General features: G+C 68.4%; 58 protein-coding genes. 35 read left to right on the forward strand and 23 right to left on the reverse strand.

Annotated features, from left to right (window positions below):
• Positions 1-88 precede the first annotated feature (88 nt).
• From rpsQ to AC3ENO_RS11620, 23 genes are all read left to right on the forward strand, one after another.
• Positions 89-355, forward strand: coding sequence for a 30S ribosomal protein S17 (rpsQ, locus tag AC3ENO_RS11510; RefSeq protein ID WP_434970811.1), 267 nt, complete (start codon positions 89-91; stop codon positions 353-355).
• Positions 356-358: 3 nt separating this feature from the next.
• Positions 359-727 carry a 50S ribosomal protein L14 gene (gene rplN / locus AC3ENO_RS11515; RefSeq protein WP_434970756.1) on the forward strand — a complete coding sequence of 123 codons (369 nt, stop codon included), beginning with the start codon at positions 359-361 and terminating at the stop codon, positions 725-727.
• Between the two features lie 3 nt (positions 728-730).
• Positions 731-1,090 (forward strand): 50S ribosomal protein L24, encoded by a 360-nt coding sequence (gene rplX / locus AC3ENO_RS11520; RefSeq protein ID WP_434970757.1) that lies wholly within the window; start codon positions 731-733, stop codon positions 1,088-1,090.
• A gap of 2 nt (positions 1,091-1,092) precedes the next feature.
• Positions 1,093-1,683, forward strand: a complete 591-nt coding sequence (rplE, locus tag AC3ENO_RS11525) for a 50S ribosomal protein L5 (protein WP_434970758.1) — start codon at positions 1,093-1,095, stop codon at positions 1,681-1,683.
• A 96-nt stretch (positions 1,684-1,779) separates the two neighbouring features.
• Entirely contained in the window at positions 1,780-2,178 is a 399-nt protein-coding gene (gene rpsH / locus AC3ENO_RS11530; RefSeq protein ID WP_179430951.1) for a 30S ribosomal protein S8, read from the forward strand.
• Between the two features lie 6 nt (positions 2,179-2,184).
• Positions 2,185-2,721, forward strand: a complete 537-nt coding sequence (gene rplF / locus AC3ENO_RS11535; protein ID WP_434970759.1) for a 50S ribosomal protein L6 — start codon at positions 2,185-2,187, stop codon at positions 2,719-2,721.
• 2 nt (positions 2,722-2,723) lie between these two features.
• On the forward strand, positions 2,724-3,083 hold the full coding sequence (rplR, locus tag AC3ENO_RS11540) for a 50S ribosomal protein L18 (RefSeq protein ID WP_434970760.1): 360 nt from the start codon (positions 2,724-2,726) through the stop codon (positions 3,081-3,083).
• Positions 3,080-3,778, forward strand: a complete 699-nt coding sequence (gene rpsE, locus AC3ENO_RS11545) for a 30S ribosomal protein S5 (protein WP_434970761.1) — start codon at positions 3,080-3,082, stop codon at positions 3,776-3,778. The genes rplR and rpsE overlap by 4 nt, the downstream gene beginning before the upstream one ends.
• Positions 3,778-3,963 carry a 50S ribosomal protein L30 gene (gene rpmD / locus AC3ENO_RS11550; protein ID WP_023954062.1) on the forward strand — a complete coding sequence of 62 codons (186 nt, stop codon included), beginning with the start codon at positions 3,778-3,780 and terminating at the stop codon, positions 3,961-3,963. The genes rpsE and rpmD overlap by 1 nt, the downstream gene beginning before the upstream one ends.
• Positions 3,963-4,679, forward strand: coding sequence for a 50S ribosomal protein L15 (gene rplO / locus AC3ENO_RS11555; protein ID WP_434970762.1), 717 nt, complete (start codon positions 3,963-3,965; stop codon positions 4,677-4,679). Before rpmD ends, rplO begins: the two co-directional genes overlap by 1 nt.
• A 99-nt stretch (positions 4,680-4,778) precedes the next feature.
• A complete protein-coding gene (secY, locus tag AC3ENO_RS11560; protein ID WP_434970763.1) occupies positions 4,779-6,101 on the forward strand; it encodes a preprotein translocase subunit SecY in 1,323 nt (440 codons plus the stop codon).
• Positions 6,098-6,703 (forward strand): adenylate kinase, encoded by a 606-nt coding sequence (locus tag AC3ENO_RS11565; protein ID WP_434970764.1) that lies wholly within the window; start codon positions 6,098-6,100, stop codon positions 6,701-6,703. The genes secY and AC3ENO_RS11565 overlap by 4 nt, the downstream gene beginning before the upstream one ends.
• 9 nt (positions 6,704-6,712) lie before the next feature.
• Positions 6,713-7,555, forward strand: coding sequence for a type I methionyl aminopeptidase (map, locus tag AC3ENO_RS11570; RefSeq protein WP_434970765.1), 843 nt, complete (start codon positions 6,713-6,715; stop codon positions 7,553-7,555).
• Between the two features lie 53 nt (positions 7,556-7,608).
• Positions 7,609-8,283, forward strand: a complete 675-nt coding sequence (locus AC3ENO_RS11575; protein ID WP_434970766.1) for a DsbA family protein — start codon at positions 7,609-7,611, stop codon at positions 8,281-8,283.
• A 281-nt stretch (positions 8,284-8,564) separates the two neighbouring features.
• Positions 8,565-12,407: a lamin tail domain-containing protein gene (locus AC3ENO_RS11580; RefSeq protein ID WP_434970767.1), complete on the forward strand. Its 3,843-nt coding sequence runs from the start codon at positions 8,565-8,567 to the stop codon at positions 12,405-12,407.
• A 222-nt stretch (positions 12,408-12,629) separates the two neighbouring features.
• Positions 12,630-13,628, forward strand: coding sequence for a type IV toxin-antitoxin system AbiEi family antitoxin (locus AC3ENO_RS11585; protein ID WP_434970768.1), 999 nt, complete (start codon positions 12,630-12,632; stop codon positions 13,626-13,628).
• Between the two features lie 335 nt (positions 13,629-13,963).
• Positions 13,964-14,185, forward strand: a complete 222-nt coding sequence (gene infA / locus AC3ENO_RS11590; RefSeq protein WP_013583992.1) for a translation initiation factor IF-1 — start codon at positions 13,964-13,966, stop codon at positions 14,183-14,185.
• A 68-nt stretch (positions 14,186-14,253) separates the two neighbouring features.
• Positions 14,254-14,370, forward strand: a complete 117-nt coding sequence (gene rpmJ, locus AC3ENO_RS11595) for a 50S ribosomal protein L36 (RefSeq protein ID WP_022893853.1) — start codon at positions 14,254-14,256, stop codon at positions 14,368-14,370.
• A gap of 179 nt (positions 14,371-14,549) precedes the next feature.
• Positions 14,550-14,930: a 30S ribosomal protein S13 gene (gene rpsM, locus AC3ENO_RS11600; protein ID WP_434970769.1), complete on the forward strand. Its 381-nt coding sequence runs from the start codon at positions 14,550-14,552 to the stop codon at positions 14,928-14,930.
• Positions 14,931-14,958: 28 nt separating this feature from the next.
• Positions 14,959-15,357, forward strand: a complete 399-nt coding sequence (gene rpsK / locus AC3ENO_RS11605) for a 30S ribosomal protein S11 (RefSeq protein ID WP_228177304.1) — start codon at positions 14,959-14,961, stop codon at positions 15,355-15,357.
• Between the two features lie 160 nt (positions 15,358-15,517).
• Positions 15,518-16,507, forward strand: a complete 990-nt coding sequence (locus AC3ENO_RS11610; protein WP_434970770.1) for a DNA-directed RNA polymerase subunit alpha — start codon at positions 15,518-15,520, stop codon at positions 16,505-16,507.
• A gap of 57 nt (positions 16,508-16,564) precedes the next feature.
• Positions 16,565-17,161 (forward strand): 50S ribosomal protein L17, encoded by a 597-nt coding sequence (gene rplQ, locus AC3ENO_RS11615; RefSeq protein ID WP_434970771.1) that lies wholly within the window; start codon positions 16,565-16,567, stop codon positions 17,159-17,161.
• 172 nt (positions 17,162-17,333) lie between these two features.
• Positions 17,334-18,449, forward strand: coding sequence for a GNAT family N-acetyltransferase (locus AC3ENO_RS11620; protein ID WP_434970772.1), 1,116 nt, complete (start codon positions 17,334-17,336; stop codon positions 18,447-18,449).
• A 154-nt stretch (positions 18,450-18,603) separates the two neighbouring features.
• Here the strand turns inward: AC3ENO_RS11620 and AC3ENO_RS11625 are convergent, their stop codons facing one another.
• Positions 18,604-20,583, reverse strand: coding sequence for an acyltransferase family protein (locus AC3ENO_RS11625; protein WP_434970773.1), 1,980 nt, complete (start codon positions 20,581-20,583; stop codon positions 18,604-18,606).
• 145 nt (positions 20,584-20,728) lie between these two features.
• On the opposite strand from AC3ENO_RS11625, the gene truA reads away from it, so the two are divergent.
• Together truA and AC3ENO_RS11635 are read left to right on the forward strand one after the other, a co-directional pair.
• Positions 20,729-21,592, forward strand: coding sequence for a tRNA pseudouridine(38-40) synthase TruA (truA, locus tag AC3ENO_RS11630; RefSeq protein WP_434970774.1), 864 nt, complete (start codon positions 20,729-20,731; stop codon positions 21,590-21,592).
• A gap of 117 nt (positions 21,593-21,709) precedes the next feature.
• Entirely contained in the window at positions 21,710-22,369 is a 660-nt protein-coding gene (locus AC3ENO_RS11635; protein WP_434970775.1) for a hypothetical protein, read from the forward strand.
• Positions 22,370-22,486: 117 nt separating this feature from the next.
• Here the strand turns inward: AC3ENO_RS11635 and AC3ENO_RS11640 are convergent, their stop codons facing one another.
• A complete protein-coding gene (locus AC3ENO_RS11640) occupies positions 22,487-23,662 on the reverse strand; it encodes a hypothetical protein (protein ID WP_488185778.1) in 1,176 nt (391 codons plus the stop codon).
• Positions 23,663-23,664: 2 nt separating this feature from the next.
• Complete coding sequence (locus AC3ENO_RS11645) at positions 23,665-25,296, reverse strand: sensor histidine kinase (RefSeq protein WP_434970777.1); 1,632 nt, start codon at positions 25,294-25,296, stop codon at positions 23,665-23,667.
• Between the two features lie 152 nt (positions 25,297-25,448).
• Between AC3ENO_RS11645 and AC3ENO_RS11650 the strand changes: the two genes are divergently transcribed.
• A complete protein-coding gene (locus AC3ENO_RS11650) occupies positions 25,449-26,222 on the forward strand; it encodes a fructose 1,6-bisphosphatase (protein WP_434970778.1) in 774 nt (257 codons plus the stop codon).
• Between the two features lie 33 nt (positions 26,223-26,255).
• On the opposite strand, the gene AC3ENO_RS11655 is transcribed toward AC3ENO_RS11650, so the two are convergent.
• Positions 26,256-27,359: a hypothetical protein gene (locus tag AC3ENO_RS11655; protein WP_434970779.1), complete on the reverse strand. Its 1,104-nt coding sequence runs from the start codon at positions 27,357-27,359 to the stop codon at positions 26,256-26,258.
• 161 nt (positions 27,360-27,520) lie between these two features.
• Here AC3ENO_RS11655 and AC3ENO_RS11660 point away from each other — a divergent pair, with 161 nt between their 5' ends.
• Positions 27,521-29,134: a glycosyltransferase gene (locus tag AC3ENO_RS11660; RefSeq protein ID WP_434970780.1), complete on the forward strand. Its 1,614-nt coding sequence runs from the start codon at positions 27,521-27,523 to the stop codon at positions 29,132-29,134.
• A 59-nt stretch (positions 29,135-29,193) separates the two neighbouring features.
• Here the strand turns inward: AC3ENO_RS11660 and AC3ENO_RS11665 are convergent, their stop codons facing one another.
• On the reverse strand, positions 29,194-30,429 hold the full coding sequence (locus tag AC3ENO_RS11665) for a response regulator transcription factor (protein WP_434970781.1): 1,236 nt from the start codon (positions 30,427-30,429) through the stop codon (positions 29,194-29,196).
• A gap of 290 nt (positions 30,430-30,719) precedes the next feature.
• Entirely contained in the window at positions 30,720-31,730 is a 1,011-nt protein-coding gene (locus tag AC3ENO_RS11670; RefSeq protein WP_434970782.1) for a glycoside hydrolase family 6 protein, read from the reverse strand.
• A 121-nt stretch (positions 31,731-31,851) separates the two neighbouring features.
• Between AC3ENO_RS11670 and AC3ENO_RS11675 the strand changes: the two genes are divergently transcribed.
• Positions 31,852-32,565, forward strand: coding sequence for an endonuclease/exonuclease/phosphatase family protein (locus AC3ENO_RS11675; RefSeq protein ID WP_434970783.1), 714 nt, complete (start codon positions 31,852-31,854; stop codon positions 32,563-32,565).
• Positions 32,566-32,599: 34 nt separating this feature from the next.
• Here AC3ENO_RS11675 and AC3ENO_RS11680 read toward each other — a convergent pair whose 3' ends face one another.
• A complete protein-coding gene (locus AC3ENO_RS11680) occupies positions 32,600-32,737 on the reverse strand; it encodes a hypothetical protein (protein ID WP_434970784.1) in 138 nt (45 codons plus the stop codon).
• A gap of 58 nt (positions 32,738-32,795) precedes the next feature.
• Complete coding sequence (locus tag AC3ENO_RS11685; protein ID WP_434970785.1) at positions 32,796-34,796, reverse strand: DUF4012 domain-containing protein; 2,001 nt, start codon at positions 34,794-34,796, stop codon at positions 32,796-32,798.
• Between the two features lie 158 nt (positions 34,797-34,954).
• Here AC3ENO_RS11685 and AC3ENO_RS11690 point away from each other — a divergent pair, with 158 nt between their 5' ends.
• Entirely contained in the window at positions 34,955-36,259 is a 1,305-nt protein-coding gene (locus tag AC3ENO_RS11690) for a type II toxin-antitoxin system HipA family toxin (RefSeq protein ID WP_434970786.1), read from the forward strand.
• A 77-nt stretch (positions 36,260-36,336) separates the two neighbouring features.
• Here the strand turns inward: AC3ENO_RS11690 and AC3ENO_RS11695 are convergent, their stop codons facing one another.
• A complete protein-coding gene (locus AC3ENO_RS11695) occupies positions 36,337-36,930 on the reverse strand; it encodes a hypothetical protein (RefSeq protein ID WP_434970787.1) in 594 nt (197 codons plus the stop codon).
• 85 nt (positions 36,931-37,015) lie between these two features.
• On the opposite strand from AC3ENO_RS11695, the gene AC3ENO_RS11700 reads away from it, so the two are divergent.
• The gene (locus AC3ENO_RS11700) at positions 37,016-37,894 is read left to right on the forward strand and encodes a universal stress protein (protein WP_434970788.1); all 879 of its coding nucleotides are present in this window, start codon (positions 37,016-37,018) and stop codon (positions 37,892-37,894) included.
• A 257-nt stretch (positions 37,895-38,151) separates the two neighbouring features.
• On the opposite strand, the gene AC3ENO_RS11705 is transcribed toward AC3ENO_RS11700, so the two are convergent.
• The 3 genes from AC3ENO_RS11705 to AC3ENO_RS11715 form a co-directional block, all read right to left on the reverse strand.
• A complete protein-coding gene (locus tag AC3ENO_RS11705) occupies positions 38,152-39,210 on the reverse strand; it encodes a hypothetical protein (RefSeq protein WP_434970789.1) in 1,059 nt (352 codons plus the stop codon).
• Between the two features lie 187 nt (positions 39,211-39,397).
• Complete coding sequence (locus AC3ENO_RS11710) at positions 39,398-40,333, reverse strand: CPBP family intramembrane glutamic endopeptidase (protein WP_434970790.1); 936 nt, start codon at positions 40,331-40,333, stop codon at positions 39,398-39,400.
• Positions 40,334-40,452: 119 nt separating this feature from the next.
• Positions 40,453-41,427 (reverse strand): hypothetical protein, encoded by a 975-nt coding sequence (locus tag AC3ENO_RS11715; protein ID WP_434970791.1) that lies wholly within the window; start codon positions 41,425-41,427, stop codon positions 40,453-40,455.
• Positions 41,428-41,562: 135 nt separating this feature from the next.
• Between AC3ENO_RS11715 and AC3ENO_RS11720 the strand changes: the two genes are divergently transcribed.
• Positions 41,563-41,685 carry a hypothetical protein gene (locus AC3ENO_RS11720; RefSeq protein WP_434970792.1) on the forward strand — a complete coding sequence of 41 codons (123 nt, stop codon included), beginning with the start codon at positions 41,563-41,565 and terminating at the stop codon, positions 41,683-41,685.
• Entirely contained in the window at positions 41,682-41,876 is a 195-nt protein-coding gene (locus AC3ENO_RS11725) for a glycine zipper domain-containing protein (RefSeq protein ID WP_434970793.1), read from the forward strand. Before AC3ENO_RS11720 ends, AC3ENO_RS11725 begins: the two co-directional genes overlap by 4 nt.
• A gap of 14 nt (positions 41,877-41,890) precedes the next feature.
• Here AC3ENO_RS11725 and AC3ENO_RS11730 read toward each other — a convergent pair whose 3' ends face one another.
• From AC3ENO_RS11730 to AC3ENO_RS11740, 3 genes are all read right to left on the reverse strand, one after another.
• Positions 41,891-43,300: a sugar transferase gene (locus AC3ENO_RS11730; RefSeq protein WP_434970794.1), complete on the reverse strand. Its 1,410-nt coding sequence runs from the start codon at positions 43,298-43,300 to the stop codon at positions 41,891-41,893.
• A gap of 73 nt (positions 43,301-43,373) precedes the next feature.
• Complete coding sequence (locus AC3ENO_RS11735; protein WP_434970795.1) at positions 43,374-44,063, reverse strand: DUF2510 domain-containing protein; 690 nt, start codon at positions 44,061-44,063, stop codon at positions 43,374-43,376.
• Positions 44,064-44,198: 135 nt separating this feature from the next.
• Positions 44,199-44,984: an NRDE family protein gene (locus AC3ENO_RS11740; RefSeq protein WP_434970796.1), complete on the reverse strand. Its 786-nt coding sequence runs from the start codon at positions 44,982-44,984 to the stop codon at positions 44,199-44,201.
• Between the two features lie 53 nt (positions 44,985-45,037).
• On the opposite strand from AC3ENO_RS11740, the gene coaBC reads away from it, so the two are divergent.
• Positions 45,038-46,279: a bifunctional phosphopantothenoylcysteine decarboxylase/phosphopantothenate--cysteine ligase CoaBC gene (coaBC, locus tag AC3ENO_RS11745; RefSeq protein ID WP_434970797.1), complete on the forward strand. Its 1,242-nt coding sequence runs from the start codon at positions 45,038-45,040 to the stop codon at positions 46,277-46,279.
• A gap of 44 nt (positions 46,280-46,323) precedes the next feature.
• Here coaBC and AC3ENO_RS11750 read toward each other — a convergent pair whose 3' ends face one another.
• The gene (locus AC3ENO_RS11750; RefSeq protein ID WP_434970798.1) at positions 46,324-46,617 is read right to left on the reverse strand and encodes a hypothetical protein; all 294 of its coding nucleotides are present in this window, start codon (positions 46,615-46,617) and stop codon (positions 46,324-46,326) included.
• A 101-nt stretch (positions 46,618-46,718) separates the two neighbouring features.
• A complete protein-coding gene (locus tag AC3ENO_RS11755) occupies positions 46,719-48,158 on the reverse strand; it encodes an HNH endonuclease signature motif containing protein (RefSeq protein ID WP_434970799.1) in 1,440 nt (479 codons plus the stop codon).
• A gap of 238 nt (positions 48,159-48,396) precedes the next feature.
• On the opposite strand from AC3ENO_RS11755, the gene AC3ENO_RS11760 reads away from it, so the two are divergent.
• The gene (locus AC3ENO_RS11760) at positions 48,397-48,969 is read left to right on the forward strand and encodes a DUF4287 domain-containing protein (RefSeq protein WP_434970800.1); all 573 of its coding nucleotides are present in this window, start codon (positions 48,397-48,399) and stop codon (positions 48,967-48,969) included.
• On the opposite strand, the gene AC3ENO_RS11765 is transcribed toward AC3ENO_RS11760, so the two are convergent.
• Positions 48,954-49,793, reverse strand: a complete 840-nt coding sequence (locus tag AC3ENO_RS11765) for a helix-turn-helix domain-containing protein (RefSeq protein ID WP_434970801.1) — start codon at positions 49,791-49,793, stop codon at positions 48,954-48,956. The genes AC3ENO_RS11760 and AC3ENO_RS11765 overlap by 16 nt on opposite strands.
• A 31-nt stretch (positions 49,794-49,824) precedes the next feature.
• Between AC3ENO_RS11765 and AC3ENO_RS11770 the strand changes: the two genes are divergently transcribed.
• Entirely contained in the window at positions 49,825-49,977 is a 153-nt protein-coding gene (locus AC3ENO_RS11770) for a hypothetical protein (protein ID WP_434970802.1), read from the forward strand.
• Between the two features lie 42 nt (positions 49,978-50,019).
• Here AC3ENO_RS11770 and AC3ENO_RS11775 read toward each other — a convergent pair whose 3' ends face one another.
• The 5 genes from AC3ENO_RS11775 to AC3ENO_RS11795 form a co-directional block, all read right to left on the reverse strand.
• Positions 50,020-50,406, reverse strand: coding sequence for a type II toxin-antitoxin system VapC family toxin (locus tag AC3ENO_RS11775; protein WP_434970803.1), 387 nt, complete (start codon positions 50,404-50,406; stop codon positions 50,020-50,022).
• Entirely contained in the window at positions 50,403-50,669 is a 267-nt protein-coding gene (locus AC3ENO_RS11780) for a type II toxin-antitoxin system Phd/YefM family antitoxin (protein WP_434970804.1), read from the reverse strand. The genes AC3ENO_RS11775 and AC3ENO_RS11780 overlap by 4 nt, the downstream gene beginning before the upstream one ends.
• Positions 50,670-50,757: 88 nt before the next feature.
• Positions 50,758-51,027 carry a hypothetical protein gene (locus tag AC3ENO_RS11785; RefSeq protein WP_434970805.1) on the reverse strand — a complete coding sequence of 90 codons (270 nt, stop codon included), beginning with the start codon at positions 51,025-51,027 and terminating at the stop codon, positions 50,758-50,760.
• A 120-nt stretch (positions 51,028-51,147) separates the two neighbouring features.
• Positions 51,148-52,530: a UDP-glucose dehydrogenase family protein gene (locus AC3ENO_RS11790; protein ID WP_434970806.1), complete on the reverse strand. Its 1,383-nt coding sequence runs from the start codon at positions 52,528-52,530 to the stop codon at positions 51,148-51,150.
• A 43-nt stretch (positions 52,531-52,573) separates the two neighbouring features.
• Positions 52,574-53,502 (reverse strand): sugar transferase (locus tag AC3ENO_RS11795; RefSeq protein WP_434970807.1); only part of this gene is annotated, 929 nt, incomplete at its 5' end.

Here is a 53,502-nt window from a genome sequence, read left to right on the forward strand (position 1 = left end):
GCCTGCCAAGAAGGCTCCCGCCAAGGCCGCCGCTGAGGAGACGGTCGAGGCTCCGGTCGAGGTCGGACACGAGCACGCTGAGCACGACGTGCGTGACCCCAACGCCCGTGGCTACCGCAAGGCCCGCCGCGGTTACGTCGTGTCGGACAAGATGGACAAGACGATCGTCGTCGAGGTCGAGGACCGCGTGAAGCACCCCCTCTACGGCAAGGTCATCCGCCGCACGTCCAAGGTGAAGGCCCACGACGAGGCGAACACCGCCGGCGTCGGTGACCTCGTCCTCATCAACGAGACCCGTCCGCTGAGCGCCACGAAGCGCTGGCGCCTGGTCGAGATCCTCGAGAAGGCGAAGTAACCGATGATTCAGAACGAATCCCGCCTCAAGGTGGCGGACAACACCGGCGCGAAGGAGCTGTTGACCATTCGCGTGCTCGGCGGCTCGAACCGTCGGTACGCCGGTCTCGGCGACATCATCGTCGCAACCGTCAAGGACGCGATCCCCGGCGGCAACGTCAAGAAGGGCGACGTCGTCAAGGCGGTCGTGGTGCGCACGGTCAAGCAGACCCGTCGTCCCGACGGTTCCTACATCAAGTTCGACGAGAACGCCGCCGTCATCCTGAAGAACGACGGGGAGCCCCGTGGCACCCGTATCTTCGGGCCGGTCGGCCGTGAGCTTCGCGACAAGAAGTTCATGAAGATCGTCTCGCTCGCCCCGGAGGTGCTGTAACCCATGGCGAACATCAAGAAGGGTGACCTGGTCCAGGTCATCTCGGGTCCGACCCCGGAGCGCGGCGGCGACCGCGGCAAGCAGGGCACGGTTCTCGAGGTGCTGACCGAACAGGACCGCGTCATCGTCGAGGGCGTGAACTACGTCACCAAGCACACCCGCGTGGGCCAGTCCCAGCGCGGAACCAAGACCGGCGGCATCGAGACCATCGAGGCGCCGATCCACATCTCCAACGTCCAGCTCGTGGACCCCGAGACCAAGAAGCCCACGCGGGTCGGTCACCGGGTCGAGGAGCAGGTCAAGGACGGCGTCAAGCGCACGGTCCGCGTGCGCTACGCGAAGAAGTCAGGCAAGGACCTCTGAACATGAGCACTGCAACTGCCGTCGAGACTGGCAAAATCCAGCCTCGCCTCAAGCAGAAGTACAACGGCGAGATCAAGAAGGCGCTGCAGGACGAGTTCGGTTACGCGAACGTCATGCAGATCCCCGGCCTGGTCAAGGTCGTCGTGAACACCGGTGTCGGCGAGGCAGCTCGTGACAGCAAGGTGATCGATGGTGCGGTCGACGACCTCACGAAGATCACCGGTCAGAAGCCGGTCGTCACGAAGGCCCGCAAGTCCATCGCGCAGTTCAAGCTGCGCGAGGGGCAGGCCATCGGCGCGCACGTCACCCTCCGTGGCGACCGTGCGTGGGAGTTCATCGACCGTCTCGTGAGCCTCGCGCTGCCCCGCATCCGTGACTTCCGTGGCCTCTCGGACAAGCAGTTCGACGGCAACGGCAACTACACGTTCGGCGTGCAGGAGCAGTCGATCTTCCACGAGATCAACCAGGACAAGATCGATCGCGTCCGAGGCTTCGACATCACGATCGTCACGTCCGCCAAGACGGATGCCGAAGGCCGTGCCCTCCTGCGTCACCTCGGCTTCCCGTTCCGCAGCGCCGAGCAGCAGGCCTGATCCTCCCCTGAAGTCCCGGGACCTCCGGGCCTTCGCCACCACAGGTCGGCGTCCGCGTAACGGGCGTCGAAACCTGGTGAAAGAAAGAAGAACCCCATGACCATGACAGACCCGGTCGCAGACATGCTGACCCGGCTGCGCAACGCGAACTCGGCGCACCACGACTCCGTGTCGCTGCCGAGCTCGAAGCTCAAGACGCACATCGCCGAGATCCTCAAGCAGGAGGGCTACATCTCGGACTGGTCGGTCGAGGACGCCCGCGTGGGCCAGACCCTGACCATGACCCTCAAGTACGGCCCCAACCGGGAGCGTTCGATCGCGGGCATCAAGCGCGTGTCGAAGCCCGGTCTGCGCGTGTACGCGAAGTCCACCGAGATCCCCACCGTTCTCGGCGGCCTCGGCGTTGCGATCCTGTCCACCTCCTCCGGTCTTCTCACCGACCGTCAGGCCGAGCAGAAGGGCGTGGGTGGGGAAGTCCTCGCCTACGTGTGGTGATCTGACATGTCGCGTATTGGACGTCTTCCCATCGACATCCCCGCCGGCGTGACCATCACGGTCGAGGGCCAGGATGTCGCCGTCAAGGGCCCGAAGGGTGAGCTTTCGCTCACCGTCGCGCGCCCCATCGAAGTGAAGGTCGAAGAGGGTCAGGTGCTCGTCACCCGTCCCGACGACGAGCGCGAGTCGCGTTCGCTGCACGGCCTGACCCGCACTCTGATCAACAACAACATCATTGGCGTGACCCAGGGCTACACCAAGGGCCTCGAGGTCGTCGGCACCGGTTACCGCGTGGCGCAGAAGGGCAGTTCGATCGAGTTCGCCCTCGGCTTCTCGCACCCCGTGCTCGTCGAGCCGCCGACCGGCATCAGCTTCACGGTCGAGGGCAACAACAAGGTCACCGTGAGCGGCATCGACAAGCAGGCCGTCGGTGAGGTCGCCGCCAACATCCGAAAGATCCGCAAGCCGGAACCCTACAAGGGCAAGGGCATTCGCTACGCCGGCGAGGTCGTGCGTCGCAAGGCCGGAAAGGCTGGTAAGTAACCATGACCGTGAAGACGAAGTCCGACGCGCGCGCGCGTCGTCACGCCCGCCTTCGCAAGAAGGTCGTCGGCACCGCCGAGCGTCCGCGCCTGGTCGTCACCCGTTCTGCCCGTCACGTGTTCGTGCAGGTCGTCGACGACAGCCAGGGCCACACGCTCGCCTCGGCATCCACTCTCGAGACCGACCTGCGCGGGTTCGACGGTGACAAGACCGCGAAGGCACGCAAGGTCGGCGAGCTCGTCGCCGAGCGCGCGAAGGCGGCTGGGGTCTCGGATGTCGTGTTCGACCGCGGTGGCAACCGCTATGCGGGACGGGTCGCGGCGATCGCCGACGGCGCCCGCGAGGGAGGTCTGAACCTGTGACCGAGAACAACAACAACGTGGAGAACGACGTGACCACTGCCGAAGGCACGACGGAGCAGCCGGCGGCCGAGGCCGCGGCGACGACCGAGCGCGAGCGCGAGCCGCGCCGGGGCAGCCGCGAGCGCAACCCCAACCGTGACCGCGGGTCGCGTGACCGGGGCGACAACCAGTTCCTGGAGCGCGTCGTCACGATCAACCGCGTGTCGAAGGTCGTGAAGGGTGGACGTCGCTTCAGCTTCACCGCCCTCGTGGTCGTCGGTGACGGCAACGGCGTGGTCGGTGTCGGCTACGGGAAGGCCCGCGAGGTGCCCCTGGCGATCTCGAAGGGTGTCGAAGAGGCCAAGCGCAACTTCTTCCGTGTCCCGCGCTCCGGCTCCACCATCCCGCACCCCGTGCAGGGTGAGGCAGCCGCCGGCGTCGTGCTGCTGCGCCCCGCCGCCGCCGGTACCGGTGTTATCGCCGGTGGTCCGGTTCGCGCCGTGCTCGAGTGCGCCGGCATCCACGACGTGCTGTCCAAGTCGCTCGGCTCGTCGAACACGATCAACATCGTCCACGCGACCGTCGAGGCGCTCCAGCAGCTCGAGGAGCCGCGTTCGGTCGCCGCTCGTCGCGGTCTCGACTTCGATCAGGTCGCGCCGGCTCGTCTGGTCCGTGCCGAGGCTGAGGCAACGGCCGCGCAGAAGGTAGGTGCCTGATGGCTGCTCGACTGAAGGTCACGCAGGTCAAGTCCAAGGTGAGTGAGAAGCAGAACCAGCGGGACACGCTGCGTTCGCTCGGTCTCAAGCGGATCGGCGACTCCGTCGTCCGGCCCGACGACGCGCAGACGCGCGGGTACGTCAAGACCGTCGCTCACCTCGTGAAGGTTGAGGAGATCGACTAATGGCAGACAACACTTCGTCCAAGCTCAGTGCGGGCGAGAAGGTCGAGGCCGCAGAAGCTGTGGCTGAGGCTCCGAAGAAGGCCCCGGCGCGCAAGGCTCCGGCCAAGGCCGCGTCGGATGCGCCCGCCGAGAAGAAGGCTCCCGCGCGCAAGGCTCCGGCCAAGGCCGCCGCCGATGCGCCGGCAGAGAAGGCCGCTCCCGCCAAGAAGGCTCCGGCCAAGGCTGCTGCGGCGAAGAAGGATGTCGTTCCCGCGACGCGCCCCGGCGTGCTCAAGGTGCACCACCTTCGTCCGGTTCCCGGCGCCAACACCGCGAAGACCCGTGTGGGTCGCGGTGAAGGATCCAAGGGCAAGACCGCAGGCCGTGGCACCAAGGGCACGAAGGCCCGTTACCAGGTCAAGGTGGGCTTCGAGGGTGGGCAGATGCCGCTGCACATGCGTACCCCGAAGCTGCGCGGATTCAAGAACCCGTTCCGCGTCGAGTACCAGGTCGTGAACCTGTCGACGCTCGCCGAGCTCTACCCCCAGGGTGGAGACGTCACCGTGAGCGACCTCGTCGCCAAGGGTGCGGTGCGCAAGAACGAGAAGGTCAAGGTCCTCGGCGACGGCGACATCTCGGTGAAGCTCACCGTCACGGTCGACAAGGTCTCGGGTTCGGCCCAGCAGAAGATCGTCGCCGCTGGCGGGTCCGTCGCGACCGCTGCGTCGGCGGAGTAGTACCTGAAAGGAGGGGCCGGAGACATCTCCGGCCCCTCCTTCGGTTAGCCTGGACGTTGGCGCGCCCGAGCGTGTCGGCATCCCCTTGGAGGAATCCTCTTGTTCAGCGCCATCGCGCGGGTGTTCCGCACTCCCGACCTTCGTCGCAAGATCGGGTTCACCCTGGCCATCATCGCCCTCTATCGCCTGGGTGCGCATGTGCCCACACCGTTCGTGGACTTCCCGAACGTGCAGCAGTGTCTGCGCGACTCCAGCGGCACCGAGGGACTGCTCGCTCTTGTCAACCTGTTCTCGGGTGGCGCGCTGCTGCAGCTGTCGATCTTCGCCCTCGGTGTCATGCCCTACATCACGGCGACGATCATCGTGCAGCTGCTGCGTGTGGTCATCCCGCACTTCGAGGCTCTCTACAAGGAGGGCCAGGCCGGGCAGGCCAAGCTCACCCAGTACACGCGGTACCTCACGATCGCGCTCGCTCTTCTGCAGTCCACGACGCTTGTGACCGTCGCGCGCAGCGGTCAGCTGTTCGGCACCACGGGTATCCCCGAGTGCGAGCAGCTGCTCACCAACGACGCGTGGTGGGCGCAGCTGCTCATGATCATCACGATGACCGCCGGTACCGGCCTCATCATGTGGTTCGCGGAGCTCGTGACCGAGCGCGGCATCGGTAACGGCATGTCGATCCTCATCTTCACCTCGATCGCCGCCGCCTTCCCCGCCTCGCTGTGGGCGATCTGGCAGTCGCGCGGATTCGAGACCTTCCTGCTCGTCCTGGCTGTCGGCATCGTGGTGGTCGGGCTGGTGGTGTTCGTGGAGCAGTCCCAGCGCCGCATCCCGGTGCAGTACGCCAAGCGGATGGTGGGCCGTCGCACCTACGGCGGAACCAACACCTACATTCCGATCAAGGTCAACATGGCCGGCGTCGTGCCCGTCATCTTCGCCTCGTCGCTGCTGTACATCCCGGCACTGATCGCGCAGTTCAACCAGCCGCAGCCGGGCCAAGAGGCCGCACCGTGGGTCGTGTGGATCAGCAACAACCTCACGAACGGTGACAGCGCGATCTACATGATCGTGTACTTCCTGCTCATCGTCGGCTTCACGTACTTCTACGTCGCGATCACGTTCAACCCGGTCGAGGTCGCCGACAACATGAAGAAGTACGGCGGGTTCATTCCCGGCATCCGTGCGGGCCGCCCCACCGCCGAGTACCTCGACTACGTGCTCACCCGCATCACGCTGCCGGGCTCGCTCTACCTCGGTCTGATCGCGCTGCTTCCGCTGTTCGCGCTGGCACTTGTCGGTGCCAACCAGAACTTCCCGTTCGGCGGCGCATCGATCCTCATCATCGTCGGTGTGGGTCTTGAGACCGTGAAGCAGATCGATGCGCAGCTGCAGCAGCGACACTACGAAGGGCTCCTCCGATGACGCGCTCCGCCGACCTCCCCTCCGCTCGCCTTCTCATCGTCGGTCCGCAGGGCTCGGGGAAGGGGACGCAGGGCGTCCGAATCGGAGAAGCGCTGTCGATCCCGGTGATCTCGACGGGAGACGTCTTCCGCGCGAACGTCAAGGACGGCACTCCGCTCGGACAGCAGGTCAAAGCGATCATCGAGGCCGGAGACCTGGTGCCGGACTCGCTGACCAGCGAGATCGTGCGCGACCGCCTCGCCCAGGACGACGCCGGCAATGGTTTCCTCCTCGACGGGTATCCCCGCAATCTCGGCCAGGTCGGCGACCTCGACGCCTTCCTCGAGGGCCGGGGTGAGTCGCTGGATGCCGTGATCGAGCTTTCGGTCCCGCGCGACGAGTCGATCGCCCGGCTCACGCAGCGCGCCATCGACCAAGGCCGTACGGATGACACCGAAGAGGTCATCGCGAACCGTCTCGCGATCTACGAGCGCGAGACAGCACCGATTCTCGATGTCTACCGCGAGCGGGGCATCGTCGACACCATCGACGGCGTCGGCTCACTCGACGAGATCGCCGATCGCATCGCCGCGGCGCTGTCTGCGCGCGGCATCACCGGCTGACCGGGCGCCGTGCTGCGTCGATCGATCTACAAGACCCCCGCTCAGCTGCGGGCGATGGTCGAACCTGGACTGATCACCGCCGCCGCGCTCGATGCGGTCCGCGCGCTTGCGGTGCCGGGTGTCAGAACGATTGAGCTCGACGCTGCGGCATCCGCGGTCATCACCGCTCGCGACGCCCGTTCGAACTTCCAGCTCGTGCGTGGCTACCGTCACACCGTGTGCGCGTCGGTGAACCAGCAGGTCGTCCACGGCATCCCTGGTGATTACGTGCTGCAACCGGGCGACATCCTGTCCGTGGATGCCGGCGCCGAGTACCGGGGCTGGAACGGCGACTCCGCCATCACGATCGTCCTGCCCGATGCGGAACGCCCCGAGCTGGTAGCTGCTCGTGAGCGGCTCTCGGAGGTGACACGCGGCTCGTTGTGGGCCGGGATCGCGGCGCTCGCGACGGCGTCCCACGTGGGCGAGGTCGGCGCGGCGATCGAGGGCTACGTCAAAACCCACGCCCCGGAGGGCGGGTACGGCATTCTGCGGGACTACATCGGTCACGGCATCGGGCGGAAGATGCACGAGGCACCGCCCGTGTTCAACTACCGCACGAGCGATCCGGGAGCCGAGGTGCGCCCCGGGCTGGTCCTCGCCATCGAGCCGATGGTCGTCGCGGGCGACCAGGCAACCTTCGTCGAGGACGACGACTGGACGGTGTCCACCGTCGACGGCACAGACGGTTCACATTGGGAACATAGCGTCGCCGTGCACGATGGTGGTATCTGGGTGCTGACCGCACCCGATGGCGGCGCCGCGGAGCTTGCTCCGTTCGGCGTCACTCCGCAGCCGATCGCGGGGGCCTGAGAGGCGAGAGCCGGCGACGAGCCGGCCGGACACAGCATCCGGAGGAACAGGAAATGGCAGCACCGGCGAAAAAGAACAACTACTTCGCGATCTGGATCAGCGTCGCGGTCGTCGCGGCTCTCGTTCTGATCGGCGCCCTCGTGGTGTGGATGAACAATGCGGCCAGCGCTCCGGGTGCTGTCCCCGAGGGGCCGGGCATCAACACGTCGACCGGAGCGATCGTGGTCGGCGAAGGCTCGAACGAGGTCGACGTCTGGTTCGACTTCTACTGCCCGCACTGCCAGGACTTCGAAGACGTGTATGGGCCGACGCTCGACGAGCTCGTCACGTCGGGAGACATCACCCTCAATCTGCATCCTGTCGCGCTCTCCGGCCTGAATGCCGCATCCGGCACGGACTTTTCGGAGCGCTCGGCCAGCGCGCTGTACTGCATCGCGACGCAGGATGCCGACGCCGCTTACGCGTTCTCGCAGACGCTGCTCACCGCCGACGTCACCGGGGCGGGACCGACCGACCAGGAGCTCATCGACCTCGCCGCCGACGCGGGTGTCACGGGCATCGACGAGTGTGTCACCGATCGCACGTACGTGGACTTCGTCGCAACGCAGACCCGAGAGATCCCGACCAGCCCCGAGGGTGGGCAGGGAACCCCGACTCTCGTGATCAACGGCGAGTACATCGCACTGACCGGTGACGTGAACGCCGACATCGTCAATCGGCTGAACTGAGGCCTCCGCCCACACGCGCTCATCGTGCGCCGGCGCCCCGGGGATACCGTTCCCCGGGGCGCCGCGGTGTCTGCCGGGTGCCTGCCACGGTGGCTGCAGGAGCCCTCGCCGTGTCCGATGCCGCGGTTATCAGGGGTGACACCGAGCGACCACCCCCGGTTCGCAACCCGTTCACCGCTTCTTTGCCTGGAGTCGTGAGGCTGGGCGAGCGCCCGTCCCGGGGTCCCTGACCCGACACATCGGCGCGCCATCCCCCGCACCGACCTGCAGGAGTACTCGCCATGCGCCGACGCCTCGCCGCCGTCCTGTCCGTGATTCTCGGGCTCTCCTTCGCCGTGGCGGTGCCGGGAGCAGCAAGCGCGGATCCGATCGAGATCCCGTCGGTGGTGATCAACGAGATCCAACCCGACGACGCGGTAGCCGAAGACTGGGTCGAGCTCGCAAACACGGGTGACACGGATGTCGACATCAGCGGATGGATCGTGCGGGACGACAAGAACACCTCCACGTTGCGGGCCGGCCTCGTCGTCCCGGCGGGTGGATACCTCGTGCTTTCGAACAAAGATCACTTCGACTTCGGGTTGGGCAAGAGCGGTGACGAGGTACACGTTGCGCTCCCGGACGGCACGATCGTCGACGAGTACGCCTTCACGAGCAAACCTGCGACCACCTGGGGTCGCTGCCCGGACGGAACCGGTGAGTTCGGTCTGACGGAGACCGCCACGCCCGGTGCTGCCAACGACTGCCCGGCTACTGCGGGGCCCGACAACATCACGATCAACGAGGTCACGTCGCAGGGTGAGCCGGCCGACTGGGTCGAGCTGCACAATGACGGCACGACGCCCGTCGACATCTCGGGATGGATGGTCCGCGACGCCAAGGTCGACGCGCTGGCACCGCTGCCCGAGGGCACGATCGTTCCGGCGGGCGGCTACCTCGTGCTTCAGAACGGCACGCACTTCGCGTTCGGCCTCGGTGACGGTGATCAGTTCCACCTGTACCTCGAGGACGGCACGACTCTCGTCGACGAGACGGCGTGGCCCGCGGACACCCACGCCGCGCCGTCCTGGGGACGCTGCCCCGACGTGACCGGCGCCTTCGAGATGACCGCGACCGCGACCCCCGGTGCCGTAAACGACTGCGTCCGACCGGTCGGTGCTGACGGCATCCTCATCACGGAGGTCTCGTCCGACCCCGATGACTGGGCCGAGATCCACAACACCGGTGATGCGGACGTCGACATCTCGGGGTGGCACGTGGACGACAGCAGCCCGCGCGAGGACGTTCTCCCCTCAGGGACCATCGTCCCGGCCGGCGGCTACGTTGTGCTGACCAACGGGACGCACTTCGGCTTCGGTCTCGGCAAGGGCGACCAGTTCCGCCTCTTCCTTGCAGACGGGGTCACCCTTGTCGACGAGACGCAGTGGACCGCTGACACCCACGCCGACCCCTCGTGGGGTCGGTGCCCCGACGCGACCGGCGAGTTCGTCATGAACGTCACCGCCACCCCTGGCGCCGCCAACGACTGCCCCGAGGTCAACCCGGTCGGCGAGCTCGTCCTCAACGAGGTCGAGTCCTCCGGCGAGGGCGCGGACTGGGTCGAGATCTACAACCCGACGGCTACGGCAATCGACATGACCGGTCTGGTGATCGCTGACGCCGGGGAGCCGAAGACCACCATCGCAGCGACCTCGATCGTGCCGGCCGGCGGATACGTCGTCGTCGAGACCAGCGGGCTCGGCGGAGCCGACAGCGCCCGCCTATTCGCAGCGGACGGCACCACGCTGATCGACGAGACGAGCTGGACGGCCACCGCCGACGAGACCTGGGGCCGGTGCCCGGATGCTGTCGGCGCCTTCGGAGAGACCGAAGCGCCCACCCCGGGCGCGGCCAACGACTGCCCGCCGCCGGCCGGCTGGCAAGACGTCGTCATCAACGAGGTCGAGTCCTCGGGCGGCGAGCCCGGCGACTGGATCGAGCTGCACAACACGGGAGACGTGACGGTCGACCTCACCAGCTGGATCCTGCGCGACAACGTCGATGAGCACGCGTTCGTGATCGCTCCGGGGACCTTGCTCGCTCCGGGCGGCTTCCTCGCCGTGGTGACCGACGTCGATCCTGACGCGTTCGGACTCGGCAACCCCGACACCGCACGCCTGTACCTGCCCGGCGGAGAGACCCTCGTCGACAGCTACGCGTGGGAGGACCACGCCGAGAGAACGACGTACGGCCGCTGCCCCGACGGCACGGGGGAGTTCGTCCTGACGTTCTCGCCGACGAAGGATGCCGCCAACGACTGCTCGCCGGTGCGCATCAACGAGGTCGACTCGAAGGACGCGGACCCTGTCGACTGGGTCGAGTTGGTGAACATCGGCGACGAGTCAGTGGATGTCTCCGGATACGTCCTGCGCGATAACAAGGACACGAGCGAGATCGTGATTGCCGACGGCACGACGATGGCGCCGGGTACCTACCTCGCCGTCGACGTCGATGGCGAAGGCGGCTTCGGGCTGGGCGGCGCGGACGAGGCGCGTCTATTCGCTGCTGACGGCACGACGCTGCTGGGCAGCGTCAGCTGGAGCGAGCATGCTCCCACCTCGTGGGCGAGGTGCCCGGATGGCCTCGGCGCGTTCGAGATCTCGCAGTCGGTCACCAAGGGGGCAATGAACGAGTGCGTCGGAATCGTCGCCGCCACCGCATGGCCAGGTGGGCAGGGCGTGACGACCGTTTCTGTGGAGAACCAGTTCGGCGGCGACCTGAGCGGACTCGCCTACGAGGCCACCGGCGACGGACGTGGGACGCTGTGGGCCGTCCAGAACGGCGACGGCCTGCTCTACAAGCTCGAGTGGAACAGTGCAGCCTGGGTGCCCGTCGCCGGTGAGTGGGCCCAGGGCAAGGAGCTCGTCTACCCGGACGGCGGCGGCACGGTGGATGCCGAAGGCGTCGGCTTCGTCGGATCCTCCGCATCCGGAATCTACGTCGCGAGCGAGCGCAACAACGATGGCGGCGGCAGCCGGCCCTCAGTCCTGCTCTACGACGTCTCGGCATCCGGCACGACGCTGACGGCATCCGCGGAATGGAACCTCGCGAACCTGCTGCCGACGCTGGCAGCCAACCAGGGACTGGAGGGAATCACCTGGATCCCTGACTCGGCGCTGGTCGCCGGGGGACTGGTCGATGAGGCCACGGGGGAGGCGTACGACCCCACCCGTTACGCCGGTCACGGCGACGGACTGTTCTTCGTGGGCGTCGAAGGCACCGCACGCATCTACGCCGTTGCGCTGATAAGCGATGGATCGGCCGCGCTCGTCGCGACGATCGACCCCAAGCTCGCTGTCGTTGCCGACGTCTTCTACGACGCGTCGACCGGCCTGCTGTGGGCGGCGTGCGATGACGCGTGCGACGGGCAGACCGCGGTCCTGACGATCGCCGAGGACGGACCCTTGGCAGGCACGTTCCAGGTGACTTCGTCGTACGAGGCGCCGTCGGGCATGGCCGAGAACATCGCGAACGAGGGCTTCGCCATCGGTTCGGCACTGTGCGCCGACGGACACGCTCCGGTCTTCTACGCCGACGACAGCGAGACGGATGGATACTCGATCCGGGAGGCGACGATCGTCTGCACCACCTCGGGCGGGGGCTCCGGCGGCTCGGGTGGTGGCGATTCCGGGTCGGGCGGCGGCCTCACACCCGTCGGCGACCCGGTGGCGCCGTCCGAGTCGGCGCTCACGCCGCAGACGCAGAACCAGATCCAGGCGCCGAACACTGCCGTCGCCGGCGAGACCATCACGATCGTCGTCGGAACCGCGTACGCGGGCCAGCTCGTGGACGGATGGGTCTTCTCGACCCCCACGTACCTCGGGCAGGCGACTGTGTCGGCATCCGGCTCTGTGACGTTCACAGTGCCCGCGGGTCTCGCCGCTGGGACGCACCGCCTGGTCGTGACGGACTCGACCGGCGCCGTGATCGGCTGGCAGTACCTCGAAGTCACAGGGCTCGCCGCGACGGGCGGAACCGTCGAGTCCACAGGCATCCCCGTGCTGCCATGGGCTGCCGGCGCGCTGCTTCTGGGTGGACTCCTCCTCGTCGCCATCCGGCGCCGCGCGGCTCGGCAGGGAGTCTGACGCGGCGCTGCCGACGCCGTCCCCTTGCCGCCTAGCCCACACTTCTCGGTCCAAGCCCACAGGATTCTGTCGTTGAGTCCTGTGGGCCCGGGCGGCGATCTGTGGGTTCGCGCGGGTGTGGTGCGGCGCGAGGGTTCCTCCCCAGGCCGCGGCCCGGTGAGGTTGTGTCACATCAGCGGGCCAAGGGGGTGAAGCGCCGCGCCCGCGGATGAGACTGCGTGGATGGATGCCGTACCGCAGAGCCTTGACCGAGTGCGGGCTGCGCGTGCCGCCATCGTCACGCGTGAACGACTCGAGCGCGAGGGTAGTCCCGCATTCATCGCCGCGCGGCAGGTTGATGGCGAGCTGATCCGGCTGCACTCCGGGCGGTATGTGCGAGCCGCCGACAACGACGGGTTCATCGAAGACAGGCACCTGCGGGCCGTTGCGGCAGTGAACTCCCGACGGACGACATCCAGTGCGCCCTTCTCGCACGCATCCGCGGCAGCGCTGTGGGGCCTGCCGCTGTTTCGCTACATTCCGGATGCCGTCCACGTCAGCGACGCGCGCCACAACGGCGTCGTACGCCGTGCCCGGGGCGTTGCGCGGCATGAGGTGAGCGTGCCACCGGAAGACATCACCGTGATCGCCGGTGTTCCGTGCACGTCCCTGGCGCGCACGGTATTCGATGTCGCGCGCACTCTACCGCTGGCAAGCGCGCTGGCTATCGCGGATGCCGCACTGCACCTGGTCGCTTGGGATCCAGAGGATCACGTCTACGACGAGGTCGCGGCTTCCGAATGGACGGACGCAATGGCGGAGCGCATCACCCGTGCGCGGGGAGGACGCGGCATCCGTCAAGCGCGGTGGATCAACACCTTCGCGGACGGACGGGCGCAGCTGCCCGGCGAGAGCATGAGCCGGCTCCTGCTGCACGACCTCGGGTTCGCGCCCCCGCGGCTGCAGGTGCGACTCACAGACTCCTCCCGCACCTACTTCGTCGACTTCGGACTCGACGAAGTAGGTGCCTGGGGTGAGTTCGACGGCGAGGGCAAGTACACGGATGCCCGGTGGCGAGGCGAGCACACGCCATGGGAGGTGGTGCGAGCGGAGAAGGAGCGTGAAGACTGGATCCGCGCGACGACGCACCGCCCCCTGGTGCGGTGGGGGATGCAGCATCTCGCTGCACCGGTGACCCTTGGACGGCGGTTGGCCGAGTTCGGCATCCGTCCCTCGCGCTAGCGCGTCTGCTCCGCCCGCGTCGAACCCGAAGCCCGCGCGCGGTCGCGTCCGCCGAACCCACAGTCCACGCGCCGAACCCACACCGTTCGCGCGGCGGATCGTGTGGGCTGGATGCCGAACACGTGGGTTCGCGGCTCGCGGCTCGCGGCCCGCGGCCCGGGGTTCGGAGGGGCGACACGCCCGAGGTTGCCGGGGGGTGTCCTATCACGTACTATTGATCTTTGGTGCTTTGCGCCTACCTTGGCGTGTCCGGGTGGGCTACCCCGCAAGGGCGAGCGCGGCACCGACTCCCATCCACCGCAGACCGACCGGTCTGCACAAGCGTGAGCGAGGCTATGGCCAAAAAAGACGGTGTCATCGAGATCGAAGGCACAGTGTCCGAGGCGCTGCCCAACGCGATGTTCCGCGTTGAGCTGACCAACGGACACAAGGTGCTCGCAACGATCTCGGGCAAGATGCGGCAGAACTACATCCGCATCATCCCCGAGGACCGCGTCGTCGTGGAGCTCTCGCCCTACGACCTCACCCGCGGCCGCATCGTCTACCGCTACCGCTAGGCCGGTCGAGAAGTAACGCCCCGGATGCTGCGGCATCCGCCCGGCGAAGACAGCGAACAGGAAACACCATGAAGGTCAACCCGAGCGTCAAGCCCATCTGCGACCACTGCAAGGTCATCCGCCGCCACGGCAACGTGATGGTGATCTGCAAGTCCAACCCGCGCCACAAGCAGCGCCAGGGCTGAACGGATGCCGCGTCCGCCGCGGCCCCAGAACGTATAACTCCACACATACAGGCAGGGTCAGAACCCGCATCCGGATGCCGGAGGCGGGGGACACCTCGGGACGGAGGCCCGGGCACCGATCCTGCTCCACACCTCCGACAGACTCCACAGCGATACCTGTGGGGAAAGAGAGAACCGACATGGCACGTCTTGCCGGTGTCGACATCCCGCGCGACAAGCGCGTGGTGATCGCGCTCACCTACATCTACGGAATCGGTCGCACCCGCTCGCACGAGATCCTCGCCGCGACTGAGATCGACGAGAACATCCGCGTGAAGGACCTCAGCGACGACCAGCTCGTCGCCCTCCGCGACTACATCGAAGGCACCTACAAGGTGGAGGGTGACCTCCGTCGCGAGGTCGCCGCCGACATCCGCCGCAAGGTCGAGATCGGCTCCTACGAGGGCCTGCGTCACCGCCGCGGCCTTCCCGTGCGCGGTCAGCGCACCAAGACGAACGCGCGTACCCGCAAGGGTCCCAAGCGCACCGTCGCCGGCAAGAAGAAGGCCGGAAAGAAGTAAGGCGCGGAAGGTTTAGGAGAAAACGCACATGGCTACCCCCAAGTCCGCAGCGCGCAAGCCGCGCCGCAAGGAGAAGAAGAACATCGCCGTGGGCCAGGCCCACATCAAGTCGACGTTCAACAACACGATCGTCTCGATCACCGACCCCTCCGGCGCGGTGATCAGCTGGGCCTCCTCGGGTGGCGTCGGCTTCAAGGGCTCGCGCAAGTCGACGCCCTACGCCGCCGGCATGGCCGCCGAGTCTGCTGCCCGCCAGGCGCAGGAGCACGGCGTCAAGAAGGTCGACGTCTTCGTCAAGGGACCGGGTTCGGGTCGTGAGACCGCGATCCGCTCGCTGACGGCCGCCGGCCTCGAGGTCGGTTCGATCCAGGACGTCACGCCTCAGGCGCACAACGGCTGCCGCCCGCCCAAGCGTCGCCGCGTCTGACGACAGCCCCGTTCCGGGCCGGCTCATCGCCTCCCGGGTGAAGCATTCGGATGCCGGGGCGCAGGCGACTGCGCCGCGCCCCGGCGTCCCCCGAGAAAAACTCAACACCTCACCCATTGCACGTGTCATATAGCGGGCACGTGATCGAAAGGAACACATCGTGCTCATCGCACAGCGTCCCACTCTGACCGAGGAGAAGATCGGGGAGTTCCGCAGCCGTTTCGTCATCGAGCCGCTTGAGCCCGGCTTCGGTTACACGATCGGTAACGCGCTGCGTCGCAGCCTCCTGTCGTCGATCCCCGGCGCCGCCGTCACCAGCATCCGCATCGACGGCGTGCTGCACGAGTTCAGCACCATTCCGGGTGTGAAGGAGGATGTCACCGAGATCATCCTCAACATCAAGCAGCTGGTCGTCTCGAGCGAGCGCGACGAGCCCATCACCGCGTACCTGCGCAAGACCGGCGCCGGTGAGGTCACCGCCGCTGACATCTCCGCGCCCGCCGGTGTCGAGGTGCACAACCCCGAGCTCGTGATCGCGACCCTCAACGAGACCGCGAAGTTCGAGCTCGAGCTCACGATCGAGCGCGGCCGCGGTTACGTGTCGGCCACGCAGAACCGCAACGAGTACGCCGAAAGCGGTCAGATCCCGATCGACTCGATCTACTCGCCGGTGCTCAAGGTCAGCTACCGGGTCGACGCGACCCGTGCCGGTGAGCGCACCGACTTCGACAAGCTCGTGCTGGATGTCGAGACCAAGGCTTCGATCGCCCCGCGTGACGCCGTCGCCTCGGCAGGACGCACCCTGACGGAGCTGTTCGGTCTGGCCCGCGAGCTGAACGTCGAGGCCGAGGGTATCGAGATCGGCCCCGCGCCCGTCGAGACCGTCATGTCGAACGAGCTGTCGATGCCCATCGAGGACCTCGACCTGTCGGTCCGCTCGTACAACTGCCTCAAGCGCGAGGGCATCAACACCGTCTCGGAGCTCGTCGCCCTCTCGGAGACGCAGCTCATGAACATCCGCAACTTCGGCCAGAAGTCGGTCGACGAGGTGCGCGACAAGCTCGTTTCGCTCGGACTGTCGCTGAAGGACTCGGTTCCCGGGTTCGACGGCGCACACTTCTACGGCGGCTACGACGACGAGACCGTCTGACCGGTACCTGTGATGGATGCCGCGGCATCCTGACCGACTTTTCCTGGAGTAACTGACATGCCCAAGCCCACCAAGGGTCCCCGCCTCGGAGGCGGCCCCGCCCACGAACGTCTGCTGCTTGCGAACCTCGCCGCCGCGCTGTTCACCCACAAGTCGATTCAGACGACCGAGACCAAGGCCAAGCGCCTGCGTCCGCTCGCCGAGCGCCTGATCACCTTCGCCAAGCGCGGAGACCTGCACGCTCGTCGCCGCGTCCTCTCGGTCATCGGTGACAAGGAAGTCGTGCACATCCTGTTCACCGAGATCGCGCCGCTGGTCGCCGACCGCGCGGGTGGCTACACCCGCATCACCAAGATCGGCAACCGCAAGGGCGACAACGCGCCCATGGCGGTCATCGAGCTCGTGCTCGAGCCGGTGAACCCGAAGCCGAAGTCGGCCAAGAAGGCTGCCCCGGCAGCCGCACCGGCCGAAGCTGCACCTGCCGAGGAGACGCCCGCTGAGGACGCTGCCGAGGCCCCGACCCCCGAGGTCGAGGAGGAGTCGACGGACGCGGCTGCGGATGCCGGCGCGGAGTCGCCCGAGGAGGGCGCTGCTGCTGAGGCCGCCGCCGAGGACGCGATCGTCGACGCTCCCGCCGAGGACGACGCGAAGTAACACCACAGCTTCGAACCCCGCCGAACCCACACGTTCGCGCGCGAACCCACAAGGTTTTCCGCGCTGAACGTGTGGGTTCGGTCTTTTCGTGTGGGTTCGGCATCCGCGGGGGCCGGGCCGGGGCCGGGGCGGGGCCGGGGTGGGGCGGGAGAGGGGCGCATAGGGTGGGACGGTGACCGAGAACACCCACCCCGAACCGGCCGCCATCCCCGAGAACGCCGAGCGCACCGAACCGGCCGCCATTCCCGAGAACGCCGAGCGCACCGAGACGCGGTCGCTGCGTGAGCGTCTCGGCCCTCCCGGAACGGTGGCCGAGCCCCGTCATCCGGATGTCGAGGTCTGGCGCCCGGCAACGGTGGATGACATCGACGCGATGATGGACCTCGCCGGCGCGGCCGACCGGGTCGACCACCCGACCTGGCTCACCCCGCGCGATGAGTTCGAAGAGCTCTTCGAGCTGTCGCACATCGATCCGGCTCGCGACACCCGCCTGGGCTTTCACACGGACGGGAGCCTTGTCGCGATGGCCGGCATTCTGGCGCATCCGTCGCAGGACGAGCACGTGTACGCGTACTGTACGGGTCGCGTGCATCCGCAGTGGCGGCGCCGGGGCATCGGGCGGGAGGTCGTGCGGTGGGAGTACCAGACGGCGCAGACGGCGATCGCCGAGACGGATGCCGCCGCCACCGAACTTCCCGGTGCGATCTATCTGTACGCGCACGAGCCAGACGTCGGTGCACGGGCGCTGGGGGAGCAGCTCGGCATGGTCGAAGAGCGCTGGTTCACCACGATGCTGCGTGACCTGTCGCAGCCGATCCCCGATGTCGAGATCGATCTGCCGATCGTGCCGTTCACGCTCGAGCTGTCCGAGAGCACGCGCCTCGCGCGCAACGATGCGTTTCGGGACCACTGGGGGAGTCTGGAGACGCCGGCCGAGCGGTGGGAGCGGATGGTGACCGGGACGCATTTCCGGGTCGATCTGTCGCGTGTCGTGCTCGACGGTGATCGGGTCGTGGCCTTCGCGCTCGCCTCGGTGAACGAGGATGACTGGGAGGTGCAGGGGTACAGCTCGGCCTATATCGAGTACATCGGCGTGACCCGGGATCACCGCGGCAGACGGCTCGCCCCGGCGGTCATGACCGCATCGCTGCGGGCGATCCGAGATGCGGGCCTCGACAAGGCCAACCTGGATGTCGACACCGAGAGCCCGACCGGCGCGACGAGCCTCTACACGAACCTCGGGTTCGAGGCGACCGACCGCGAGGTGGCGATGGTCGCCCGGTTCTGAGGCGCGGGTCGCCCGGTTCTGAGGCGCGGGTCGCCCGGTTCTGAGGCGCGGGTCGCTCGGTTCCGGGTTGGCCCGGTTCTGAGTTCACCCGGTCTTGAGGGGCGGGCGTGCCGGCGCGGGTCAGTGCGCGGACGCGACGGCGCTCGTACGCCCGTTACTGGGCGATGCGGGCATCCTCACGGTGCGCGTCGCGGTAGGCACGGGTTTCGGCGACGTACGCGTCGATCGCCCGCTGATTCTCGGCCTGCCTGATCGCGGCGAGCACGGTGTCGGCGTAGATCCTGCCTCCGGACGTGCCGGGATGGATGCGGTCGCCGGCGAGCGTGTCGACGTGAGGATCGATCGCGCCCGCCCAGTCGGCGATGACTGTGCCGGGGTGCGACGCCGCGAAGGCGGCGATGTCGCTGTTGACCCCCGGGATCCAGTCGCGTGGCGCATAGGCGTTCACGAGCACGAGGGTGCGATCGGGGCCTGCTGTTGCGGCCATGCGCTCGTACGCATCCCAGCTGATCGGACCGTTCGTGCCGAGTGCGATGACCAGGTACCTGCCGAGTTGGCCGGCGTTCGCCCACGCGCCGACGATGCCCGGGCCCGCCCAGGACGAGCGGGACTCGGCAGCATCCAGACGGATGCCGGGCATGGTGTCGAACAGGGACGGCGCCGCGGCGAGCATCACCGAGTCGCCGACGGCGTTGACGTCGCTCCCCGAAATCGGTGTCGGGGACGGCGCCGGCGGACGCCGCGCGCCGTCGGCGAACGTGCCGGGTGCGGGGGCGGGGTCCGGCTCGGGAGCGACATCCGCGGTCGGCGTGGGACTCGCCGACGCGGCGTCGACGGCAGCCTGACCCTGCGCCACCACGGCCTCGCCGGATGAGACCGTCGCGCCGCTCAGGGCTCCCGCGAGCGTACCGGCGACCAGGGCGGCGGTGGCAAGGCCGCCGACGACGGAGGCCCAGAGCGCCCGCGACTCGATGCGGACAGCCGCCTGCGCCTGCCGCCACGTGTCACGGAACCCGCGACGTCGGATAGGGGTCTCGAGGAGTCGGTAGGAGGCCTCGGCGATGAGGACCGTCAGTCCGAGGGTGACCACTCCCACCCATACCGGCACTCCCGCCTCCGGTGCCGTGCCCTGTACCGCGGCCACGAGCAGTACCAGCAGCGGCCAGTGCCAGAGGTACAGGCCGTACGAACGCTCGCCGATCCACCGCAGCGGCGGGATGTCGAGGGCGTGCCCGAACCTGCCGTGCGGCCACACTGCCGCGATGATCGCCAGCCCCGACAGGATGCTGGCTGCCGCGATCGTGAGCGGGAAGGTCCGGATCGTGTCGGCGGGGGGAATCAGTGAGATGCCGATCACGCCGAGGACCGCCGCGACGCCCATGACCCCGATGCCGCGGCGGACGGCGGCGCGCTGCATCCAGAGCGAGGGTGCGGTGAGCAGCCGATGCAGTCCGAAGGCGATCGCGACGCCGAGCAGGATGCCGAACGCGTGCGAGTCGGTGCCGTAGTAGGCGCGGCTGACCTCGCCCGTGGTGGCGACGATATCCCCCATCCACACGGCGGATGCCACCGCGAGCGCGCTTGCGGCAGTGACGCGTGCCCAGGTGCGGGGAAGGAGCAGGACCAGCGGCAGCACCAGAGGCCACAGCACGTAGAACTGTTCCTCGATACCCAGGGACCAGAGGTTGCGGAACAGCTCGGGGGTCGAGCCGCCGAAGTACCCCTCGCCGATGAGGATCGCGACCCAGTTGTAGCTGAAGGTCAGCGCCCCCAGGATCTGCGCACCCAGGCGCACGAGGACATCCCCTCCGATGACCCATGCGGCAGTGGAGCACACCAGCAACAGCAGGACGAGGGCAGGCAGCAGCCGCCTGGCGCGTCGTTTCCAGAACCCGACGAGGCTGATCCGCCCGTTCGCGTCGCGTTCGCGCAGCAGCAGGGTGGTGATCAGAAACCCGCTGATCACGAAGAACACGTCGACCCCGATGAAGCCGCCCGCGACCCACCACTGCGGGAACAGGTGGTAGACGACCACGAGGATCACCGCGAGCGCGCGCAGGCCGTCGAGCCCCGGCAGATGGGCGCTGCCGGCGGCACCGCGGGCGGCGCGGTCGGTGGGGAGGGGGCTGGACATCGGGCGTGGCTCGGTCGGGACGGCGTGCGGCAGGCTCCCGGTTCGGAGCGTGAGCCGCGGCGATGCGGGTTCGGGCACCCAAAGTCTACGTCCGCGGCGTCCCCTCCTCCCTGGGGATGAGCCGGGTGCTCGTTAGGCTGAAGCGGTGCGGATCCGGCTCGACATCTCCTACGACGGCTCGCACTTCCGCGGGTGGGCGAGGCAGCCCCACCAGCGCACCGTGCAGGGCACGATCGAGGGCGCGATCGCACGCGTGCTCGGCGGCGAGCCGCGGCTGGTCGTGGCAGGTCGCACGGATGCCGGGGTGCACGCCACGGGACAGGTGGCCCATCTGGATGTCGATGACGCGCAGTCCGCGCGGCTGGCGTCGACGCGCCGGCGCAGCGGCCAGGAGCAGGAGCAGGGTGACGGCGTGGCAGCGCTCGCCCGCCGCATCCGGGGAGTACTCGGCGCCTATCCGGATGTCGCGGTGACGCGGACATCCCTCGCTCCGGATGGCTTCGATGCCCGGTTCTCGGCGGTGTGGCGGCGCTACGAGTACCGCGTCGCCGACGATCGGGTGCCCTACGACCCGCTCGAGCGTCACCGCACCACGGTCGTGCGCGGGGAGTTGGACGTCGCAGCGATGGATGCCGCCGCCGCCGCCCTGCGTGGCCTGCACGACTTCGCCGCCTACTGCAAACCGCGCGAGGAGGCGACGACCATCCGGACGCTGCTCGATTTCGGCTGGGTGCGCACTGAGGCAGGAGTGCTGGTCGCGACGATCCGCGCGGACGCGTTCTGTCACAGCATGGTGCGCGCCCTCGTCGGCGGGTGCGTCGCGGTCGGGCAGGGACGGCTGAGTGGCGACGATCTCGTACGGATCCGTGACGACCTGGCCCGTGTCCCCGAGGTCAAGGTGCTCGCCGCGCGCGGGCTCACCCTGACCGAGGTGGGGTACCCGGCCGACGACCTGCTCGGGCAGCGGGCGGTGCAGACGCGGGCGCGGCGAGATCTCGACGTCGACTGAGCGCGGGAGCGAGCGGCGGCTGGGTGCCTCGCGAACAGGGAGGGCCGTGCGTCACGGATGCGTAGACTGAACCCACCCCGTGCGGGGTGCCATGCGTTATCCCGAGGGGGGATGGAGATGAAGGCCGTTGGTCGCAACGACGCGAGCGTCGGCATCCGTGTCGGTCGCCGTGTCCGGACTGCTCTGCGAACGGGCGCCGTCGCGGGGCTCCTCGCGCTGCCGGTCGCGCTCGCCGGGTGCGGACCTGCCCCGTGGAACAACTGGGGGTATGAGACGACGAGTCCGTCGCCGACCTTCACGCGCCAAACCGTCGCGCCGCCGGTGAAGAATGACCTGTCCAGCGGCGCGACCCAGCGGGACCTGCAAGCCGGCGCGGTGAAGGCGACCGTCGACTACTGGTCGACGCTGTCGATGGACAAGTGGACCGCGGATGCTCTCAAGCCGATCAGCCTGTCGCTGATCACCACTGTTGAGCCCAACGACGGTCAGAAGGTCTATCTGCAGCGCGCGACGATGGTCGCGGTGCCGCAGAGCGAGACGGGCGATCTGGCACCGCTGGATCCGCAGGTGGACGCGGCGAGCGTGAACCCGGGCTACCTCGTGCTCTCGCCCTACAGCTACTCGCAGAACTTCACTGTGGGCCCGGTGCCGGCGAACACGATCTCGGTCACGGTGCAGTTCACCTACGACTTCCTGGTGCAGACGACGCCGACCTCGAACGAGTACGCAAAGCAGACGGCCTCCGACACCCTCACGATCGCCATCGCCCAGCAGTAGCCATCCAGCCCCGCGAACCCACACGATCGCGCGCCAACCCCCACAGTTCGGTGCGCGAAAGGTGTGGGTTCGGCGGGGATGGTGTGGGTTCGGCGGGATGGGGCACGGAAGCTGGGGTCACGCCCGGACGCGCTCCCAGCGGTCGCCGCCTTCGGCACGGGCCGCCGCGGACGCCTCGGCGGTCGCCGCCAGGAGCGCATCGAGGTCATAGCCCGACACCGCGACGCTGGCCCAGCCGATGCTGGCGGTGGTGGTCACGGTGATGGGAGCCGCGGGGTCACGGAGAGCGATCCTGCCCAGCGCCTCCCGCACGAGTTCTCGAACGATCCGCTCGGGGCGCGAGATCAGCACGACCACTGCCCCGTCCGGCGTGATCGCAATGTCCGCGTCCGACGGGAACACGGCGCGCGCCCGTGTCCGGATGTCGCGAATCAAGCGCCCGAAGACCGAGGTGCCGCCGGCCGCGTGCAGGTCTTCGGCGTCATCGAGCTCGATGCGCAGCAGCGACCACGTGGTGTCGTGTCTGGCGTGGGCCCGATCCAGCCGCTCCCGTGCGGTCGCGAGGAACCTGCCCCAGTCGTTCTGGACGGCACCCGCGCTGATCGAGTGAGCCCCCGGCGTGACCAGCGGGACGAGCGAGACGAGCACGCAGGTCATGTAGACGAGCATCCCGACGGAGTTGAAGATGCGGGTCGACGTGAATGAATCAGCCGTCGACAGCGGCGCGAACACCGCGCCGAGCAGCACCGCGACGCCGGCGATGGCGTAGACCGCCGAGCAGATGACGACAGGCCACAGCAGACGTTCGGATCGCTCGGGGATCCGGCGCCACTCGAGCAGGAAGAGCACACCGAAGATCGACGAGCCGAAGAAGACGACGCGGTACGCCAGGCCGTACCATCCGGAATCCCCGGCGGCCAGGAGAGCGATGATCGAGACCGCGGCCAGCACGGGACTGATCCACGCGAGGCTCGGCACGCGGCGGTGGGCTCGCAGTCCCGACCACAGCAGCGCGGGGGCTCCCATCAGCAGCCCCAGCGACCCCCGTCGAAGCTCCTCGGACTCGGCGGCCGTGGCCGCCAGGTAGCCGAAGCACGCGACCATGATGCCCATGAAGGTCAGCGACCACAGCAGCGTCGAACGGCGCGGACGGGCGAGGAAGGCGAGACCGACGAACATGATGGTGCCGAGCGTGGCGATCGTCGCGTGGGCAAGGCCGATGCTGGCGCCGCCCAGGTCCGGCCAGGGCAGGTCGATGGGCCAGGGCATGGCGGTGGGGAGGTGCGGGGGCATCATCACTCCGGTGCAGCGGAACGGGGGAGACGGAGCGTGACCGTCGTGCCCTCGCCGAGCTCGCTGGTGACGGTGACGGTCCCCCCGTGGGCGGTCACGATCTCGCGCGCGATGCCGAGTCCGAGACCGGTGCCGGTTGCATGCTCCTGCGCGCGTGTGCTGCGAAACAGCGGGTCGAAGACGTGCTCGAGGTCTTCCGGTGCGATGCCGATCCCGGTGTCCGCGACGACGACCACGACGGTGTCGCCGTCCATCGCCGCGGAGATGCGGACCGAGCCACCCGCGGGGGTGTACTTCACCGCGTTGCTGACGACGTTGTCGAGCACCTGGCGAAGACGGAACATGTCGCCGTCCATAGGCAGGTGAGCGGGAAGATCGTCGTCGAGGGTGACGCCGTGCTCGCCGGCCGTCGCCGAGAACGCTTCGCGGACGGCGACGAGCATCGGAACAAGGTCGAACGAGCGGCGGTCCTGGGTGGGGGTGAATCCGCTTCGTGAGCGTTGCAGCATCGTCGAGGCGATCCCCAGCATCCGTTCGCTCGCCGAAAGGATCGTCTCGAGATGCTCCCGGATCTTCGGGGTGAGTTCGTCCTCCTCTTCGAGCGCGAGGTCGGCATGGCCGATGATGACGGTGAGCGGATGCCGCAATTCATGCGATGCCACTGCGGCGATGCGCTCCCGCTCACGCTCGGCCTCGGTCACCGCCGTGATGTCGTGGGCGACGAGCATCGTGGAGGCGGAGTCGTCGGCAGACGAGGTGAGCGGCATGGTCGTCACCGACAGTGCGCGCCACGTGCCTTCCGCGTCGAAGAGCCAGACGCGAGCATCCTGGAAGATCTCGCCGCGCTGGGCGCGTGCGAACGTCCGCTCGGATGCCGGGATCGCCGATCCCTGCAGCGACGCGTACTCGACGGAGGTGGGAGGGGAGTGCGGATCCTCGGGGTCTGTGCCGTACAGGCGCGCGTAGGTGGTGTTCGCCGCGAGCAGGGAACCGTCGCGAGCGAAGCGCAGAATGCCGACATCCACCCCGTTGATCAGTTCGATCGTGCTGCGTTCCGCGTTCGAGACACGCTCGAGTGTGGTCTCGAGTCTGCGGGTCTGGCCCAGCAGGAGGCGCTTGAACGCTCGCGTCTGTCGCATCGTGATGTTCGCGGTGATGCCCAGGAACGTCACGCCCAGCAGAACCGTGAACAGCTCCACGGCTCCGGGCGGTTCCGTCGAGGTCGCCGCCTCGATCAGAAGGGAGGCCGCGATCGTCCCGATCGCCGCGCCCAACGCCCACCTGGTGAAGTGCAGCCCGATCCACATGACCGGGAAGACCCAGAAGAAGCCGAGTGGCAGGATCGACGATCCTGACAGAAAACCGATCGCGACGATGTCGGCGAAGGGGATGACCAGCGGAGCCCACCGCGGCAGCCGGCCCCATGGGGTGAGGAGGGTGACCGCCGTCGCGACGACCACGATGGCAACGCCCGTCAGCATCAGCCAGGACTGGAACAGTTCCGGCTCATAGCCCAGCGCCACGACCGAAATGACGATGATCGAGACGCCGAGGGAGAGCTGGGTGAGCCAGATGGATCGTACTCGCATCGTCGCGCCGTCGACGTCGCGGAATTGCGCGTCCCTTGCGCTCACCTTGTGCTCCCCCTTGGACGGCGTTGAGTTCGAGCCATTGTTCGTATCGTATACTTCCAGCGCACCAGGCTTGTGGAACCCGCCATAAGCCCTCGAGAACCAGCGGATTTCCCGCCCGCTCGCCCTCTCGCAGGCCCTCTCAAGGAGAAACCATGGCTACCACCACGCAGGCGTCGCGCGTCGTGCGTCGCGTCGTGCTCGGTGCTGCCGCACTGGCTCTGGGCGCGTCGTCGCTGACCGGATGCCAACAGATCGTCGAGGCCTTCAACTCGATTCAGGGCGAGGCGCCGGGCGCTGCCTCGACGGCGACACCGATCCCCCAGCCGGTCGCGACCACCGCGACGATGGACTTCGACTCGCTGTTCTCGTATGACGGCTCGGTCTCTCTCACGACGGATGTCGCATCCGATCTGGAGGTCGTGCTCGACGTGTGGGCTGCCGACCCCAAGCGAACCCGCGAGTGGACGCCCAACAACGAGAAGGTCTTCGGCTTCGCGATCAACGCCTACGACCGTCGCGTCGATGACAAGGCGGTGCTTGCGCAGAAGCGCCGCGTGTACATCTCGTCGATTTCGATCACGTCGCAGACCGCCCAGACCTCGGGGATGGTGCAGCAGCCCTTCCAGTTCGCCGCAGATCCGCGCACGCTCGTGCCGCCGGACACGCTGCGGTCCGATCGAGGGCTGTTGCTCAACAGCTTCCAGGGCGGTCTGCTCGTTCCGGAGACGACGATCTTCATGCTCCCGGCTGACACGTACGGTGTCACGCTGCAGTTCTCGTTCGGCATCTACGTCGAGGGCACCGCGAACGATGACGCATCGTTCGCGCAGCAGACGATCTACCAGTACCTGCCGATCGCGATCTACAACGACCAGGGAACGCTGAACATCGTCTCCAACGAGCCGACGACGGCGCCCCAGGGCTGAGCCGGCGTTCCGTCGGCGCCCGGAGACAAGCCGTCAGGGTGCCGCGACAGCACGCTCCGCCGTGGGTGTCTGCGCGCTGAGGTCGCCGGTGGGGATGACATCCGGCCACACACGGGCGAGCTCTTCGGGGGAGCGCACGGTCGACCGTGTCACCCGCACGTCGATGGCTTCTCGGTAGTCGAGGTGGGGGACGGCGCGGGCGGCCGCCGTCTTCACGACATCTTCGATCGCGTCGACGCGCTGGTCGCCCTCGAGGGCGACGAAGTGACGACCGGTGCGGGCCCGGTGCACAGCATCCGGCAGGACCTCGTGAAGTGCGACCGACGCCGCGCGGTCGACCGCGGCGGCGGCAGGGCCGCCGAACGCGGCGCGGATGAGGGAGAGGTCCGGTATGCAGACCTCGTACACGGTGACGGCGTCGCGTATCGCGATCGCCGAGCGCAGCGCATCGATCTGGAACTCGATCTGCGCGGCGCGGGTCTCGAGCGCGCGTTCGCTCCACCAGACGGCCACGCACAGCACCACCACGAGAGGGATGCTGATGGCGGATGCTGCGAGCGGGGTGAACAGCGCCTGGAACACCGGTGCCTGCTCGCCGACCGCGAAGTACAGGAAGGTGCGCACCGCCGAGTATCCGGCGTAGAGCGCGAACACCGCGCCGATCAGTCGGAACGCCGGGATGGTGCGCGCGGGAGGAGTGAACGCTTCGACGGCGATGCCCCCGCAGCCCAGTGCCACCAGGACCAGCCGCAACACGAATCCATCCGTCGGGCCGCCGATCACCGCTGTGACGGTGGCGCTGGTGACGAAGGTGACGGCGACCGCGCCGGAAGCGAGCCATCCGGGCGCGACGGACTGGTCTCGCAACTGCCGCATGCCCGCCCAGAAGTATGCGGGCCCTCCGACCAGCGCCGCGTTCGCTGTCGCGATCACGATCGGAATGGGGTGATCGGGAACGAGAGCGCTCGTGATCCCCGCGACGACTCCGCTCAGCGCTGCCGCAGCTGAGAAGCGGAGGAACAGGCGCCTGGCTGCGCGACCGCAGTTGGGAGCCGGCTGCGCCTGGAACTGGACGATCGCCGGGGCGCTGATGACAAGAGCGACCGCCAGGAGAGCGAACAACTCCAGTACACTCATTTTGCGCTTCTGTTTCTCGGGGCCTCGGGTGTTCACCGGGGGTTTTCTTGCGGAAAACCTGAGGTGATGCTCTTCGACAACAGACCGGATGCTTGAGCCGAGTGTAGCAGTGTGGTAGCAGCACTTATTGTGGCGCGCGGATCGAGGGAAGGAGCGTGCTGATGTCCCACTGGGAAGCCCCGTACGTTCCTCCGTACCCGCAGCAGGGACAGCCCGCGATCGGGCAGTATCCCGGGTCCGCGTACGCGGGCCCCCAGTACGCCGACCCGCAGTACAGTCAGCAGCCGTACGCACAGCCGCAGTACGCGCAGCCCCCCTACACGCAGCCCCAGTACGACGACCCCCGGTTCCCGAATGCGCAGGTCGAAACCTCGCACGTGGAGTTCAACGACGAGTTCGAGTCGGTGCTCGAACGCATCTCCGTGCACCGCTCCACGATCGGTTGTGTCATCCCGTGCTACAACGAGGAAGAATCCATCGCGGGCGTGCTCGAGGGTCTTCTCCACCAGACCCGCGTCCCCGATGTCATCCACGTCGTCGTGAACAACACCACCGACGCGACCGTGGCGATCGCCTCGCAGTACGCCGGTCCGCACCAGGTCGTCACCGACCTCGGCGAGCAGTTCACCGAGGTCTTCATCCATGACATCGGCAAGAACCCCGACAAGAAGGTCGGCGCCCTGAACTACGGGTACGCGCTCGTGGAGGGGTATGACTACCTGCTCGGGGTGGATGGCGACACGATCGCGGACGAGAGAGCTGTCGAGTACCTGGAGACCGAGGCCGTCGGGGACTCCCGGATCGGGGGCATCTCGGCGATCTACACGATCGACGATCGCCCCATCAAGGGACTCGTCGCCAAGTTCCTCATCGCCGGTCAGCGCACCCAGTTCGCGGCCTTCAACCTGCAGAACCTGCTGCGCGGGCGCAACATGGCGGTGCTCGGCGGTCAGTTCTCGATCTTCTCGACAGCGGCGCTGCGCGATGTCATGCGCGCGAATCACCAGAGCACACCCTGGGTGAAAGACAGCGAGGTCGAGGACTCGCTCCTGTCGCTGCAGATCAAGAGCGCCGGATACCTCACCAAGATCAGCCCGTACGCGCGCGCGAGTGTGGGCGGCATGACGACGCTGAAGGGATACGACGCCCAGCAGGTGAAGTGGACGTACGGCGCGATCGAACTCATGTGGCCCGGTCAGCGCGGTGACACGAAGGGTCAGCCCTTCCACCCGAACCTGCGACTGCGGTGGTTCGAGAACTTCGGCATGCTCACCAACCTGTTCGTGCGTGTCGCGTTCCTCACCCTGTTGGCTGCATCGCTGTCGATCAACGCCTTCGTGTTCTCCCCGTGGTGGCTGATCCCGCCGCTGGTTGCCACCCTGCTGAACCTGCGTGTCGCGTTGACGATGAAGTACGTCAACCAGCGCGACATCCTGTTCTCGGCACTGGTGTTCCCCGCCGAGATCTTCATGTGGATCAGGATCGGGCACTTCCTGAGGTCATGGTCGTCGTTCCTGTCCCGCAAGAAGGTCGACAACTGGGCAGCGCAGGCCAAGGCTGAACGCGGCGGCGGCTTCTCGCTCGGGCACTGGGTGCCCCTCATCCTGCTCGTGATCACCGCCATCGCGATGACCTTCATCTGGTCGCTGCTCGACCCGGTGGTGCAGTCATCGATCCTGTGGGTCGGTTGGCCGATCGTCGGCGTGGTGACCGTGATCCAGACCTTGCTCATGGCGTTCAAGCTGTTCCGTCGCCAGTACGGCTACAAGGTCTGAAGCCCGGCGCCGGCGCGCGGCCTCAGCGCGAGCGTGATGCGTGAGCGGTCCCGGCCGTGTCAGTGGCCCGGCGGCGGAGCGACGTTCTCGGCGGTCATCCGATACCCCACGCCGCGCACGGTCTCGATGTAGCGCGGGTTGTTGGGGTCGTCGCCGAGCTTGCGACGCAGGTTCGTCATATGCGCTTCGATGGCACGCTTGTCGGCGTCGCCGACGAAGTAGGAGGTGACGTAGGACTCGCCGCGCAGGACGAGGGTCAGATCCGCCTTGCTCCGCACGCGACGCTTGGACTCCATGAGGGTTGCGAGCAGCTCGAACTCCGTGCGGGTGAGTTCGACTTCGCGATTGCCGACGATGACGATGCGAGAGTCGGGGTCGAGGACGAGATCGCGGTGGCGCATCGTGCTCGGGCCGAGCTGGTGTCCGCCCGGCCCCGGCATGGGCATGTTCGGTGGCGTGCGCGCGACCAGCTGGGACCCCGGCGGCGGCTGGTTTCCGGGGGCGCCAGGCGGGTCGACGGGGCCCTGCGGCGCCGGGGGGTACTGCTGCTGCGGGTATCCCTGCTGCCCCGGCTGAGGATAGCCGGGAGGTGCGCTCGGGTAGCCGGGCTGCGGGGGCGACTGCTGCCCGGGCGGGAACGGGGCCTGCGTGCCGGGTGCTCCGGCGTGCGGTGGACGCAGCGGGGGGATCTCGCCGCCCTCGGCGCCGGTGTCGGCAGTGACGATGTACGGATTCTGTCCGGGCGTGACACCGCCGTGCGCGTCGACGGTGGCAAACGGCTGGTTCGGTGCGGACGGGATGACTCCCGGTACCGCCGCCGGCTGGGCGGGCTGGCCGCCGATCGCCGATCGAGCTCCCGGAAACGACGGTCCGGATGGGGCCTGGATCGGTGGTTGCGCGGCCGTCGGAGACTGCCGAGGGCGACGCAACAGCGCTTCGATCCGGGCGCGAAGCTCTCGCGGGCGGAACGGCTTGACGATGTACTCGTCGGCTCCCGCTCCCAGGCCGAGGACGACATCCGCCTCGTCCTCGAGGCCCGTGAGCATGATGATGTAGGTATCGCTCTGTGCCCGGATGCGGCGCGCGGCCTCGAAGCCGTCGATGCCGGGCATATTGACGTCCAGCGTCGTGATGAGCGGCTGATACGACAGGACGGCGCGCACGCCGTCGATGCCGTTGCCGACCGAGACCGTCGAGAAGCCTGCGGCTTCGAGCGTCTCGGCGAGGATGTGCCGGATCTGCGGGTCGTCCTCGACGATGACGGCGGTCTTGCTCACCCCCGCGTCAGTGCTCATGCTCGGTCGTCTCTTTCGCGTCGGGCCGGGGGTGCTGTGCCGCCGGGTGCTGTTCCAGGAGCCACGGAGGGCTACGGCCGCTGCGGGTCAGGGCCCCATCGTGTCACGGCCGCACAGTCCCAGGTGTTCGCGGCCTCATCTCTTGATCGTACACAGGCCGGTGCACCGCCGGTGCGGTCATCCGTCGGCGTGGCAGCGTGCCGCGGGCTCCCCTCGGATGGACCGCCGGGCGCAGCGCAGGCCGGTGTGTCAGTGCCAGCGACCGTGCGTCAGGGCCCAGCGACCGCGCGTCAGGGCAGGGTGACGTTGCGGGTGAGCTCGACTGCGGCCTGCGGCCACCACGCGCCGGCGACGGGCCCGCCGTTGCAGGTGCCGTCGCTTTCGCCCGGCGGCTTGATCCACAGGTTGGTGTCGACGACGTCGTCGCCGTACGTCCCGCCGGGCGCGCCGATGAGCCGGCCGGGCGGGTTGCACCATTCGCCGTTGGATCCGGCACCGTTGCGGGAGGTGTCGATGACGGCGTTGAGGCCGCCCGTGAGCCCCGAGAGCTGGTGGGCGTAGTCGAACTCGAGTGCCGTGTCGTTGTAGTTCGACACGTTCGTGGCGAAGCCGCGGATGACGCCGTTCATGCCGAGGCCGTTGATCAGCTCGGCCATGCGCGCCGCGGGCAGCCACGTCGAGTGGCCGCCGTCCACGTAGATCCACGTGTTCGTCGAGGCAAGCCGCGCGATCGCGTCGCGCAGCTGTTCCGTGCGCTGCGCGACGTTGCCGCACTCGGGAGCCAGGGCGAGGCTGTCGGGCTCGAGCACGACGGTCTTCTGGATGTCGGGCGCCGCGCGCAAGGCATCCCCGATGATTCGCGTCCACTCGTCGTAGGCGGCGTCATCGAGTCCACCGGCAGAGAGGCCGGCGCTGCAGTCGCGCTCCGGAAGACCGTAGACGACGATCGCCAAGGGCTTGCCCTGTGTCCGGGCTTCGTTCAGGAGATTCTCCATGCGCGCGCCCACTTCGCCGACCGGATCGATCTCGGGGGTCAGCCAGTAGGCCGTGGGCTGCGCGGCGAGGTACGCGGTTGCGGCGTGCTCGTCGGTTCCCTCGGCAAGCGACGGCAGCGCGAGGGCAGCCTTCGACTCTTCGGGCGCGATGATGGTCGTGCCCACCGCGGGGGCCGTCGCCGTCAGGTCACGGACCCAGTTGTTCAAGAACATCCAGATGGTGGCGGCGATGGATGCCAGCAGAAGCACGCCGACACCGACGATCGTCGCGATCGCCCAGCCGGGCAGAATCTTCGCGGGGGGCACGTCCGAACTCTATCGGAGCAATCTGGGGTCCGGCGCGGAGGACCATCGATACCAAACACTGGGGATATCTCCAGCGCGGAGGGCGCTGTCGGCATCCGCGCCCCTCTATCGTGGGAGGGGCATGAAGGTCATCTCGTACAACCTGCGCAAGCACCGCGCCGCGACCGAGTTGCGAGGACTCGTCGAACGCCACGGTGCCGACCTGCTGTGCCTGCAGGAAGCGGACACGACCGACATCCCGGATGAGATCAGCGGCCTCGTGCTCGCCGACTCGACGCAGCGCAATCGCCTGGGCCTTGCCGTCTACTATCGCGAGAACACCTACCGCGCCGTCGATGTGCGCGCGATCGCGCTGAAGAAGTCGCTGCACGATATGGTCCTCAAGCCCGCGGAGGAACGGCTGCTCGGGGTGCGTCTTCGCGACATCGACGCGGGCAGCGACATTGTGATCGCGTCGTTTCACGCGGCCCCGCTGACGGCGCTGAATTCCCTCCGTAGGCACCAGATCCGCACGGCGCTGGCCGAGCTCGACCTCCTGGGCGAGGGACTTCCCAAGCTCATGGTCGGCGACTACAACTACCCGGTCTTCAAGGAGCGCCTCGGTCAGCACGTTCGCGACCAGGGGTACGAGCTGAACCTCAGCGACTCTCGCACCTACACCCGATATCGGTTCTTCCGCGGACACTACGATTTCGCAACGTCGGTCGGCTTCACGATCGACACCGTGCGTACCCTGCCCCAGGGGCTCAGTGACCATCTCCCGATCCTGGTGACCGCCGAACCCACCCCGGCGTCCGGGTCGGCATCGACGGATGCCGCCAGCGGCGTCGCGTGAAGGCCGCTTGAGGTTCGTCAGCGGATCAGAGTCGTCAGCGGATCGCCGCGGCGTAGTGCATGAACGCCGCGTACACGAGCACGCCCACGCCCGAGGCAAGGAGCGCCACGCCGACGTAGAGCAGCCAGTTGCGGGACTTGCGGGGGTCGCGCGGTTCATAGGGGCTGCTCATGATGCCCGATCCTAGTCAGATCGGGCCGGGCCCGAGTGTCGTGTGTGTTACGGAAGGGTTATCCCTCGTCGGTGGTCGTGATCGGGCACGCGCCTGCCTCGATCATTCCGGTGCCGCCGATCGTCGGGGTCACGAGCGCCTGCAGCGCGTCGGTCATCGGAGTGCGGACCTGGATCGTCGCGCTCGTGGTCTGGCCAGGCTCGAGGAAGCTCTCCCACACGAGGACGGGTCGTCCGTCGTGGGATCCCTGTCCGAAGCCGGGGGTCGATCCGACGCCGGACGAGGTGCTCGAGACGAGTTCTGACCCCTCGGGCAGGTAGAGGTAGGCCACCGTACGTGTGACGCCAGGTTCGACGCCGAAGCTGCCACCGCCGGTGATGTAGGGCGCGAGGCTGGTTGCGGCATCCGGCGGCGCGGTGCTCGTGAGCGAGACGGTGAGGGTCGCGAGCTGTTCACCGGTGTTCGAGGTGCACCAGCCCACCGTGGGAGCCGCCTGCATGTAGTAGTCCATCTTCGAGCCGGTGCCGTCGTTGAGGTACGCGCCGAACTGCGTGGTCGCGGCATCCGTCACCGGGAGGGTGCCCTGCAGGGTCGTGCCGTCGAGCATCGCCTGCTCGTCGGGGTTCGCGCTCCAGAAGAACAGGCGCCGCTCGGTGCCCGAACGCACGAGGGCGTCCACGAGCGCGGCCGGATCGGCGGCGCCGTCGGCGATGGTCTGGAACACGACGGCGGCGGTGGCGGCGAAGAAGGCGTCCTGCTCGCGGGGGTCGGGGTAGCGCGCGTACACCTCGTTCAGCAGCAGCGGCACGGCGTTCTCGCTCGTGAGCTGCTCGCCGGTCGGGAGCGTGATCGGACCGGTGGCTTCCAGGAGATACGACAGGCTGACGGGGTCGAGGCTCAGGACGCCGTCCACGCTCACGCCGGTCTCGCGCAGCCACATCTCCCGGGCCAGCGGCCCGTCGATCGTGTAGTCGGGGATCTGGGTGACGTTCTGGATGTAGACGCCGGGCTTGTCGACGAAGATCCCGAGGATCTCCTCCGAGAGGGGCAGGACGGGATCCGTGTAGCGCGTGAAGTCCGACGAGGATCCCTGGTCGACGAGGTCCATGCGGCCGGCATCCGTGCGGATCATCGCCATGGCACCGACGATCCCTCCCAGCGACCGCCATTCCGCGTTGTTCTGGAACATCACCAGATAGGTGCGCGGTCCGTCGGCGCCCAGTGCCAGGGGCAGCAACTGCGTCGTGCGGCGCAGGGCGTCGGCGGCGGTACGTCCCTCGGTGAGGAGCCCCCGGACCTCATCGACGGGGGCTGCCAGCACCGGGAGCAGCTCGGTCGTGTCGATCGCGTCGACGGATGCCGACGCCGCCGACAGGCTGTCGGACGCCGTGGTCGCGACGTCCCTGAGGCTCGCGATGGCGGCGACGTCGAAGGCGCCGCCCTCGGGGCGGAGGGTGTCGAGCGAGAAGCCGGAGGCGGCCTGGGCGAGCGGCTCGAGGGCGGTCGCGGCGACATCGTCGACGGCGGCGATGACGGTCGCGGTCGCCGCCAGTTGCGGTCCGATCCACGGAAGCCGTTCCGCGGCGTTCCAGATCGGGTCCGAGGTGAGGGCGCGGGCTGCCGAGGTCTCGGCAGCCAGGCCCGGGACGGCCTCGGCTGCGGCGGCGGGGTCGGTCAGGGAGCCGGCGAGGTTCGCGGCGGAGCGCTGCGCATCGGCGATGTGTCCGTAGGCGAGGGCTCCGCGGATGCCGATCCAGGCGGCGCCGGCGACGCCGAGGATCAGGATGACGCCGAGAACGGAGGCGAAGACGATGCCTGCGGTGCGTTCGCGGCGGTGGCGTCGGCGTGCGCGCGCCCTGCGGGACTTCTCGGCGTCCACCTCGCGCCGGGTCGCGGCGAGCTCGTCGTCGTGCCCCGCCGAGGCGTCGGCGGCGCGCGCAGTCCCGGCGGTGCCGGCGCGGTCAGTCCCGGCGGTGCCGGCGCGCTCAGTCCCGGCGGTGCCTTTGTCGTCGCGCCCTGCCGCGGCGGTGCCGCCGTCGAGCCCGGAGTCGTCGTGCATGCGTCGTGAGCCCTCCTGTCCTCAGGCAGCCTATTGGTCCGTTCCCGAGTGCACGATGAGAGGCCGCTCACGACGGTGTGCGAAGAGGCAACCCCCTCAGCCCGGACACGCAGGCCCAATAGGGTGGGGAGTCGGGCGACGAAGGGACCGGGGTTCCCATGGTGACGGCGAACGCGACGACCCAGCGGGTGTGGGTGGACGCGGCGGCGACCCCGGATTCGGCATCCGGGCCCATCGGATGGATGGATGTCGTGACGGTGACCGAGCGGGCCGTCGCGGTGACGTTCGAGTACGACGAGGCGTACCTGGCGCGCGCTGACGCGTTCGCGGTCTCGCCGGAGCTGCCGCTGGGGGCGGGGCCGCGGGTGCTCGGGTCGATGCCTGGCGCGTTCGTCGATGCGAGCGCTGACTCGTGGGCGCAGAAGCTGATCCGCCGGCGCTTGCGTGCCGACGGCATCACGATGCTCTCGGACGTCGATGCGCTGCTGGGGGTCTCGGATGACGCGCGGACGGGGGCGTTCCGGTTCCGCCAGCGCGCGAGTGCGGCCGATGACCTGGCCTACCTCGCGGACCCCGCCGACCGGGTGCCGGTCACCCTCGACCTGCGAGACCTGCGGGGTGCCGCCGATCGCGTGCGCGCCGGAGACGCGTCCAGCGACGACGCGATCGAGGACCTCCTGGATGCGGGCACGGCGGTGCTCGGCGGTGCCAGACCGAAGGCCCTCGTGCGGCGGAAGGGGCGGGCGCTGCTCGCGAAGTTCCCGGCGCCCGATGACGAGCACGACGCGATCCGCTGGGAGGCGGTGTCGCTGCACCTGGCCCGCGCCGCCGGCCTTGCCACCTCCCGCGTGCGGACGATCGAGATCGGAGAGCGCGCCGTGCTGCTGGTCGACCGATTCGACAGAGTCGGCCGGGCGGAGGCTTCGGACGGTGACCCGGCGGCCGGTGGCGCAGCTGAGAGGCGGATTCCGTACTGGTCGGCGCGCACCGCGACGGGAGACGGGCGGGACTACCTCGATGTCGCGCGGGTGATCCTCGGGGCGAGCGCGTCCCGCGACCTCGCGCGTGCGCAGCTGCGGGATCTGTGGCGTCGCGTCGCGTTCGCCGTTGCCGTGCACTGCACGGACGATCACCTCCGCAACCTGGGGTTCCTGCGGCGGGAGGGGGCGTGGCGGCTGTGTCCGGTCTTCGATATCGAACCGGACCCGGTGCAGGAGCGGCTGCGCTCGACCGCGATTCTCGGGGTCGTCGAACCGGATGCCGCGCCCTCAGCTCTGGTCGATCTCGCGGGAGAGCTCGGGATCAAGAAGTCGTCGTGGCGACGCTCGCTCGTGCAGGTGCTCGCCGCGGTCGAGACGTGGCCGGATGTCGCCAGGCGGGTTGGACTCGCGGAGGCGGAGTTCGCGGCAATGGATGCGGCGATCGGTCATCGGCGGGACGCGCTCGCGGCCCTGCTCTCCTGACGCCGAGGTTCGCGGCCCTGCTCGCCTGATGCCGAGCCGGGGCTCCGCGTGCCTGATCCCGAGGCTGACGGTGTCCGTCAGGCGACGGTCAGCGGCGCGATGATGGCGGCGACGAGCTCGCTGGGGTCGCGCACGAGGGTGAAGTCCGCGCTGTCGGTCACGACGCCGGGCGCCGCGTAGCCGAGCAGGAGGATCCCGGGCTGGCTCGTGCGGGCGCGGGCCACGAACGCCTCGATCGCAGCGAGGTCGCTGTCGGGGGCGATTCCGAACACGAGGGCCGTGTACCTGTCGGCGGACAGGTAGGCCAGCGCGGCATCCGCGTGCGTGGCCTTCACGACCCCGGTGCCGAGCTTGTGCAGGGCGATGGTCTCGGACATGCTCGTGTCGGGGTCGCCGTCGACCCAGAGGACGCGCCCGAGCCGGACCCGCTCGGGAAGCTTCGGGGCGATGCCACTGCCCTGACCCCGCGCCGCGTGCGCTTCGCGCAGCTGTGTCGCAATCGCCTCCCGCTCGTCGGGTGCGAGCGTGATCTCGATCGTGGCGAGTCGGCCCGCAGGCATCCGGACGGTGGCGTTGCGCCGGATCCACAGGATGACGCCGATGAGCGCCGTGAGAACGATCACCCCGAGGAAGCCGAGGACGAGTGTCACGAAGCCGGTGTCGATCTCCATGAGGTCAGTATGCCGGGTCGACGGGCGAGGATCCGGCCCAGCCGGGGGTATCGCGGGCGACGGATACCCGCAATAGGGTGAGGGCATGACCGACATGTCCGCGAACGCCGCGTCCGCCGCATCCGCCCCTCCCGCAACGATCGTCGTCGGGGCGACCAGCAAACCGGGGTCGCGCCGCGCGATCGAGTGGGCAGTCGCGCGCGCCGCGAGCACCGGCGCTCGTCTCGAACTGCTGTCGGTCGTCGGTGGCGCCGTCGGCGCTGTCGGGGAGCAGGAGGTCGTCCAGCGCGCCGTGGATGCCGAGGAGGCGTTCCTTCGCACGGAGGCCGAGGCGCTCACGGCCCGCGGGCTTGACGTCACCGTGCGGGTCACGCACGGGAACCCGACGAAAGAACTCGTCGAGGCGTCGATGGATGCCGGGCTCCTCGTGATCGGCAGCGACCACACTGGCGGCACCGACAAGCATCGGGGACCGCACGGCACGCGGATCGTCGCCGGCGCCCACTGCCCCGTGGTCGTCGTACCCGACATCGACACGACCGGTCGCGCCGGAGTCGTCGTCGGCGTCGACGGCTCGGAGGTCTCCCACGCCGCGCTCGCGTTCGCCGCGGCGGAGGCGTCACGGTTCGGGGAGCCGCTGACCGTGGTGTCGACGTGGATGCCGGTCGTCTACACCGGCGACATCGCGCCGTACCCCGACATGTACCTCACGGATCTGCAGGGGACGACCGAGGCGTTCGCGCAGTCCATGGCCGATGAGGCGCGCAAGAGCCACCCGCACCTTGACGTGACGGTGCACGTGGACGAGGGGGATCCGGCCGCCGTGATCACGGAAGTGGCGGCATCCGCCCGCCTGGCCGTCGTGGGAACGCACGGGCGCACGGGGCTCGCCCGGTTCCTGCTCGGATCGGTCAGCACGCAGGTGCTCGAACACCTGACGACCGTCACCGCTGCGGTCCGCTGACGCCCCCACCAGAGCGCTGCGGACACGACAATGCCCCCGGCTCGATCTGGGGGGGGGCGTCGAGCCGGGGGCAGCACGCGAAGCGCGTACCTTCGCAGTGGAGGAGTGACCCGAAACACTCTCCGTGCGGTCTTGCCATGATGAGGATCGCACGGTTCGTCATTCCGTGTGGGGGGATTGTCAGCGGCCTGCCGCGGGTGCGATAATCCGGCGGCCGCGGCTCAACGCTCTGCGGCCCAGCGGCACGGTTCTGGGGGTCAGCGGCCGAGGATCCGACCGACGACGCTCGGGAGTTCGCCCGGGGTGGTGACCACTTGGTCGTGCGGAAGCTCGGGGGCGTCGGGACCGGTCACCACGGCGCCCGGGTCGTACGCGATCGTCGGGACGCCGGGGTAGTGGCGGCGCACGGTGCGGATGAAGTCGGCGGTCGACATCGTGTCGCCCTCGCGCACGCAGTCCGTGATGACCAGAAGGTACTTCTCGGCGGCGAGGTAGGCGAGGGCAGCCTCCCAGTGGTTCGCGACCGTCACGGTCAGGCCCATGCGGTGCAGGGCGACGACATCCGGGACGTGGCTGTCGGGGTCGTCATCGACCCAGAGCACGCGGCCGAGCCGGAACACCGTGGTCTGCGGCGCCCGGGGTGTGGCGCTGTAGGGCGGAGTGACCCCGGGTTTCTGGGTGGGCGCGGCGGCGGGTGGTACGGATGGCGGCGCGGCGTGTGCGGGCGCGGCCGGTGGCTGTGCCGCTGTCGGGGCTGCTGTGGGGGCCGCGGGTGCAGCCGCTGCCGGGGCCGCTGCCGGGGCCGGTGGGGCCTGGGCCGGCGTGGGGGTGGTGTACGCCGTGGTCTGTGTGGGTCCGAACGCGGCAGCGGCGACAGTGACGGGCTGCGCGGACGGCATCGGGGCGAACACGTACTCGGTCGTTCCGTCGATACCCGGAGTGGCTGCAGCGACGGGCGGCTGTGTCAGCGGGGCCTGGGTCGCCGGGCCCTGGGTCAGCGGAGTCTGGGGTGCCGGGACCGGTGACGGGGGTGTCTGCACCTGCGGCGGGTAGGCGGGCGGCTGCGCGACGGGGTACGGGTAGGGCATCGGCGCGCCGCCCGTCGTGCGGACCGCTCCGGTCACGGTGCGGACGGTGCCGGTCGTGACGGCGGGCGTGCTCATGTCGGGGTAGCGGGGGCCGCGCTGGGCGGGCTCGTGACGGTTGGCGGCAGCCTCTGCCTTGTTGCTCTCCCACATCGCCCAGCCCACGATGAGGCCAAGGACGGCGACGACGCCGAAGCCGACCATGAGGGTGATGAGTGAATTACTGTCCATGTACGCACCTGGTGCTGGGTCAGGGGTGAGCCATGTTGCGCGCTCTCGGGTTGACGACTATTCTCTGCGATCCGCTCGGTGCGGCAAGAGAAATCTGTGCGAACTCTCATCCAGCACATGAGAGATACGCGGCTATTGCGTCAGATCCGGACGATTTCGGACCCGAAAGCTACGACGGATGCCGTAGTCAGCGTGCTGCGGTGGCGCGATTGTGACGACCGCGCGCCCAGAAGGCAGCCGTGACCGCCGTCATGACGGCGAGCATCAGGACGGTGATCAGACTCGCCTCCAGACCGAACAGTCCGCCCGAGACGAGGGGGTTCGCATCCGTCGTCTCGACGACCGCGTAGAGCGAGTTCTGTGCCGGGATTCCCGAGACCGGGACGCCGAAGAGGCTGTTCTGCGCCCAGTTCCAGGTGGCGTGGAACGCGATGACGCCCCAGAGGCCGCCTTCGCTGAGCGCCCAGAACCCGAGCAGGAGGGAGACGAGCACGAGGGAGAGGACCGACATGATGTTCAGGCCGGTGTTGAGGGAGTGCGCGAGCGTGAAGAAGACGGTCTGGGCGATCATCGCGGCGAGCAGGCCGGCGCGCGGCATCCAGGACTGGATGAGGTAGCCGCGGGACATGAGTTCTTCGGCGCCGCCTTGGATCGTGAAGCCGATCAGCGCGACGACGACCCAGCCGATTGCCGGCCAGTAGGCGTAGCCGCCGTCCTGGGTCTGCAGGAATTCCATGTTGCCGGTGAGGACGGCGATGCCGACGGCGAGGGTCATGGCCCCGAGGGCGATTGCGCAGCCGCGCGCGATCTGCAGGGGGGCACGCGAGGGCGTGCGGAATCCGATGCTCGCGAAGGGACGCTGCTCTTTCAGGCGCAGCCACAGCCACAGCAGAAACCAGAGGGGCAGGAACGCGACGGTCGTCACGAGTGTGAGGCCGAGAGCGGTGACCCCGGGAATGAGGGCGAGCAGGATGCTGGTCGCCATCACCGACGCGAACAACACGACGACGACGATCGAGCCGATGAGGGGGCCGGTGGGACGCGCCGCCTCGCGCATGGCGTACGCGAAGCGGTCGCGACGCGCGTCGGGAGCGAGGGTGGCGCGGTAGGAATCGTCAGACACGGGGGCCTCCAGGGGTCGGCGATCCCGGCCGACCTTACTGAACTCGTGCGTGTGCGCGCCACCCCCTGGCGCGGGCGGCGGTCTGCGCGGGCGGCGGCGGTCTGCGTGCGGACCGTGGCCTACGGAGCGCGACCGTGCCCGGACTGCTGCGCTCCCCAGACCGTGCCGAGGGCGAACTGGCTGCTGACGCCGAAGTGGCGCATGGCGTGATCGACTCGGCGGCGTGCGGTGCGGGGGCTCAGCCCCAGTGTGTGGGCGGCTGCCTCGACGGTCATTCCGCGGCTCATGAGCGCGAGCATCGGCGCCCACGGCTCCTCGTCTTCGTCGACCGCGGTCGCCTCGCTCCAGAGCCGTTCGAACACCCACGAGGCGAGGGTGACGATCTCCTCGGCGCGGCTGGCGATCACGCGCGTCGGATGGGGGTCGCCCCAGGTCGAGGGGAGGGTCACGGTGTCGTCGTCGATGATCCAGAAGAAGCTCGGCGGTGACGGGTGTGTACGGATCCACGTTCCGGCGGCGAGTTCGTTGTCGATGTGCCACCGGTTGATGGGGTCGAGGGCGTCCTCGTCCGAGAGGATGACACGGATGCGGCTCTCGCCGCCGAGCGGCCGTGCGGCCCAGAGCGTCTCGGCGTACTCGAGGCCCGCTTCGCGCAGGATCTGGGTCGAGGGGATGCACAGCTGTGCCGACCGCGGTGCGCTCCGTGAGGACTGGGTGCGCCACATGTCGGCGAGCGCCCACGTGCCCTGCACAGTGGTCGAACTCGACGTGCCGTCGTCGGCTTCGCCGACGCTCCACGCCTGCAGGAGTTCGGGGATGCTGCGAGCGAGCGCCTGGGCGGTGGTGGCGGCATCCGTGAGCTCGCGGATGCCCTCGTCGATGATCTGCTGGATGGCGGCCGCGACAGTGAAGTCGGGCCGTCGGTGGGCGATCGTGTCACCGGTGACCTTGAGCAGGCCCCGGCGTTCGAGCACGGCGAGGTGTTCGCGCAGCTCGTCCTCGTCGAGTTGGAGCCTGTTCGCGAGGGTCGCTGGTCCGGCGGCGGGGTCGCGCAGGGCTGCCGCCAGCACGACGAGCGCGCGTCGGTCGCTCATCGGTCGCTCATCCGGTCTCGCACAGGGTCGCTCGGGAGGCTGTTTGTGGCCATTGGCACTAATGTGCCACATCCGGTCGGTAACGTCGGCCAGGCGCACGCTGCCGCGTGGCATGTCCAGCGTCGAGGAGGAACCATGAGTGAGCAGCCGACCGAGAAGAAGAAGTGGACGCCGGGGCGGATCGTGTTGACCGGCGTCGGCCTGGTCGCCGTGGGTGTCGCCGCGTACTGGGTGACCTACGTGCTGCTGCTGCGATGAGCGGCGGGTCGTCGAAGAAGACGGGCGTTGCCACGAGCATGGGCATCGCCCTCGGGGTCGGCATCGGCGCCGTCCTCGGGGTGATCACGCAGAACATCGGTCTGTGGCTGCCGGTCGGTCTGGGTATCGGGATCGCGATCGGCGTGAGTCTGGATGCCCGCGCGTCGCGCTCTCGTCGCGACGACTCCTGACGCGGTCGCTGCGCTCAGCGTCCCGCGCGACCGAGCAGGGCGGCCTTGGCGGACTTGACCACGATCGCGACGTCGCCGGCGAGACTCCAGTTCTCGACGTAGGAGAGGTCGAGGCGGACGGCATCCTCCCACGAGAGGCTCGACCGACCGCTGACCTGCCACAGGCCCGTGATGCCGGGCTTGACGAGGAAGCGCCGGCGAACGGCATCCGTGTAGGTCTCGACTTCCCTCGGCAGCGGGGGTCGGGGCCCGACGAGAGACATGGATCCGCCGATGACGTTGAACAGCTGCGCCATGTCGTCGAGGGCGTGGCGCTGCATCCATCGCCCGAGGGGGGTCGGGGTCGATGCGGCGTCGGCTCCGTCTGTGCTCTGCCGGGTCGTCCGGAACAGCAGCATCGTGAAGGGTCGGCCGTGGTGGCCGATACGGACCTCGCGGGAGCAGACCGGGCCGGGGGACGAGAGCTTCACCGCGAGGGCGAGGATGCCCAGAAGCGGGCTCATGATCACGACGGCGAGCAGTGACAGGAGCAGGTCTGCAATGCGCTTGCCGAAGCGTTGCCCCGGTGAGAAGCGCGGTGTCTCGACGTGGACCAGCGGCAGGCCCGAGACCGGGCGGGTGTGGATGCGCGGTCCCGCGACGTCGGCGATGCCCGGCGCGAGGAGGAGGTGCTGGCGGCCGGCTTCGAGGCTCCACGAGATCTGCTTGACCTTCTCGGGCGGGAGCGCGTCGCTGCTGGTGACCAGGACGGTGTCGGCGCCGGTGTCGGTGAGCACGCGCGTGAGGTCGTCGAAGGTGCCGAGGACCGGGATGTCGGCATCCGCCGCGCGCAGCTCGTCGGGGGCGTGCAGGTCATCGGGTGGGAGGCAGGCTCCCACGACGAGGTAGCCGGCGTCGCGACGCTGCTGGAGCTCGCGGCCGACCTGCGCGACCGAGGCGAGCGAGCCGATGAGGATGACCCCGGAGGCGCACTTCCCGACGCGGCGTTTGGCGGCCAGCCATTGTCGCCACAGCCATCGGACAAGCAGCAGCAGCAGGATGCCGACCGGAAGGCTGATGAGCAGGTAGCCGCGGGCGATGTCGATGCGGAACAGGAACGCGACGATCGCGATGACGCCGAACAGCACGAGGGAGGCGTCGATGACGCGGATGTACTCGGTCATGCCGACACCGACGACGCCGGGCGTGCGGGTGTCGGCCAGGCTCAGGGCAAGCAGCCACAGGCCGACCAGGATGGCGGAGGCGAACCAGTACGACACGGCCGTGAAGCGGAGGTCGCGCAGCAGGGAGAGTTGTGCGTTGCCGGTGCCGAACCACACGATCTGGGTACCGTAAACGACCCACACCAAGACGACGGCGTCGCTGATCAGCAGTCGTGTGCGGTAACTCTCATGCCACGGTCGTGGCTCACCCGCGGAGCGCACCCACTCAGCCTTGCACACCCCCGTTGTTCACCGGCGCGATACGGGGCGTTTGCCGAATGCCGCGCCGGCCGGGTCAGCCGGAGTAGCCGCCGTGGCGGGCGAGGGTGCTGAGGAACTGCAGCGTGATGATCGTGATCTGGGCCGAGAGGATCACGCCGACGATGAGTCCGACCGCCTGCACGGCGATGAGCGCCCACAGGGGACCCCATCCGGTGCCGGTGCGACGGATGGCGACGACCGTGCGGCCGATCGGGTAGACGATCGAGAGGAACATCCACGGCCAGGGGAAGGGTCGGTCGATGCCGCGGTGGCCCAGCTCGCGGTGATCCAGGTAGGCGAACCACACGCTGAGACCGTAGATCACCCAGCCCAGGAGCATGAGTCCCCACCACCAGGGTGAGGAGAAGATGTCGAACGGCTGCATGAAGAGGCGGATGTCGGACGGGGTGCCCGGCTGCGAGTAGGACTGTGCGATCCAGCCGCCGAAGTTCAGGACGGACCGCCAGGGCACGAGAAGGACCGACAGCGACGACACGACGGGCAGCAGGACGATCAGCCAGATCCACACGGTGTTCGTGTCGACCCCCGGGGAGGTGCGCGGTTCCGGGCGGGCTGGTGCTGTCTGCTGTGGCGCGGCGGCGGGTGGGGCTGCCGCGGGGGCGGAGGTGTGGGTCGTCCAGGCGGTGCCGTCCCAGAATCGGAGGACTCCGGGGACGGTGGGGTCGGGGTACCAGCCGGCGGGCGGTTGTTGCGGCATCGACATGGGTGTCCTCCCGTTCGCGCGTTCCGTGCCCACTCTAGGCCGGGGTCGGATGCCGCGGCAGGGGGCTAGCCCCCACGCCCGGCGCTCGTGCGGACGTCGCGTCCTGCGCGGGGGGGATCTTGCGCAGGTGGGGGTCTAGTGCAGGTGGAGGTCGCCCCACTCACCGGGCGCGGGCAGATCGGCGTAGCGGACCTCGATGTCGTCCGGGCCGATGGTCGCTGCGCACACGAGGAGGGAGAGGGTGGGATAGCCGAGCGGCCGGTTGTCGCGGATGATCGCGCGGTCGTCGACGGGACCGAGGTCGGCGCTGCGGGCGAGCACACGCAGCCACGGGGCGAACCAGTCCGCGGCGGTATCTCCCTTGGGTGCGCCAGATCCCTGGGCTGCGCCGGGCCCCTCGGGTGCGTCGGATGCGGTGGGTGCGGCATCCGGGATCGCGGTGCGGAAGTGCTCGAGCCAGTGGGAGATGCGGGCGGTGGCGGGGTCGTCGACGTCGTCGTGGGCGATCATGTGGATGCCGGGGTCGATCTCGGTCTCGCGGCGGTGCTCACCGTCCCACGAGATGACGCGGGCCCGGCCGGGTTCGGCGACGAGTAGGTTGAATCCGCGCATCCGCGGGCGGTCGCCGGGAAGGATGCCGCGGACGGCGTCGAGGGGGAGCGTGCCGCGGGACACGACGGCCTCGTCGGGGAGCTCGTCGCCGCCGGCGCGGTTGAGGAGCACGGCGACGCGGCGGGTGTCGGCATCCGCGGCGAGCCAGGCGCCGCCCGCGCGGGCATCCTGCACGCCGAGGATCGACGGATGCGGGGGCCACCAATGTCCGAGCGGGTTCCAGGGGCGGTTCGGGTCTTCGTCGCGGATCGCGAGCAGGCGCACCGGGTCAGCCGGGTCGGTGGGGACGTCGATGATGACGGTGCACATGGGGGTTCCGGAATCGGGGTGGTGTCGCGGGGATGGCGTGGGAGACTGGGCGCGTGTTCGTTGTCGTCGGTGTCACGGGCGGGATTGCCGCCTATAAGACCGTACATCTGGTGCGGCGCCTGATCGGCGAGGGCCATGAGGTGCACGTCGTGCCGACCGCTGACGCGCTGCGGTTCGTCGGGCAGCCGACGTGGGAGGCGATCAGCCGGAACCCGGTGACGACCTCGGTGCACGAGGATGTCGCGACGGTGCGGCACGTGTCGCTCGGTCAGCGGGCGGATCTGGTGATCGTGGCCCCCGCCACCGCGAACACGCTCGCGAAGATGGCCGCGGGGCTCGCCGACGATCTGCTGGGCACGAGCCTGCTGGCGACGACAGCGCCGGTAGTGGTGGCGCCGGCGATGCACACGGAGATGTGGCGGCATCCGGCGACGCAGGCGAACATGCGGGTGCTGCGCGGGCGCGGGGTGCACGTGGTGGGGCCGGCGGACGGTCCGTTGACGGGTGGCGATTCGGGCCCCGGGCGGATGAGTGAGCCGGACGAGATCGCGGATGCCGCGCTCGCGGTGCTGGAGGCGGCGCATTCGAGCGGGGGCGCGGGCGCGGGGCGTGCGGGGTCGGCGGATCTTGCCGGCCTGCGGGTGGTCGTGTCGGCGGGTGGTACGCGGGAGCCGCTCGACCCGGTGCGGTTTCTCGGGAACAGGTCGAGCGGCCGGCAGGGTGTTGCGCTCGCGGTGGCCGCGGCCGAGCGCGGCGCGGAGGTGACGCTCGTTGCCGCGCACGTCGAGGGTGAGGTGCTGGCGGCGGCGCAGGGGCTCGTGGAGGTCATCTCGGTGGGGACTGCGCTGGAGATGCGGGATGCCGTGACGGATGCGGCATCCGGTGCCGATGTCGTGGTGATGGCGGCGGCGGTTGCCGACTATCGGCCGGCGGAGACGGCGGAGTCGAAGCTCACGAAAGAGGTCGAGGGTTCGCGTCTGACGCTGGAGCTCGTCGAGAACCCGGACATCGTGGCGGGGCTTGCTGCCGGCCGGACTGCGGGTCAGACGATCGTGGCGTTCGCGGCGGAGACGTCGACGGGTGAGGAGCTGCTCGCGCGGGCGCGGCGCAAGCGGGAACGCAAGGACGTCGATCTGCTCGTCGTGAACGAGGTCGGGTGGACGCGCGGGTTTGAGTCGGCCGACAACGAGGTCACCGTGATCGATCGGTCGGGTGAGGTGGCGGTGCAGGCGTCGGGGTCGAAGCGTGAGGTCGCGGATGCTGTGTGGGATGCGGTGGTGGCTGCTCGGCGGTAGCTGACCCAGTGGTCGCTGGGTGGTGGCGAGGGGACGGCTTGGTGCTATTCGCCCGAGGGCTCGCCCCAGACGCGGCGGTTGAGTGCCGCGATGTCCTTGTCGAGGTGGTCGACGCGGGTTCCGATCGCGTCGAACCGGGCGTTCATTTCTGCGCGGAGTCCGCTGATCGATGCATCCATCTCGCCGCGCAGTCCGTCGAAGCGGCCATTCATCTCGCCGCGCAGTCCATTGATCGATGCGGTCATGGTGCGGGTGAGCAGAGTCGTCATGATGGTCATTCCGCCGAGCATGAGCGTGGCAAAGAGCCCGATGAGCACCCAGCTCTGTGGTGCGGTCACGGCGGTCAGCTTCCCAGTGTGAGAACGGTGCGACGGCAGCGCCCGCGCGTCGGGAAGGTGCGCCGGTTAGGCAGCGTGGGTGCCGCACGGCAGCCGGAGTGTTAGAACGGTGCGTCGGTGGGTGCGGGATCCGGGGGTGGGGGCCCGCCCGGGGTGTAGGGGTCGGGTGCGAAGTGCACGCCGGGGGTGGGTGGGTGGTCGGTGTAGGTGGTTCCGATGGGTGAGGTCCATTCGAGGATGCCGCCGTCGAGTTGTCTGACTTTCCAGCCGGCGAATTGTTTCATCGAGTGGTGTCGTTGGCAGAGGTGGGCGAGGTTGCTGATGTCGGTCTTGCCGCCGAGTGCGTAGTCGATGGTGTGGTCGACTTCGCAGCGGATGGCGGGGAGGCGGCATCCGGGGAATCGGCAGTGTCGGTCGCGTGCCCGCAGGTGCCGGTCGATGGCGGCGGTGCGCTGGTAGCCGTCGGTGTGGAGGACGACGCCGGTGACGGGGTGGGCGACGAGGCGCTCCCACCAGGTGTCGCACGCCTCGGCGATGGCGCGGGCGGTTTCGGCGTCGATGGGGGAGTAGCCGACGATGTCGGCGGGTTCTGCGTGGCCGTTCTCGTCGCCCTCGGGCCTCAGGAGGCTGAGGGCGGGGACGACGACTTGGATCTTCGCGCGGATCGCGCCGAGTGTGCCGGGTCCGTCGCCGGTGGCGGTGGGGTCGGCGAAGGGGGATCCGGTGAGGAGGATGTCGGCGGCGATGTCGGCGCGGATCTGAGCGCGGGTGCGGGTGTCGGTCGCGAGCACGTGAGCGGGGATGCGCGCATTGTCGTCTGGGACGGTGGACGCGCCCGCCGCGCCGACGGCCGCCTCGCCCGCGCCGATGGCAGTCTTGGCGGCGTTGCGGGCGTCGATGATGACGGTGGCCATCTGGTTCATGCGGTCGTCGATGCCGGCGATCACGGGGGTGGGTCCGACCAGGAGAAGCGAGGACATCCCGTCGGGCAGACCACGGACCGTGATGTCGCGGCGTTCGCGGGCGGAGGCGTGGCGTTCGGTGAAGCTGCGGGGGTGCATCCGTTGGGCGAGGATCTCGAGTTCAGCTTTCACCCGGCCGACGGTGTCGCGGCGGCACCGCTCGAGCGCTTCGGCTTCGAAGGCGGGCACGGCGTCGTCCGGGAGGTCGGCTGCGGCATCCTGGATCGCGTAGACGTGCTGGCGGGTGATCTCACCCAGTTCGCGGGCTTCGAGCGTGCCGGGGTAGCGTTCGGCGAGTCGTGTCGCTTCACCGATCTGGCGTTGCATCGATCTGTCGGACACACGCGCCGGAGCCCCGATCGTGGCGGCGATGCTGCGCAGTGCCATGTCGTGCTCACGCACCCGGGACGGCTTGCCCGCCGCAAGTTCGCGGGCCAGTTCGCCCGCCCTAGCCAGAGCGCGAACGCGGGATGCTTCGGCGGCGGCGAGCGCGGCATCCGCCTGCTGAACGGCAGCGACGATCGAGGTCAGCTCGGCGGTCTGCGCCTCGCTGAACTCGATGACCCCGTTCGAATGCATGTACTAATCATGACACTGGCCTCCGACATTGAACCGCCGAGGTCCACAGATGGGAAAAACTCGCCCAGAGTCGATGAAAACGGGATGATCGAGCCGCGTGGGGGGCGGAGATGCATGCGTATATATGTACCAATAACTGGTGCTCGCGGCACAACATGAGCGCCAGAGGGGTGGGTGGTCGCGAGGCAGATCAAGAATGTTCAAGACCGGCATCGGCCGACCCTCGTACGGTGTGCTCATGAGCCAGAATGCCTCGCCCACCTCCCAGATTCCAGCCCAGACGCAGACGATGATCGACAATCTGCCGGCGAAGACCGGTAGGTCGCTGGATGAGTGGTTCCAGGTATTGGATGCTGCCGCCACGCCGTCGCACGGCGCTGCGATGGCATACCTGAAGTCGGAGCACGGGATGACGCACGGCTTCGCCAATCTGGTGGTCAGTCTGTTTCGCGCTCGCGGGCAGGAAGCTCCGAGTGACGAGGATCTCGTCGTGGTGCAGTACTCAGGCAAGAAGGCCGCGCTGCGCCCTGTTCTCGACCGAATCGTGGCGATTGTGCAGGAGTTAGGGCCGGATGTCGAGATTGCGCCGAAGAAGACGGGGGTGTCGCTGCGACGCAGCAAGCAGTTTGCTCTCGTGGAGGTGCCGAGTGCTGCCCGGGTCACGCTTGGACTCAACCTTCGGGGGGTGCCGGGCGGCGACCGATTGCGGGAGGTCACGGGTATGTGCACGCACCGAGTGGATCTCGCCTCGGTCGATGATGTCGATGCGGACGTTGAGGGGTGGTTGCGCGAGGCCTATGAGCGTGCTTGAGCCGGGCGGGGTATGTGTTCGAGGGGAACGAAGTGGGCGGCCTGCGGTCCGTACTCGGATGCGAGTCGGTGGTATTCGGTGGGCGTCCATCCACTGAAGCGGCGGAACGCGCGAATGACGTGGGGTTGGTCGGCGTAGCCTGATTCGGCTGCGAGGCTTGCCCAGTCGGGGGTTGCTCCGGCATCCTGCACCGAGTCCACGAAGCGGTGGAATCGCAGCACCTGGGCGTGCTGTTTCGGAGTGGTGCCCGTAACCGTTCGGAAGCGTGCGATGAGGGTGCGGTTCGAGACGCCGAGCGTGTCGGCGATCGTTCCGATCGGGGTGGCTGGGTTGCGTGCGAGTTCGTTGAGTGCGCCGAGGACGAGCTGATCGGGGTCGCCTACGCGGGTGTGTCGGACGTAACTCGCAAGAGTGTCGAGCGCTGCCGCGGGCGTGACGTCGGGGGCGAGGTTGCTGATGAGGTCGGCGATGCCGGGAAGGATCCCGACGGCATCCTGGACGTGCCCGGCGCTGAGCGCCGCAGCGGCGGGCGCGAGGGCGTGGAGTCCGGCGGGAGTGAGTTCGACGCCGACGTGGCGGATCTCGGGTGGTGACTCGATCACGAGGTACTCGGACTGCAGGCCCGAGACGAAGGCATGGGATACGGGTGTTGGGTGGCTTGCCCTGGACCAGATGGCGTAGGGAGTCGACAGATTGACGATGACGTGCACATACGGCAGCGGCAGGATCTTCTCGAAACGCTGATTTCTCGGCATTTCGAGAAACCAGAAGCGTGAGACGACGCCTTCCAGTCCGGGCGGTGTGTGTCGCTCCTCGAAGTGCACGGAGGCACACTATCGCGGACGGAGGGAACGGATGCCTACTCCCCGGACGGTTCGCCCTGACCCGGCGGCTCAGCGCGGCGACGTCTCTGTCGAGGTGGTCGATGCGGGATCCCATCGCGTCGAAACGAGCGTTCATCTCGCCGCGAAGGCTCTCGATCTTCGTGTCGAGGCCAGAGATGCGTGACAAGTGTCTCTCAGCACGCGGCCCCCGGGGAGAAGGTTGCCTCTAGGCCGGCGCCAGCACCCGCAGCCCCGCCCGTTTGGCCGCCGCCGAGAGCTCATTATCGTAGGTGAGCACCTCGTCGGCGCCCACGCGCAGAGCGGTTGCGAGGTGAATCGCGTCGATCGACCGCAACGGTGCATGCGTGCCCGCCGCGAGAAGGTCGCCTCGCGTGATGTCGATCAAGGTCACCGCGTCGAGCACTGTGGTGATGGCGTCGATCTCGATCAGAGCGGGGTTTCGTCCGGCAGCGCAGTGCAGCTCGGTGTGCAGGAGCCACGAAGCGACCAGGTCGCGCGTCGTTGTGGTGAGTTGCTGCACGAGCACGTCGGATTCTGCCTCGTCGATCAGCAGCTTCATCGCGGCTGAGGTATCGAGGTAGGTAACGGTCACCAGCGGCCTCGGATATCGCTGATGATCTCGTGCGTGTCGCGCGTGGATGCAGTTCGCCGGATGCGTGAGAGTGTCGATAGGGGAGCTTTGGCGCCCCGCGCCCCGCCCTGATCGACGAGAGCATCGAGGCTTCGTGGTGCGAGGGGTGAGACGAGCGCAACGGGCTTGCCCCGATTGGTGATCTGCACCGACTCGCCGGCTTCGACGCGGCGGAGGATTTCGCCGCTGCGGTTGCGGAGCTCTCGGTGGCTCACGGTGTCCATATCGAGCAGTGTAGCGCGGTGTAGCACATTGGCGCGAAGAGATCGACGCGGTGATGCGTCGACCCAGCGACGATCGAAGGCTGCGGGGCTACTCGCCGGAGGGTTCGCCCCAGACCCGGTTGCTCAGCGCTGCGACGTCGCGGTCGAGGTGGTCGATGCGGGTTCCCATCGCGTCGAAGCGCGCGTTCATTTCGCCGCGCAGGCTCTCGATCTTGGTGTCAAGGCCGTCGATGCGCCCTTCCACGCCGGAGATGCTCGCGGTGACCGCGCGCATGATGAGGTTCGTCGACAGTGTGAGTCCGCCGAGCATGATGGTCGCGAAGATGCCGATGAGCACCCAGCTCTGCGGTTCGGTCACGACGGTCACCCTCTCAATGTGCGGCACCGCGATTCCGGATGCCACCATCCCGCCCTACGCGCTGGAGCGGCAACCGCGCGCCACAGACGTCCCTCCGCGAGGCGCCTGGGAGGAATCGCGTTACGGGCGCCCCATGCCGTAGTAGGTCCAGCCGGCGGCGCGCCAGGCGGCGGCATCGAGGCAGTTGCGTCCGTCGACGATGACGCGCCCGTCGGTCAGGGTCGAGACGTGCTCGGGAGACATCTGCCGGCGGTACTCGTCCCACTCGGTGACGACAACCACGGCGTCAGCGGCGCGCAGGGCTTCGTCGCGGTCTTCGACGTAGTTGAGCTGCGGATGCTTCGCCTGAGCGTTCGCGATCGCCTCGGGGTCTGTGACCGTGACCCAGGCGCCCAGGCCGTGCAGGCGCACGGCGACGTCGAGAGCGGGGGAGTCACGGATGTCGTCACTGTGCGGCTTGAAAGCGGCACCGAGCACGGTGACGTTCTTCTTGAACACCGATCCGCCCAGGCCGTCGACCACGAGCTGCACGGCCCGGTCGCGGCGGCGCATATTGATCTCGTCCATCTGCCGCAGGAACCCGACGGACTCGCCGCGGCCGAGCTCTTCGGCGCGGGCGGCGAAGGCACGGATGTCTTTGGGGAGGCATCCGCCACCGAATCCGATGCCGGCGCCGAGGAATTTGCGTCCGATGCGCGCGTCGTGTCCGATGGCGTCGGCGAGCTGCGTGACGTCGGCGCCGACGACCTCGGCGATCTCTGCCATCGCGTTGATGAACGAGATCTTGGTCGCGAGGAACGCATTCGCCGAGACCTTTACCAGTTCGGCGGTGGCGAGGTCGGTGACGATGAAGGGTGTGCCCTTCGCGACCGGCGGCGCGTATACCTCTTTCATCACGGCGACGACGTCGACCTCTTCTCCGGTCGTCGAGTGACCGTCGCCTCCCTCGGTCGTTGAGCCGGCGTCGCCTCCCTCGGTCGTTGAGCGAGCGAAGCGAGACGAAACGCCCAACACCAGCCGGTCGGGGTCGATGGTGTCTTGCACGGCCCAGCCCTCGCGGAGGAACTCGGGGTTCCACACGAGGGTCGCGCCCGTGGCCTCGACCCGCGGCGTCAGCTCAGCTGCCGTGCCGACGGGAACCGTCGACTTGCCCGCAACGATGTCGCCCTCGGAAAGGTAGGGCAGGAGTCCGTCGATGGCGGCGTTCACGTAGGTGAGGTCGGCGCCATAGCCGTCTTTCTGCTGCGGTGTGCCGACGCCGATGAAGTGGACCTTGGCGCCCTTCGCCTCGGCCATGTCGGTCGTGAACCGCAACCGCCCCGACGCGACGCCCTCGGAGAGGATCTCGGGCAGCCCGGGCTCGAAGAACGGCGCCTCACCCTTCGAGAGTGCATCGATCTTGCGCTGGTCGACGTCGATCCCGACGACCTCGTGTCCGATCGAGGCCATGGCTGCCGCGTGCACGGCTCCGAGGTATCCGCATCCAATGACAGAGAGTTTCACGCGCATAGCCTAGGGGGCTCACGCGAAGCATCGGTGTCGCGCTTCAGTGCGCGGTCTCGCCAGGTATGATCACGGCGCGAACTGTCTTGAGCAGGATCGCGATGTCGCCAGCGAGACTCCAGTTCTCGACGTAGTACAGATCGAGCCTAACAGCGGCTTCCCAATCGAGTGCCGACCGGCCGCTTACCTGCCACAGTCCGGTGATTCCCGGTCTGGTGAGAAGTCGCCGCTTCGCAGCTTCGGAATACAGAGCTACCTCGGCTGCTATCTGCGGTCGGGGCCCGACAAGGCTCATGGACCCACCGATCACGTTGAAGATCTGTGGAAGCTCGTCGAGTGAGTACTTGCGGAGGAAGCGACCAACCGGAGTAATGCGGGGGTCATCCTTGACTTTGAACAGGGGCTTCTCGCTGGTGCCCTGTGCCTCGAGTAGAGCCTTCAGCTCCTTGTCGGCGCCGACGCGCATCGACCGGAACTTCAACATTCGGAACGGTTTGCCATTAAGCCCGATCCTCTCCGACTTATAGAGAATCGGGCCTACGCTCGTCCAGCTGACTGCTAACGCAACGATCAGCAGGATTGGTGAGATCAGAATCGCGATAGCCGTTGCGGCCACAAGATCGAACGAGCGCTTCAGGAGGCGCTGTCCAAGGCTGAAGCGGGGCGTTTCAACATGGATGAGAGGCAGGCCTGAAACGGGGCGGATGTGGATTCGCGGGCCGGCGATATCCACGATGCTGGGCGCGAGTACCAAGTGCTGCTTGCCCGCCTCAAGGCTCCACGAGATCTGCTTGACCTTGTCGGGAGGAAGGTCGTCGGCGCTCGTCACCGCAATGGTATCTGCTTGCGTTGCTGCGATCGCTCGTTCCACGGAATCGACGTTCCCCATCACCGGTACTCCCGTACTTGGGATCGTATCGGCGACTCGGCCGGAGGGCACGCACGCGCCAACGACGTGATAGCCAGCCCGCG

The organism is Microbacterium sp. bgisy207, from assembly GCF_057706855.1.

What these genes read in the sequence shown, in the direction of transcription:
- AC3ENO_RS11675 (WP_434970783.1), top strand. Translation starts at nt 31,852, where the DNA reads ATGAAGGTCATCTCGTACAACCTGCGCAAGCACCGCGCCGCGACCGAG.
- rplE (WP_434970758.1), top strand. Translation starts at nt 1,093, where the DNA reads ATGAGCACTGCAACTGCCGTCGAGACTGGCAAAATCCAGCCTCGCCTC.
- AC3ENO_RS11625 (WP_434970773.1), bottom strand. Translation starts at nt 20,583, where the DNA reads ATGTCCAGCCCCCTCCCCACCGACCGCGCCGCCCGCGGTGCCGCCGGC.
- AC3ENO_RS11690 (WP_434970786.1), top strand. Translation starts at nt 34,955, where the DNA reads ATGGTGACGGCGAACGCGACGACCCAGCGGGTGTGGGTGGACGCGGCG.
- AC3ENO_RS11740 (WP_434970796.1), bottom strand. Translation starts at nt 44,984, where the DNA reads ATGTGCACCGTCATCATCGACGTCCCCACCGACCCGGCTGACCCGGTG.
- AC3ENO_RS11650 (WP_434970778.1), top strand. Translation starts at nt 25,449, where the DNA reads ATGGCTACCACCACGCAGGCGTCGCGCGTCGTGCGTCGCGTCGTGCTC.
- AC3ENO_RS11580 (WP_434970767.1), top strand. Translation starts at nt 8,565, where the DNA reads ATGCGCCGACGCCTCGCCGCCGTCCTGTCCGTGATTCTCGGGCTCTCC.
- AC3ENO_RS11635 (WP_434970775.1), top strand. Translation starts at nt 21,710, where the DNA reads ATGAAGGCCGTTGGTCGCAACGACGCGAGCGTCGGCATCCGTGTCGGT.
- AC3ENO_RS11725 (WP_434970793.1), top strand. Translation starts at nt 41,682, where the DNA reads ATGAGCGGCGGGTCGTCGAAGAAGACGGGCGTTGCCACGAGCATGGGC.
- AC3ENO_RS11665 (WP_434970781.1), bottom strand. Translation starts at nt 30,429, where the DNA reads ATGAGCACTGACGCGGGGGTGAGCAAGACCGCCGTCATCGTCGAGGAC.
- AC3ENO_RS11680 (WP_434970784.1), bottom strand. Translation starts at nt 32,737, where the DNA reads ATGAGCAGCCCCTATGAACCGCGCGACCCCCGCAAGTCCCGCAACTGG.
- AC3ENO_RS11565 (WP_434970764.1), top strand. Translation starts at nt 6,098, where the DNA reads ATGACGCGCTCCGCCGACCTCCCCTCCGCTCGCCTTCTCATCGTCGGT.
- rplX (WP_434970757.1), top strand. Translation starts at nt 731, where the DNA reads ATGGCGAACATCAAGAAGGGTGACCTGGTCCAGGTCATCTCGGGTCCG.
- rplQ (WP_434970771.1), top strand. Translation starts at nt 16,565, where the DNA reads ATGCCCAAGCCCACCAAGGGTCCCCGCCTCGGAGGCGGCCCCGCCCAC.
- rplR (WP_434970760.1), top strand. Translation starts at nt 2,724, where the DNA reads ATGACCGTGAAGACGAAGTCCGACGCGCGCGCGCGTCGTCACGCCCGC.
- infA (WP_013583992.1), top strand. Translation starts at nt 13,964, where the DNA reads ATGGCCAAAAAAGACGGTGTCATCGAGATCGAAGGCACAGTGTCCGAG.
- AC3ENO_RS11655 (WP_434970779.1), bottom strand. Translation starts at nt 27,359, where the DNA reads ATGAGTGTACTGGAGTTGTTCGCTCTCCTGGCGGTCGCTCTTGTCATC.
- rpsM (WP_434970769.1), top strand. Translation starts at nt 14,550, where the DNA reads ATGGCACGTCTTGCCGGTGTCGACATCCCGCGCGACAAGCGCGTGGTG.
- AC3ENO_RS11660 (WP_434970780.1), top strand. Translation starts at nt 27,521, where the DNA reads ATGTCCCACTGGGAAGCCCCGTACGTTCCTCCGTACCCGCAGCAGGGA.
- AC3ENO_RS11735 (WP_434970795.1), bottom strand. Translation starts at nt 44,063, where the DNA reads ATGTCGATGCCGCAACAACCGCCCGCCGGCTGGTACCCCGACCCCACC.
- AC3ENO_RS11755 (WP_434970799.1), bottom strand. Translation starts at nt 48,158, where the DNA reads ATGCATTCGAACGGGGTCATCGAGTTCAGCGAGGCGCAGACCGCCGAG.
- rplF (WP_434970759.1), top strand. Translation starts at nt 2,185, where the DNA reads ATGTCGCGTATTGGACGTCTTCCCATCGACATCCCCGCCGGCGTGACC.
- AC3ENO_RS11770 (WP_434970802.1), top strand. Translation starts at nt 49,825, where the DNA reads ATGCCTACTCCCCGGACGGTTCGCCCTGACCCGGCGGCTCAGCGCGGC.
- rpmD (WP_023954062.1), top strand. Translation starts at nt 3,778, where the DNA reads ATGGCTGCTCGACTGAAGGTCACGCAGGTCAAGTCCAAGGTGAGTGAG.
- AC3ENO_RS11575 (WP_434970766.1), top strand. Translation starts at nt 7,609, where the DNA reads ATGGCAGCACCGGCGAAAAAGAACAACTACTTCGCGATCTGGATCAGC.
- AC3ENO_RS11705 (WP_434970789.1), bottom strand. Translation starts at nt 39,210, where the DNA reads ATGGACAGTAATTCACTCATCACCCTCATGGTCGGCTTCGGCGTCGTC.
- AC3ENO_RS11700 (WP_434970788.1), top strand. Translation starts at nt 37,016, where the DNA reads ATGACCGACATGTCCGCGAACGCCGCGTCCGCCGCATCCGCCCCTCCC.
- rpsH (WP_179430951.1), top strand. Translation starts at nt 1,780, where the DNA reads ATGACCATGACAGACCCGGTCGCAGACATGCTGACCCGGCTGCGCAAC.
- AC3ENO_RS11640 (WP_488185778.1), bottom strand. Translation starts at nt 23,662, where the DNA reads ATGCCCCCGCACCTCCCCACCGCCATGCCCTGGCCCATCGACCTGCCC.
- rplN (WP_434970756.1), top strand. Translation starts at nt 359, where the DNA reads ATGATTCAGAACGAATCCCGCCTCAAGGTGGCGGACAACACCGGCGCG.
- AC3ENO_RS11760 (WP_434970800.1), top strand. Translation starts at nt 48,397, where the DNA reads ATGAGCCAGAATGCCTCGCCCACCTCCCAGATTCCAGCCCAGACGCAG.
- rpmJ (WP_022893853.1), top strand. Translation starts at nt 14,254, where the DNA reads ATGAAGGTCAACCCGAGCGTCAAGCCCATCTGCGACCACTGCAAGGTC.
- rpsK (WP_228177304.1), top strand. Translation starts at nt 14,959, where the DNA reads ATGGCTACCCCCAAGTCCGCAGCGCGCAAGCCGCGCCGCAAGGAGAAG.
- AC3ENO_RS11585 (WP_434970768.1), top strand. Translation starts at nt 12,630, where the DNA reads ATGGATGCCGTACCGCAGAGCCTTGACCGAGTGCGGGCTGCGCGTGCC.
- AC3ENO_RS11695 (WP_434970787.1), bottom strand. Translation starts at nt 36,930, where the DNA reads ATGGAGATCGACACCGGCTTCGTGACACTCGTCCTCGGCTTCCTCGGG.
- AC3ENO_RS11685 (WP_434970785.1), bottom strand. Translation starts at nt 34,796, where the DNA reads ATGCACGACGACTCCGGGCTCGACGGCGGCACCGCCGCGGCAGGGCGC.
- rplO (WP_434970762.1), top strand. Translation starts at nt 3,963, where the DNA reads ATGGCAGACAACACTTCGTCCAAGCTCAGTGCGGGCGAGAAGGTCGAG.
- AC3ENO_RS11720 (WP_434970792.1), top strand. Translation starts at nt 41,563, where the DNA reads ATGAGTGAGCAGCCGACCGAGAAGAAGAAGTGGACGCCGGGGCGGATC.
- AC3ENO_RS11715 (WP_434970791.1), bottom strand. Translation starts at nt 41,427, where the DNA reads ATGAGCGACCGACGCGCGCTCGTCGTGCTGGCGGCAGCCCTGCGCGAC.
- AC3ENO_RS11780 (WP_434970804.1), bottom strand. Translation starts at nt 50,669, where the DNA reads ATGGACACCGTGAGCCACCGAGAGCTCCGCAACCGCAGCGGCGAAATC.